The sequence below is a fragment of the Bradyrhizobium centrolobii genome (genome assembly GCF_001641635.1).
Taxonomy (GTDB): domain Bacteria; phylum Pseudomonadota; class Alphaproteobacteria; order Rhizobiales; family Xanthobacteraceae; genus Bradyrhizobium; species Bradyrhizobium centrolobii.
The window spans coordinates 57,672-112,531 of record NZ_LUUB01000065.1 but is presented as its reverse complement, the minus strand read 5'-3'; the positions used below and the strand labels follow the sequence as shown (position 1 = coordinate 112,531).

Below are 54,860 nucleotides of genomic sequence, written 5' to 3'. Positions count from 1 at the left end.
GGTGAATTGATCGGTGCCCGGCGCGCGCCCGAGCCCGAGATCGATCCGTCCCGGATAAAGCGACTCCAGCGTGCCGAACTGCTCGGCGATGATCAGCGGCGAATGGTTTGGCAGCATGATGCCGCCGGAGCCGACGCGGATCGTTTTCGTGCCGCCCGCGACATGCCCGATCACCACCGACGTTGCGGCGCTGGCAATGCCAGTCATGTTGTGATGCTCGGCCAGCCAGAACCGCTTGTAGCCCCAAGTCTCGGCATGCCGGGCGAGATCGAGCGAATTGCGAAACGCCTGCGCCGCATCGCCACCCTGCCGGATGGGTGCGAGGTCGAGCACGGAGAATGGGATCATGCGAGGGCACCGGGAGGGAAGCGAGAGACGCGCGTCGGGCTCTCATATTTAGGGACCGGCCGTGGAAATGCTAGTGCGCCTCCCGCCGACTTCACTACGCAACGCGGATCCTGCAGTTAGAATCTATGATCTCATACCTGACAAATCCGTGGGACTTTAGAGCTGCATCGACTTCATCGCGTGTCAACTTACAATCCGATCCCAAAATCACGCGTTCAATCGCTCCGTTGTGTTCAACAGAATCGTTTAGGCGCCGTCCAAACGGAAATGCCACGTAACAAACACCACCGGAAATTCCGCGACGTTCGAGAGGCTTTCTCCAAAACAATTCTGTTCCGTCGTCAAAGTAGTCCATGGGGATCGATGCTGCTTCGCCTTCTGGGGCATCCTTTACCTGCATGTAGACCAACCGCACCTCTCGCTCGTAGTTCCATGTGTTGTGTTTCAATGCTGTAACTGCCGCAAAAACTGAAGCAGTCGCATTGATCCAATAGATTTCGTCTTCAACATCTGGATCAATCTCTGTTGCCATGGTCCGAACGAGGTCCCTAAATCCTTCGCCGGTGCTCTCATCTAAGTAAGTCACTCGCTGCAAACGACCAGGCATCGATAAAATTGCGGTGGGACGAAATCCGATAGCTAGACCCGAATGGTTGCCGCCGTATGCTCCCCACATTGGTAGCTCATCTTTGGCTAAAGAAAAGCAACAGCAGAATGCTTGCTGATCTTGTCGAGCACGAGATAGTCCTTCGCTGAGCTTGCCTAATGCGCGACGGAGGCTACCTTTGGATTCGTTGCTGACGGATTTGATAGCCTCAAGGACGTGCTCATAGCCAAGGTGAATTTCTCGGGGATCATTCGCTCCGGCAAGGTCGGTGTACCAAAGGGTCTTCGATTGGAGAATGCCGTGGAATGCGTCTGCCGAGCAATATTGGTACAAAGTAGTTCGTGGATAGAACTCCATAAACGGCATAACCTGCAATCCTAGTCTCGATGAATGAAGGTAGTAGCGATATTGCGTCGATTCGCCAGCTATGGCGAGCGTCAGCGGGCCCTTCGACAGGCCTCGTCTAACGGGCAGAGCTTGTGGTCATGTCTTTCCACGCGGATCTTTGAGGAGATCGGGCAGGACGCGGCCTCCGTCGCCGAATGCGTTGAGGGCCTCGCTGGGAAGCCGCCTGATCTCTTCGTCAGTGGCCACCGCATATTATGCACTCGGAGGAGGGGCGAGCGTAGCGAAGCCCATCACCTTGTTGAACCGGCATCGATGCGTGCCGCTGCGCCCTACCACTTTCATAAACCGCCAGCACGGATTTGACCCGTCGGGCAAAACACCAGCCCCACGCGAAACCCTGTCAACTCTCCGCCGCAAAAATATTCCACTTTGCCGAAATTCGGAATTGCGTTATTTGTTCGCCATCTCGGTCCGAGGAGAGGGGCGATCGTACGTCGTCACGAATGTGGGCCGGGGTGCGGTGGACGCGGCAGCGTCGGGCATGCGAATGCGGGACCAGGGCGAGATGAACCTCGTGAGGTCCTTCTGCGTGCGGACGAACGGCGCCTGTGTCCGGCGAAGCCTTTGGGCGGAGCCGGATGGCTGCGTACGGCAAAACCGTGTGGTCCCGGCCGTCGTTGCTACGGTCAAGCCTTGCGGAGATGGATCGGGGCTCAACCGGGTCTCGAAGCATTGTCAATTCGCAAGGCGACGGTGACAAAAGGAACTCGTCGCCGGGGAGAGCACGGCATAAGCCGTCAACCACTGCGCAGGGAAGGCCGAGTGACTGGCTACACCTGTATGCTGCTGTGCGGTTTCCTCTGCGCTACACGCGCACAGTGGACCGCGGGTGCCAGCCGGCACCCGGTCTTCCCTGCGCCCTCTTCACTGAGAGAGGGTCAAGGAAACGAGCAAAACTCGGGCGCTTCGTGCCGCGAGACCGCTGATTCATGCGTGGAATGCTGGTGCTGCCGGACAGGATTGAACTGTCGACCTCTCCCTTACCAAGGGAGTGCTCTACCACTGAGCTACGGCAGCAAATGCTGGCAAAGAATCGGGCCGCGACATGGGCCCGCCAAGCGGGGCGATGGATGCCACAAGGCCCCCTCATGTGCAAGCTTGCCGGGCCCGGGAAATCGATAAAATCGGCCCCGTGGTGTGCCGGAGGCGGCCTTTTTGTCCCGAAATGACCGATTTGGGCGCGATTTGGTTCCGTATCCCGGCCAACTGGCCAGTTGGCCATGTCCGCGGATTCGACCGATTGTGCCCGCTTCGTTGTGCCGGCTGGCCGGCGCCCTTGAGCTGTCGTCGTTCGATGGCATCCTGCCACTGATCGATGTAATGGGCCCACGATGACGGACGAGAACGAAAAGAGCGCAAGATCGACGGTCGGGTCCCGGCAGGACCGGCTGAAATCGGCGCTGCGCGAGAACCTGAAGCGGCGGAAGGCGCAGGCGCGCGAGCGCGCAAGCGCGGCCGGCCCCTCGCAGGATGACGAACCCTCCCTAGATGAGGGGATCGACGGCAAGACCGGCGGCTAGATTTTCTTCTCGAATGAGTGAGAGCGACGATGGGGCAGGACGAATCGCAACGAACTGACAGAAGCGCGCAGATCGCGCGGTTCTCGCGCCCCGAACAGACATTCCCGACCCTGACCGCTGCCGAGATCGAGCGGCTGCGCCTGTTCGGCGAGCTCCGCACCTATCGTCACGGCGAGCTCCTGTTCGAGACCGGCAAGCGCGGGCCGGGCATGTTCGTGGTGCTGTCGGGCCATGTCGCCATCACCGAGCGTGACGGGCTCGGTCACGTCACGCCGGTGATTGATCAGGGGCCCGGCCAGTTCCTGGCCGAGCTCGGCCAGCTCTCGGGGCGGCCGGCGCTGGTCGATGGACGCGCCGAGGGCGATGTCGAGGTGCTCCTGATCCCGCCGGACCGCCTGCGTTCGCTGCTGGTCGCCGAGGCCGACCTCGGCGAACGCATCATGCGCGCGCTGATCCTGCGCCGGGTCAACCTGATCCAGGGCGGCGTCGGCGGCCCCGTGCTGATCGGGCCGTCGAACTCCGCAGGTGTGGTGCGATTGCAGGGCTTCCTCACCCGCAACGGCCAGCCGCATCATCTGCTCGACCCCGACAGCGAGCATGACGCCGCCGAGGTGATCGCGCGCTACTCGCCGAAGCCGGAGGATTGGCCGCTCGTCGTCACCGCCGACGGCACCGTGCTGCGCAATCCGAGCGAGATCGAGCTCGGGCGCGCCATCGGCATGATCGGCGGTCCGAAGAACGATCGCATCTACGACGTCGCGATCGTCGGCTGTGGACCGGCGGGGCTCGCGACCGCCGTCTACGCGGCCTCCGAAGGCCTCTCGGTCGCCGTCGTCGACACCCGCGCCTTTGGTGGCCAGGCCGGCGCCAGCGCGCGTATTGAAAACTATCTGGGCTTTCCGACCGGCATTTCCGGCCAGGCGCTGGCGGGCCGCGCGTTCACTCAGGCGCAAAAATTCGGCGCCGACATCATGATTCCGATGTCGGTGAAGTCGCTGGATTGCTCACGCGCTGGTGGTACCTTCGCGCTGGCGCTGGATTGCGGCGACACCTTGCGCTCGCGCGCGGTGGTGGTCGCGAGCGGCGCACGCTATCGCCGGCCGCAGATCGAAAATCTCGACAAGTTCGAAGGCCGCGGCGTCTGGTACTGGGCGTCTCCGGTGGAAGCACGGCTCTGTTCCGGCGACGAGGTGGCCCTCGTCGGCGCCGGCAATTCGGCGGGACAGGCCGCCGTGTTCCTGTCGGGTCATGCAAAAAGGGTGCTGATGATCATCCGCGGCGGCGGCCTGGGCGCCAGCATGTCGCGCTATCTCATCGAGCGCATCGAGGCGACACCGAACATCGAACTGCTGTTCAACACCGAGATCACGGCGCTCGAGGGCGACGACACCGCGCTGCTGCGGCGCATTCGCTGGAAGAGCCGGCTGTCAAGCGACGAGGATTCCGCCGAGATCCGCAATCTCTTCCTGTTCGTCGGCGCCGACCCCGCCACCGGCTGGCTCGACGGCTGCGGTGTCACGCTCGATCGTGGCGGCTTCGTCGTCACCGGCGCACAATCCGAGCAGAACCTCGGCCGGCTGGTGGCCCCGCTCGAAACATCCGTGCCCGGCGTCTACGCCGTCGGCGACGTCCGCTCCGGCTCGGTCAAGCGCGTCGGCGGTGCCATCGGTGAAGGCGCACAGGTCGTGGCCTCCCTGCACGGCTATCTCGGCGACGCCGCAAAACCGGCGCTTTAATCAAGGATAAAACAAGCAGACGGCAAGCGGAATGTGACTTGCGATCTTGCCGCTAACTGCGGACTATCCCCTCATCCTGAGGAGCCGCGACAGCGGCGTCTCGAAGGATGAAGGCCCGGACATCGGGGCCTCATGGTTCGCGCGGCGATGCGAAGCATCGTCCGCAGGCGTGCTCGCACGCTCCTCACCATGAGGGACGAAAAAAGATTTCAAGGGAGGACTAAATGGCTGAACTCGTCGTGCTCTACAAGACGCCCAAGGATGCTGCGGCCTTCGACAAATATTATGCCGAAACGCACATCCCGCTTGCAAAGAAACTTCCCGGCTTGAAGAAGTACGCGATCAGCAAAGGGCCGGTCGGTACGCCCGCAGGTCCCTCGCAATTCCACCTCATCGCGATTCTGACCTTCGACAGTGTCGGCGATATCCAGAAGGCGTTCGGCACGCCTGAAGGCAAGGCGGCGGCGGCCGACGTGCCGAAATTCGCCAGCGGTGGCGTCGAGATGCAGATCTTCGACACCAAGGAGGTGTGAGGCACACGCAAGGACGGCCCGCATGCGGTGGGCCGTTCTTGCCAAACCCAATTCAGCTTTCGCCGAAAGTTTGCTATCGTTTGTGACAGCGATGCAAATAGTTCGAGCATGCGTTTGTCAATTCGCACGACTGCGCATGGCGTGGCGCGCATGCGTAGCGCTAACGCATGTAGCAATCCGATGAGGACCGTAATACCATTCTTCTGACCTCAGTGCAGAGAGTAGGAGAGATGCCGTGGTTCTTGGGTTGAGCCTGCCCGCCTTCACATTGGTCCATGTCATCATCAGCCTGATCGCGATCGTCAGCGGCCTTGTCGTGATGTTCGGATTGCTCGGCTCGAAGCGGATGCCGGGCCTCACCGCGATCTTCCTCCTCTTCACGATCCTGACCAGCGTCACGGGCTTCCTGTTTCCGTTCAAGGAGCTTCTGCCGTCGCACATGATCGGCATCCTTTCGCTGGTGCTGCTCGCGATCGCCTGCATCGCGCTGTATGGCATGAAGCTATCGGGCGCATGGCGTCCGATCTACATCGTGACCGCGATGACCTCGCTCTATCTCAACGTCTTCGTGCTGGTCATCCAGTCGTTCCTGAAGGTGCCGGCGCTTGCCGCACTCGCCCCCGCCGTGCCGCCGGCGCCGCCGTCAGGCCCGGTGTTCGCCGTGGTGCAGGGCATCGTGCTCGTGTTCTTCGTACTTGTCATCATCGGCGCCTGGCGCCGCTTCAGGCCGATGGCCTTTGCCTGATCTATCGCAGGCGGGCGCGCCACGCGCCCGTCATTCCGGGGGCATCGCGCAGCGATGAACCCGGAAATTCGCGCAAACAATCTCCGGATTCCGCACTTCACGCTTCGCGTGCCCCGGAATGACATCTCACTAAAGGAGCCCTGCAATGCCCACCATCACCACCAAAGACGGCGTCGATATCTTCTACAAGGATTGGGGCTCGGGTCAGCCGATCGTGTTCAGCCATGGCTGGCCGCTGTCGTCCGACGACTGGGACGCGCAGATGATGTTCTTCGTGACCCGCGGCTATCGGGTCATCGCCCATGACCGCCGCGGCCATGGCCGCTCGACGCAGGTCGCCGACGGTCACGACATGGATCACTATGCCGACGACCTCGCCGCGGTCACGGCGCATCTCGACCTGAAGAATGCCATTCACGTCGGCCATTCCACCGGCGGCGGCGAAGTCGTGCACTACATCGCGCGCCACGGCGAGAGCCGGGTGGCGAAGGCCGCGATCCTCTCCGCGGTGCCGCCGCTGATGGTGCAGACGCCGGCCAATCCGGGCGGCCTGCCGAAGAAGGTGTTCGACGATTTCCAGGCGCAGCTTGCCGCGGGCCGCTCGAGCTTCTACCGCGACATCGCCGCCGGCCCGTTCTACGGCTACAACCGTCCCGGTGCAAAACCGTCGGAAGCGGTGATCCAGAACTGGTGGCGTCAGGGCATGATGGGCGGCGCGAAAGCGCATTACGACGGCATCGTCGCCTTCTCGCAGACCGACTTCACCGAGGACCTGAAGAAGATCAACGTGCCGGTCCTGGTGATGCACGGCGACGACGACCAGATCGTTCCTTACGCCGATTCCGCGCCGCTGTCGGCCAAGCTGCTCAAGAACGGCACGCTGAAGACCTACAAGGGCTTTCCGCACGGCATGCCGACCACGGAAGCCGAAACCATCAACGCGGACCTGCTCGCGTTTTTCAAGGGGTGAGAGCGCCGCGTTCGTTGGATCACACGATCCGCGCTGCTTTTACCCTCCCCCCTTGTGGGAGAGGGTGGCTACGCCGCGTAGCGGCGAGACGGGTGAGGGGTCTCTCTCCGCGTATGAATCTCTCGCGTTGAAGTTTGCGGAGACAACCCCTCATCCGGCGCCATAGCCGAAGCTCCGTTCGGCGTTCTCTTAAGGACGGCGGCCGAAGGCCGCCTATGCCACCTTCTCCCACAAGGGGAGAAGGACAAGACTCTCACTTCAAAATCCCCCTGATCGCATCGAACGTCCGCTTCACGAAAGCCTCCGGCTTCTCGCGCGTGCCTTCGCTGACCCAGCTCTCGCCACCGACGCGCATCACGCCGGTGGCGATCATGGCGACGAGCCGTGCCTTCAGCCGGTCCGATTTGCGGCCGGAGCGCCGGGTGAGCCCTTCGGCGAGCGCGCGCTCGAGCTTCTCGTATTTGAGCTGATCACGCGCCTGAAGCGCGGGATTGTCGCGCTTGAGCCGCGACATCGCAGCCGCTTCAGCCGGATCGAGCCGCTTGATTGCCGCAGCGATCGCGTTCTCCGCCGCCGTCAGCATGGATTCCGCGGCCGGCCGAGCGATGATCGCGTCGACCAGCGCGGTCGCGGCATTCTCCTGCCAGGCGGCGACCACGTCCTCCTTCGACGCGAAGTAATGGAAGAAGCTGCGGCGCGACACCTCTGCGGCAGCCGCGATGTCGTCGATGGTGGTGGCCTCGAAGCCTCGCTCCAGGAAAAGCGCCATCGCCGCGCGGGTCAGCCGCTCGCGGGTCTGCTCGCGCTTGCGCTGCCGCAGACCCGCCTTGGGTTCGGATTTGCCTCCTGAAGTCAATGGCTTGGCGCGCCGGCGTGCGCCCTTGGATGTCTTCAAATTATTTCACCTCTTGCAAATTTGCACCAAGTGCACATTTAGACCGGTCGCGGGCACATCCAACCCCCGAGCGCCTGGAGATATGGCATGACCGACTGGACCACGGCAGACATTCCCTTCCTCAGCGGCAAGACCGCCGTCATCACCGGGGCCACGGGCGGTCTCGGCTACGAGACGGCGCTGGCGCTGGCGGGCGCCGGAGCCATCGTCATACTCACTGGGCGAAGCGACGCAAAGGGCCTGCGGGCGATCGAGGGCATTTGCAACCGCTTTCCCAACGCCCTGATTGCGTACGAGAATCTGGATCTGGCAAGCCTTGCCTCCGTCGCCGACTTTGCAAGGCGCTTTGCCGCCAGCAACGAGCAGCTCGACCTCCTGATCAACAATGCCGGCGTGATGGCGCTGCCGAAACGGCAGGAGACGACGGATGGTTTCGAGATGCAGCTCGGGACCAACTATCTCGGCCATTACGCACTGACGGCTTGGCTGTTGCCGATGCTCCGCCGCGCGAAGGCGCCACGCGTCGTCAATCTCTCTAGCCTCGCGCACCGCTCCGGCGCGATCAACTTTGACGATTTGCAGAGCCGGCGCTCCTATCGTCCATGGCGCGCCTATTGTCAGTCCAAGCTCGCGATGCTGATGTTTTCGCTCGAGTTGCAGCGCCGCAGCGATGCCGCCGGCTGGGGCGTGCACAGCTTCGCCGCGCATCCCGGCTACGCGCGCACCGATCTCATTCCGAACGGCCCGGGCACCAATACCCTGTCGTGGCGCGTTGGCCGGCTGTTGCAGCCTTTGATCAGCCAGTCCGCCGCCGAAGGCGCGCTGCCCACGCTGTTTGCCGCAACCTCGCCGGCCGCGGAGCCCGGCGGCTACTACGGTCCGAACGGGTTCTACGAATTGAAGGGCGCGCCAATGCCGGCGAAGATCGTGCCGCAGGCGAAGGATTTCGCGGCCGCCGCCATGCTGTGGGATGTCTCGGCGACGCTGACCGGCGTATCCTTCGACGAGATCGCGGCCGCCGCCTGAGCGCGGTCCCCTCGGGGGACGTCCGCATGCAAGTCATCATTTTCGGCGCGGGCGCCATCCAGCCCTTGCATGGTGCGCGTTCAAAGACGGCCTGGGTGCAGGCCGTCTACGACGTGACCTGGCCGCTCTGGTCGGTGCTGCGCCGCCTCGCGCCGAGGCTGGTGACCTCGACCGGGCAGATCGGCCGCGCCATGATCCGTGTCGCCCGGGAGGGCTATCCGCGGAAGGTGCTGGAGATGGAGGATATCAATGGCTTCTAGCCAGGCGGCCCGGTAGCTTTCCGCGGAAATCTTGGCGCCCGCGCGCGTTGAGCTGATCCTGCGTCGAAGGAGAAGTGCCGGCGATGTCTCCCCAGCTCAAGTTGATTGCACTCGACGCCGATGATCTCGCCGTGATCTCGACCCATGTCCAGGATGCCCGCGTGCAGACCTCGGACATCATCTGGCGGCAGGGCGAGAAGCGGCTCGTGGTTGGCATGAGCCGGCTCGACTGGGAACAGACGCTGGAAGGCCAGGCCGCGCCGCGCCGGCTGGTTGCAGCGCTCCGCTTCGATCGCGTGCTGGCCTGCAAGTCGCGCAATATCGATCTCGCCGCGCTGGAGAAGGTTCTGGACCTCGTCGGCATCGAGTTTCACCCCCAGGACGGCCGCGCCGACGAGCCCGGCGGCAGCGCCCTGCTCATGTTCGCCCATGGCGGCGCGATCCGCCTCGACGTCGAATGCCTGGAATGCGAGCTGACTGATCTGGGCACCGACGAGCTCGGAACGGGGGTGGGCGGGAAGGGCGAGGGGTGGTGATGCCGTCGCCGCATGCTCCCGCGTCGTCCTGGCTGTCGTCCTGGCGAACGCCAGGACCCATAAGCCCAGGGTTTGGTTGTTGAAAACGGATGTGGCCACATTTCGTCCCATCGCACCAAGAGGGGTAATGGGTCCTGGCGTTCGCCAGGACGACGATCGAAAACGGCGACATCTCCCAAGGGTTGACGCCGCTTCCCCGCCGCGCCATTGAGCAAGGGCCGGGTGGGCCAATCCGCCCCAAAAGACCAGCCGGAAGCCAAGCCAAAATGCCCGTTCGTCTCGACCGCAGCAGCGCCGATTTTGACCAGCGATTCGCGGCCTTTCTCGCCGCCAAGCGTGAGGTCTCGGCCGATGTCGAGGCCGCCGCGCGCGCCATCGTCGAGGATGTGGCGAAGCGCGGCGATACCGCCCTGATCGAGGCGACGGCAAAGTTCGACCGGCTGACGCTGGACGCAGCCTCCTTGCGCGTCACGGTCGCCGAGATCGAGGCTGGGGTGAGAGCGTGCGATGTCGCGACGCTGGATGCACTCAAGCTCGCGCGCGACCGCATCGAGACCTACCACGCTCGCCAGCTCCCGAAGGACGAGCGCTTCACCGATCCCCTCGGCGTCGAACTCGGCTGGCGCTACACCGCGATCGAATCCGCCGGCCTCTACGTGCCCGGCGGTACCGCCGCCTATCCGTCCTCGGTGCTGATGAATGCGGTGCCGGCGAAGGTCGCCGGCGTGGCGCGCCTCGTGATGGTGGTGCCGGCGCCCGACGGCAAGCTCAATCCGCTGGTGCTGGCGGCGGCCCAGCTCGGCGGCGTCAGCGAGATCTACCGCGTCGGTGGCGCGCAGGCCGTGGCCGCGCTCGCCCATGGCACTGCGACGATCGCGCCGGTCGCAAAGATCGTCGGCCCCGGCAATGCCTACGTCGCCGCCGCCAAACGGCTGGTGTTCGGCAAGGTCGGCATCGACATGATCGCCGGCCCCTCCGAGGTGCTGGTGATCGCCGACGACACCGGCAATGCCGACTGGATCGCCGCCGACCTCCTGGCGCAGGCCGAGCACGATGCCAGCGCGCAGTCGATCCTGATCACCGATTCCGCGCGCCTCGCCACCGACGTCGAAGCTGCAGTCGCGGCGCAGCTGAAGACGCTGCCGCGCGCCGCGATCGCCGGCACTTCGTGGAACGACTTTGGCGCCATCATCATGGTGAAGGATCTCGCCGAAGCCATCCCGCTCGCGGACGCTATCGCCGCCGAGCATCTCGAGATCATGACGACGGACCCGGATGCGCTCGCCGCAAAGATCCGCAATGCCGGCGCGGTCTTCCTCGGCGCGCATACGCCGGAGGCGATCGGCGATTATGTCGGCGGCTCCAACCACGTGCTGCCGACCGCGCGCTCGGCGCGGTTCTCCTCGGGGCTGTCGGTGCACGACTTCATGAAACGCACCTCGATCCTGAAATGCGGCCCGGATCAGCTCCGTGCGCTGGGGCTGGCCGCGATGACGCTCGGCAAGGCGGAGGGGCTGGACGCTCATTCGCGCTCGATCGGACTGCGCCTCAATCTGTCATGACCAGCTCGCCCGAACAGGACGACTCCAACAATCGTATCGTCGCGGTCACCCTCGACGAGGACTCGATCGGCCGCTCGGGGCCCGATATCGAGCATGAGCGCGCGATCGCGATCTACGATCTGATCGAGCAGAACCTGTTCGCGCCGGACGGCGCGGACGGGAAGGGACCGTTCACGCTGCATATCGGCATCACCGGCAACCGGCTGGTGTTCGACATTCGCCGCGAGGACGGCACGCCCGTGGTCGCGCATCTGTTGTCGCTGACGCCGTTCCGGCGGATCGTGAAGGACTATTTCATGATCTGCGACAGCTACTACCAGGCGATCCGCACGGCGACGCCGGACAAGATCGAGGCCATCGACATGGGTCGCCGCGGCATCCATGACGAAGGCTCGCGCACGCTCCAGGAGCGGCTGAAGGGCAAGGTGCGGGTCGACTTCGAGACCTCGCGCCGGCTGTTCACGCTCATCACTGTCCTGCACTGGAAGGGTTAGGGCATGGCCCGGAAAAGTGTGCAGCGGTTTTCCGATAAGGCCATGCCCTCTATCAAAGAAGGATAAAAGCGGATGGCTGCGCCCCCACGCGCACGCGATCCGCAATCGGTGCTGTTCGCCTGCGCGATGAACAGCGTGCGTTCGCCGATGGCCGAGAGCCTGTTGCGGCACATGTTTCCGCAGGGCCTCTACGTCAAATCCGCCGGTGCCAGGAAGGGCGAGCTTGATCCGTTCGCGGTCACCGTGATGGCCGAGCTCGGGCAGGACATCTCGACCCACAAGCCGCAGACCTTCGAGGAGCTGGAGGATTGGGAGGGGCTCAATTTCGACCTCATCATCACGCTCTCGCCCGAAGCGCATCACAAGGCGCTGGACCTGACCCGCACGCTCGCCGCTGACGTCGAATATTGGCCGACGCATGATCCCACCACTGCCGAAGGCAGCCGCGATCAGAAGCTGGCTGCCTATCGCGAGGTCTGCGACCAGCTCCTGCTGCGTATCCGCAAGCGGTTCGCGAAGGCGGGCGCGGCGAACGGGTAGTTCTCTCGTGCCCCGGACGCAGCGCATCTTCCCCCTCTCCCCGTCCTTACGGGGAGAGGGCAGGGGTGGGGGGCTCTCTCCACGAACACGGTGGCAGCAGGACTCGCGGAGGCTCCCCCTCACCCGCCGCGCGTTCCGCGCGTCGGCCTCTCCCCACAAGCGGGGAGAGGCGAACCGAAAGCGCAAGCCCTGCGTAACACCCCCGTCACAGACCGCAGGCACACGCATCTTGGCACTGTCGAATCAGTTAAGTCCGGGTTCCCGGGTTGTGAAACCGGTCCCCTTCCGATAGGTTCCGCGCGCAATTCACCCCCTGCTTCGTCCCCCACAATCACCTGATGCTTGGCCGCCCCAAATTCGTTCTTGCCTCCGGTTCGCCGCGACGCCTGTCGCTGCTCAACCAGGCCGGCATTGAGCCGGACGCGCTCAGGCCCGCCGACGTCGACGAGACGCCGAGGCGAGGCGAGCTGCCGCGCGCCTGCGCCAACCGCCTCGCCCGCGCCAAGGCCGATGCGGCGCTGAAGTCGGTGCAGCTCGACGACGAGCTGCGCGGCGCCTTCATCCTCTCGGCCGACACGGTTGTGGCGNGCCGCCGCATCCTGCCCAAGGCCAACCTCGTGGACGAAGCCGCGCAGTGCCTGCGACTCTTGTCGGGCCGCAACCACCGCGTCTACACCGCGATCACCCTGGTGACGCCGCGCGAGGCCTTCCGCCAGCGCCTGGTCGAGACCCGCGTCCGCTTCAAGCGCCTGTCGGAAGACGACATCCAGGCCTATATCGGCTCCGGCGAATGGCGCGGCAAAGCCGGCGGCTACGCCGTGCAGGGCATCGCCGGCTCCTTCGTGGTGAAGATGGTCGGCTCCTACACCAACGTCGTCGGCCTGCCGCTCTACGAGACCACCACGCTGCTCGGCGGCGAAGGCTTTCCGATCCGCTTCGGCTGGCTCAACGCCGCCGGCGTGTGAGCGCCAGAAGCGGCGCCCACAAAAATCTCGAAAACAACCCCATGCAAAGTAGAAGCGGCCGGCAGGGCGCCGGCTGGGGCGCATGCGCCGCCGGCTGAGGAACTCGTTTGCCGACAAGCTCTTGAACTCTCTAACCTCGTGTAAGCTGCCGCCCCCATGGACGACCAAGTCAAAAAGCCCGCCACCCCGCAGCGAAAATGCCCGATCTGCGGCAAGCCCGCCGAGCATGCCACCCGCCCGTTCTGTTCCTCGCGCTGCCGCGACGTCGACCTGAACCGCTGGCTGAAGGGCTCCTACGTCATCCCCGGCCGCGACGACGAGGAGGATGATGTCGAATAAAGCAATATTATCATGTAGTTAAATGACGTTGGCGGGACCCCCGGCCGGCCCATCCCAGCCCCGCCCCAGATTGTGCACAGCCGGGTCGCCTCCGGCGAAACCTTCAGGCGAAGCCGGGTGGACAGGCCGCCTCCAGCCCACTATAAACCGCCCGCTCGATGGGCCTTGGCCCCTCTCTTGGAGCACGCCCAGGTAGCTCAGTTGGTAGAGCATGCGACTGAAAATCGCAGTGTCGGTGGTTCGATTCCGCCCCTGGGCACCAAAACTACGCTTTTCCACGCTAGAGCACGACCCTGTACGCCGCAAGCGATGCACGAACGAGCCTGTCCTCCTGTTGGCGGAGAAACGACGCGTTCATAACGGCCAATGATCAGCTCCGCTCAAGTAATCAGGCCGATACGATCCCAGCCAGACGTGCGACCACATCGTCGATCTCGTCCGATGTGGTGACCCTTCCCAAGCTGAAACGGATCGCTCCCATGCCGATCCTCTCGGGCACGCCCATCGCGGCGAGAACGGGCGAGAGCTCGATCCGACCCGAGTGGCACGCCGAACCAGTCGATGCCGCGACATCGCTGAGTTGTCCCAGGATATCCGCGCCGATCTTGCCGACGAATGACACGTTGAGGGTGTTGGGCAAACAATGTGTCGCATGTCCATTGAGCACGACCTGATCGCCAAGACGATCCCGTAGCACCTGCCAAAATCCATCACGCAGAGCCTGGACATGCTTCATCGGAGCAAGGTCCTCCGCCAAAGCGGACGCTGCGCCGAGCCCAACTGCGAGCAATGCGCTCTCCGTCCCGGCACGGCGGCCCAGTTCATGACCAGCGCCGTGGATCAACGGCTCCAATTCGAGGCCGCCGCGCACGTAGAGTGCGCCGACACCTTTCGGCGCGTAGAGCTTATGGCCGGCGATCGACAAGAGGTCGACGCCGAGTTCGCTGACCTTGGTCGAGATCTTGCCGACCGACTGCGCTGCGTCGGTGTGGAAGCGGATGCCGTGCTCCCGCGCGATCTCGCTGATCTCCTGGATCGGCTGGATGGTGCCGACCTCGTTGTTGGCATGCATGATGCTGACGAGGGTCGTCTGAGGAGTGATAGCGCGACGCACGTCATCAGGATCGACGCAGCCTGTTCGGTCCACCGGGACATAGGTAATCGAGGCGCCGAACCGCTCAAGAAATCGGCAGGGAGCAAGAACAGCCGGATGCTCGATGGCCGACGTGATGATGTGAGCCCCGTGGCGGTTCGGCGCGAAGAACGTGCCCTTGATTGCCAGATTGTTTGCTTCGCTGCCGCCGCTAGTAAACACGATCTCATCGGGCGCGGCGTCGATCAGCGCGGCGACTTGGCCGCGGGCGCGCTCCAGGGCGGCCTTGGCCGGCGTGCTCGCCCAATGCCCGCTCGATGGATTGCCGAAGGCCCCCTTCAGGAAGGGTTGCATCGCCGCAGCGACTGTTGGATCGATGGGCGTGCTCGCGTTGTAGTCGAGATAAATCGGCGGCATGCCGGCTCCTCGGGCAGTTCAAAATACCAAGACCTTCTCGGCGGAAGCGGTAAGGGTCGCGAGTTCGGCCATGGTGCTGCGTCTCACGCCACTGAGTATCTCGGCATCAGTGAGCCCGCGGGCGTCCATGCAGGTGCCGCAAAGCAGGACTTGTCCTTTGCCCGCGAGAACGCCCTTCAGCATGCGCTCCACGTTGTAGTAGCCGTCTGGCGTCTTCTGGCCCGACTTCGCGGCTACGACCGCATCGGCCATCAAGAATACCGTCATCGTGATCGCTGGATCGCTCTTGGCGAGAGCGAGCGCGAGGCGCAAGCCGTTGTAGGTCCGCTCGGTGCCGTAGGGCGGGTTGTTCAGTATCAGCAGAATCTGCACGGTCGTTCCCTTTTCGAACTGAGCGAGCTTGAGGGTGGGCGCGTCGGTTACTCGCCGAGAACGCGCCGCCGGTCCTCGAATTCCGCCTTGTCGATTTCGCCGCGTGCAAATCGCTCCTTGAGGATATCGAGCGGCGTGCGGCTAGGCGGCAATTGGTGTGGTGGATAAGTCCCTGGCCATGGGCCGCCCAGCCAGCGAGCTAGAACAACCGCGAGGGCAACAAGGACCCCGAGAAAGAGGATCATGAACAACGGACCGAAGATCATGGCGTACCATCCTCCGCCCCAGCCCATCATGTGTGGACCCCAACCATAGTAACGTTCGGCGTCTGACGGCGCCTGTGCCTGCGCCCATACTGCCCCCGGTAGGAGGCAGAGAGCAGCGACCCTTTGGACCAAGACTTTCTGCATCGGCTTGCTCCAGCATCGAGGAAACCCAACTCTACTCCGCCGGCCGGCTCGCTTTTTGCGCGAGGTCAACCGAACTTCGTTCCCGCATGGACACCGCTACGACAGCGCCGGAAATGAACGTCAGGGCAGCGATGGACACGATCGCCGCTGAAAGTCCGAATCTGTCAGCGATGATGCCGGCCGACAGCGCACCGATCGCGTAGCCGAGATCGCGCCAGAAGCGGTAGACGCTGAGCGAGCGCGCGCGCCAGCTTGGATGCGAGGCATCAGATACTGCGGCGATCAAGCTCGGGTACACCATGGCGGTGCCAAGTCCGAGCAGCAGGCTGCCGACGAGCCACCACTCGAAATGACTCGTCGCTCCGGTCAGGAACAAACCGGCGGCCTGGACCCACATGCCGGCGACGATCAGGCCCTTGCGGCCCCAGCGGTCGGACAGAGGGCCCGTGGCGACCTGGAGGATGCCCCAGGTTGCCGGATAGACGGCCTTCAATATGCCGATGCGATCGACGGCTAGACCGAATGAGGCAAAAAACAGCGGGAAGATGCCCCAGCTCATGCCGTCGTTGAGGTTGTTCACCAGCCCGGCCTGCGATGCGGCGAACAGGTTGCGGTCCCTGAACGAGGTGAGGACGAAGATCTCCCGGAAGCTGATCGGAGACGCTTGACGAGCATGCGCCGCAGTCTCCAGCCGGACGTGCTCACGCGTGTCGCGCACCAGTAGGATCGAGAGCGCGGCGCCGAGCATGGCATAGGCTACGCCGAGATAGATGGGCGCCGGCCGCAGCCCGTGCTCCGACGCAAGATATCCGGTGAGGTAGGCGGTCACGCCGACCGCGAGATATCCGGCGAACTCGTTCAGGCCCACGGCCAAGCCGCGCGACTTCGGCCCGACGAGATCGATCTTCATGATCACGGTCATTGACCAGGCGAGGCCCTGATTGATCCCGAGAAGGGCATTGGCGGCGATCACCCATTCCCAGCTTGGCGCCCAGATGATCATGAAGGGCACCGGAAGGCCGACGAGCCATCCGAGGATCAGCACCCGCTTGCGCCCCCACTTGTCGGCGAGCTGGCCGGAGATCAAGTTGGCGCACGCCTTGACGACGCCGAAGCTGACGATGAAGGAGACGACCAGAGTCGTCGAGCCGATCTTGAACTCCTCGGCGCCGATCAGCGGCACGACGGTTCGCTCGATCCCGACCATCCCGCCCACGAAGGCGTTGATCACGACGAGGAGAGCGAACTGCGGCCAGTTCTCCTTCAACCCCAACCTGACAGCGGGACCTTGTGGAGCGGATACCGCTTCGCTCATGGGATCAGGCCGCTGCGGCCGTAATGCCTGAATTGGCGGCTCTGATCTTTGCGGCTTCCGGCGGGGCCGGCGGAATCTCGGCGACCATGAAGCGAACAAACTCGGCTTCGTCCTCGATTGCGAATGCCTGGTTATGCCGCTTCTCGAAGCCGATGGTCGACCATGGTTTCCCGCTCAGCCGGCGACCGCAGACCGACCCCGCATAGGCGCCGGGCAGTACCTCGACGTAGTCCGGCAAGCCCTTCAGCTTGCGCACGCTGCGGAACAGTTGTCTTGCGCCTTCTTCGGCGCTGGCGGCGAGTTCAGTACGGCCGAGATCGCCGACCATCAGGGTGTGGCCGGTCAGGACAAACCAGGGTTCGTCGGCGCGCGTCCGGTCCGTTGCAAGAATGCAGATGTGCTCGGGTGTGTGACCCGGAGTGTGAAGAACGGTCGCCGTGACGTTGCCGAGCGGAAGGACTTCACCGTCGCGCACACCTTTGAACGGAAACGACACACCTGCGGCCGACGAGAGCACATAAGCCGCCCCTGCTGCGTCGGCGAGAGCCCGCCCCGCCGAGAGATGGTCGGCATGGACATGGGTGTCGATGACAAAGTGAATGCGCATGCCGGCATTGTCGGCGGCTTGCAGATAGGGCTGGATATCGCCGACGGGATCGACGACCGCGCCGGTTGCCTTGCCGCCGCAACCGAAGAGGTACGAGATGCCGACGGGGTCGCTATGCAAGAACTGACGGAGGATCATGGACTTGCACTCCTCTCTCAGAGCGGCTAGATAATATTCAATCGATCTGCTGAATGATATATTCAGGAGCTGCCGTGTCAAGTACCGGACCGAAACACGCGATCTATGAAAACCTCGCCGAGGTGGCGCAGGCGCTGGGCCATCCGCACCGCCTTGAGCTGTTGGAGCACCTCGCCCAAGGGGTGCGCAGCGTCGAGGAGCTATCGGCCCGCGCCCATCTGACGTTCGCCAACACCTCCCGCCATCTGCAGATCCTCAGGCGTGCGCGCCTCGTCGAGACGGAGCGTCGTGGCAAACACGTTCTCTATCGCCTGGCCGGGGATGCTGAAGTGGTCGCGCTGATGAAGGCCCTGGGTCGCGTCGGCGAGCGGAATATCGCCGAGATCGGCCGGGTCGTGACCGACTACTTCCACGCCCGCGACGCGCTCGAACCGGTCTCCCGAGATGATCTGGTCGCTAGATTGCACGACGATCTCGTCACGGTGCTCGATGTCCGTCCCGAAGACGAGTTCGTTCTTGGCCATCTGCCGGGCGCGCTCAACATCCCGCTTGCCGAACTGGAACGACGCCTCGGCGAACTTCCGAAGGGGCGCGAGGTGATCGCCTACTGCCGTGGGCCATATTGCGTACTTTCGTTCGAAGCGGTCGCAGCGCTTCGGGTGCGAGGCTATCGCGTCCGTCGGCTCGAGGACGGCTACCCGGAATGGAAAGCCGCCGGCCTGCCGGTCGAATCCGTCGCTTGAGCCACGCGAATCTGGTGCATCATGGATGATAAGCCTCATCGCTCAGAATCTGCCTGGCCGATTGTCGGCCTCAAGGACCACAAAGCGTCCTCGGTGTTCAGACCCGAAGCCCTGTTGAGGGAGGCGCGGCGGCAGCGGCAGTTGGCGCTCGTCGCTGTCCCCGAGATCTGCATGCTTGATCCGGACGGTGATGTCGTCCGTCACCTTAAGCGGACCGGTGCCGGCCGTATCCATGAAGGTTGGGCCTGCTATCACACCGAGCTTCTTGCCTTCGATCTCGACGGCGTCGGCGAGGTCGGGATCGTCGGCTGCGCCGTCGGCGCGCCGTTCGCGGTGTTGGTCGCGGAGCAGCTTTTCGCGTCCGGCTGCCGGCTGCTCGTCAGCGTCACCTCAGCCGGACAAATTACTCCGATCGGACCCACGCCATACTTCGTCCTGATCGACCGCGCACTGCGCGACGAGGGGACGAGCTATCATTATCTGCCCGGCTCCACGTTCGCCGAAGCAGCCGACGCGCCGCTTCTCGCGCGTGTCGAGCAGATGGGGCGGGCTCTGCCGGGCATCACGCTGCATCGGGGTGCGACGTGGACGACCGATGCGCCCTACCGCGAAACCGAGGCCGCGATCGCACGGGCGCGCGATCTGGGCATGCTCGCCGTCGAGATGGAAGCCGCCGCTCTCTACGCCTTCAGCGCGACGAGCAGCTGTCCCATCATCTGTTTCGCACACGTCACGAACGCGATGGCGCAGACAGAAGGCGACTTCGAGAAGGGCGAGGCCGACGGCGCCAAGGCGACGCTTGCAATTGTGTCAGCCGCGGTTTGGGGATGGTCAGCCACTCCCACGCCAAGTTGAACAGCCAGGGGAGGCGGACAAGGGGTGGCTTCAGCAGGCCACAAAGATACTTTGGACCAGCCTGCCCCGGCGATAACAGACAGCTCCCGCGATTGTGGAGTTTCGCGGTGCAGCAAAACGCGTCGCCCTCCCAGGCGCTCACGCCACCATGCTAAGGACAAACAGCAGTTCGCCATGTCGGTGATTCCGTATGATTCCCTCCCTGGGCACCAAAACTACGATATTTTGCGATCTTCTACGATCTTGGAGGAAAGCGCCGCTCAGGGCGCCCCCGACCAGCCCCGCGATGCTGTGGCCCACAAAGCCGAAGCGATGCTCATGGGCGGCGCTCGCTGTAGCACATGCGCGCCGATGAAGCCCGCGATGGTGTGAACGGCCAGACCCCTCAAGGTCCAAGACATCGGCGGCCCCCGCGGTCAATCCTTGCGCTTGACGACCTTCTTCGGACTGCGGGCTTTCGGGGCCGGGGCGCAACAAGCCGCAGCGTCGGCCGCGACCAGATTGCAGAGCTCGGGATGACCGTCGCAGCATTCGCTGACTAAGAAGGATATCAGCGCCCGCATGCCCTCGACGTTTGACCGGTAGATGATGGTGCGTCCCTCGCGGGTGCTACGGAGCAGGCCTGCGCGGACCAGGATGGCCAGATGGGACGAAAGCGTGTTGTGCGGCGCGCCAATGGTATCGGCGATCACGCCGGCAGTGATCCCGACCGGCTCGTGCTTGATGAGCAGCCTGAAGATCGCCAGACGTGTGGGCTGAGCAAGCGCCGCAAGGGCGGAAATCGCATGGGGCTCGGAGAGGCGTTCCTGAGTCAACCCGGTGCTGGCGTGGCTGGCGACGGCCAGCATCGATTTCCGCATTCCGTAGCCTCCGCGCGACTCATCCAGCTGCGTCATGTCTAACCCACAGGAACGGTGACAAGCCAGAACATTTCGACTATTAAATATGTCGAGACGTCTCGACATATCGTAACCTGTCGATGTGACAGGCGTGCGGCACAAGAATAACGAGCGCCCCGGCCGGTAGGCGTACCGGTCCGATCTCGAGGAAACACCCGCCAGTAGGCGTACTGGCGAAGGTCGAGGAGCAATTACCATGTCGCGCTGCGATCGTATGGTCGACGTCGGCCGCCGCCGCTTCATGAGCGGGGCGGGTCTTGCCGCCGCCGGAGTGGCAGTCAGCTCGCTAACGCCTTCTCCCACAAAGGCTGCGCCGGCTGCCGCAAGGGTGGACTATCCCGTCAACCGTTTGGCCAACGTCAAGGATCTCAAGCTCAACGAGCCGCTGAACGTCTCCTATCCCGATGACAAGGCTCCTGGCGTGCTCCTAAAGCTGGGTATGAAAGTGCCGGGCGGGGTGGGGACCGAAGGCGACATCGTCGGCTTCACGACGATCTGCCCGCACAAGGGATTCACCCTCAATTACAGCGCGGCCGATCGGACCATGAACTGTCCGGGCCATTATTCCCGCTTCGACTGCGAGGCGGGCGGCCAGCAGATCTGGGGCCAGGCAACGCAAAATCTCCCGCAATACGTGCTCCGTGTCGACGACAAGGGCGACATCTACGCCGAAGGCGTGGACGAGTTGCTCTACGGCCGCCTTTCCAACGTGCTCTAACGGGGAGGAACGACCATGGCCTACAAGCGTCAAATCGACCGGCTCCCGATCATCCCTGCAGACGCCAAGGAATCCAACGTGACGTGCCACTACTGCATCGTCGGATGCGGCTACAAGGCATACACTTGGTCCACCAGTAGACAGGGCGGTACGGCACCCGATCAGAACAAGTTCGGTGCCGATCTGAGCAAGCAGCAGGGCGCGGAGACCGTCGCCTGGTATTCGCCTTCAATGTACAACATCGTTCGCCAGAACGGCCAGGATGTGCACATCGTCATCAAGCCTGACAAAGATTGCGTCGTGAATTCGGGCTTGGGCTCGGTCCGCGGCGCGCGCATGGCGGAGATGAGCTACTCCCAACAGCGCAATACGCAGTTGCAGCGCCTTACAGACCCCATGGTCTGGCGCTACGGGCAGATGCAGCCCACAAGCTGGGACGATGCGCTCGACCTCGTCGCGCGCGTGACGGTCGCCGTCATGAACGACATGGGCGAAGACGGCGTGTTCGTCTCGGCGTTCGACCACGGCGGCGCCGGCGGCGGATATGAGAACACCTGGGGCACCGGCAAGCTCTACTTCGGCGCCATGAAGGTGAAGAACATCCGGATTCACAATCGTCCGGCGTACAACTCGGAAGTCCACGCCACCCGCGACATGGGCGTGGGCGAGCTCAACAACTGCTACGAAGATGCCGAGCTCGCCGATACGATCGTTGCCGTCGGCACCAACGCGCTCGAGACCCAGACCAACTACTTCCTGAATCACTGGGTCCCGAACCTGCGCGGAACCTCGCTCGACAAGAAGAAGGCCGAGTTCGGCTCGGAGCCGGTGGAGCGCGCCAAGGTGATCATCGTCGATCCGCGTCGGACGGTGACGGTCAATGCCTGCGAGGTTGAAGCCGGCAAAGACAACGTCATGCACCTGGCGATCAACTCCGGCACTGACCTCGCCTTGTTCAATGCGTGGACGACGTACATCGCGAACAAGGGTTGGGTCGACAAGGCTTTTGTCGACGCTTCGACGACCAACTTCGACCAGATGAAGGCCGCCAACAAGATCAGCTTGGAAGAGGCCGCGACGATTACAGGTCTTACCGCTGATGAAATCCGCAAATCCGCCGAGTGGATTGCGCAGCCCAAGGCAGCCAATGCGCGTCGGCGAACGATGTTTGCTTATGAGAAGGGCCTGATCTGGGGCAACGACAATTACCGCACCAACGGCGCCCTGGTGAATGTCGCGCTCGCAACCGGCAATATCGGTCGGCCAGGCGGTGGCTGTGTGCGCATGGGCGGGCACCAGGAAGGCTACTCCCGGCCGTCCGATGCGCATGTGGGACGGCCCGCCGCGTACGTCGACCAACTCCTGATCGAAGGCAAGGGCGGTGTCCATCACATCTGGGGATGCGACCACTACAAGACCACACTGAACGCATTCAAGTTCAAGCAGGCCTACAAAAAGCGCACGGACCTGGTGAAGGACGCCATGATGACGGCACCCTATGGCGACCGGCCGGCGATGATCAACGCGATCGTCGACTCGATCAAGAAGGGCGGGCTCTTTGCGGTCGACGTCGACATCGTGCCGACCAAGATAGGCGAGGCCAGCCATGTTTGGCTGCCGGCGGCTACCTCAGGGGAAGCGAATCTCACCTCAATGAACGGCGAACGCCGCATGCGGCTCACTGAGAAATACATGGATGCGCCAGGGCAGGCTATGCCCGATTGCTTGATCGCGGCGCGCATCGCCAATCACATGGAGCGGGTGCTGCGTGAGCAAGGCAAGTCTGACATTGCCGACCACTTCAAGGGCTTCGACTGGAAGACCGAGGAAGATGCCTTTATGGACGGCTATCACCAGCATGAAAAAGGCGGTGAGTTCGTCACCTATGCCCGATTGCGGGCCATGGGTACGAACGGCTTCCAGGAGCCCGCTGTTGGACTCGAGACCCCCGGCGCCGTGGCCGGCGCGCCGACCGGCACAACGACGGGGGCGGCAGCGGGCGCAGAGCGGATCGTCGGCACCAAGCGGCTTTACGCCGACGGCAAGTTCAACAGCAAGGACGGCAAGGCCAAGTTCATGGAAACGCAGTGGCGCGGCTTGCAGGCGCCCGGCAAGGAAGCCGAGATGAAGAAATTCCCGTTCCTCATCAATAACGGCCGCGCCAACGTTACCTGGCAGAGCTCCTATCTCGACCAGGACAACGAGTTCGTCACGGATCGGATGCCTTATCCCTACCTTCAGATGAACCCGCAAGACATGGACGAGCTGCGGCTCAAGCAAGGCGATCTGGTCGAAGTCTACAACGACAACGGCTCGACTCAGGCCATGGTCTATCCGACGCCGACCGCCAAGCCGAAGCAGACGTTCATGCTCTTCGCCCAAGCAACCGGCGTGCAAGGGAACGTGGTCTCACCCGGGGTGAACGAGCTCATCATCCCGAACTACAAGCAGACGTGGGCGAATATCCGCAAGCTCGCGGATGCACCCGAGGGCGTGAAGCATCTCAGCTTCAAGCCGCTCGACTACAGGGTCTGAGGCTTGCGGCCCCGACTGTCCAGTCGGGGCCAGAGCCGTTGTGCTGGCGAACGCCGACATTTTCCGGGCCGGACCAGATGACGCGCGCCCTTCCAGCGTTGGATCAGTTTTCGATGACCTCGCCGTCCTCCTTGACGAAGCGGCCGATGTGCGGATTGGGCAACAGCTCCAATACTGCTTCCGAGGGGCGACACAGCTTGACCCCTTTTGGTGTCACCACGATCGGACGGTTGATCAGGATTGGATGCGCAAGCATCTGACCGATCAACTGGTCATCGGACCATTTCGGGTCGGCGAGACCGAGCTCATGAAACGGCGTGCCTTTCTCCCGCAGAAGCGCTCGCACGGGGATACCCATCGCCTTGATGAGTTCGACCAGCTTTTCGCGGGAAGGCGGCGTCTTCAGATATTCGATGATGGTAGGCTCAACTCCGCTCTGCCGGATCGTCGCAAGCGTGTTGCGCGACGTGCCGCAGGCAGGATTGTGATAGATGATGATGCTCATGGCGAGGGCTCCTGGGCGATGCGCACTGGCCCGCGAACTTCGGGTCTTCCGAGCAGCCAATTCATCAGCAGCGATGCGAGGATGGCGCCCAAGAGTTCGGCGACGATAAAGCCGGGCAGATCGATCGGGCGAATACCGGCGAACGTGTTGGTGAGTGACCGTGCGATCGCCACGGCCGGGTTGGCGAAAGACGTAGAGGCGGTAAACCAATAAGCGGCGGTGATGTAGAGACCGACCAGCCACGGTACCGCGTTCCGCTGGAACCGGATGCCGCCCAAGATGGTCGCAACGAGGCCAAAAGCCGCGACGGCCTCGGCGAACCATTGCGCGCCGCCCGTTCGCGCCTTCATCGAGATGTCGAGCACGTGCAATCCGAACATCAGATGGGCCGCGATGGTCCCTGCGATGCCGCCCGCGATCTGCGCGATGATATAGAGCACAGCTTCCTGAACCGGCAACTCGCGTTTGCCCGTAAAGACAAGCGTTACTGCGGGATTGAAATGCGCGCCGGAAATCGGGCCTAGGACCGTGATTAAGACCACGAGGATCGCCCCGGTCGGCAAGGTGTTGCAGAGGAGAGCAAGTGCCACGTCCTTGGTCAGGGTCTCGGCCATGATGCCGGAGCCCACCACGGTAGCGACCAGGATTCCCGTTCCGAGGGCTTCGGCCGCGAGGCGGCGTGAGAGATCGAAACTATCCATCAGCCGGCCTTCGGGTGAGGATAGGTGCTGCCCTCCAGCTTGCCGATTTCACGCAGCTTGGCTCCAAGCGACAAGGAGTCGATCGAGCGGAGGGGTAAGTTCATGAAAATCGAGATACGGTTTTTGAGGTACCGAAACGCAGCCACGAAGGCGGCCTCCTTCTCGAGGTCAGTGCCCTGGACAGCCGCGGGATCCTCGATGCCCCAATGCGCCGTCATTGGCTGTCCCGGCCACACCGGACAAGCTTCGCCGGCAGCGGCGTCACAGACCGTGAAGACGAAATCCAGAGCCGGCGCGTCCGGCGCAGCAAACTCGAGCCAGCTCTTCGAGCGCATGCCGTCGATTGGATAGGTCGCTGCCTTCAGGACCTTGAGGGCGAACGGATTGATCGCGCCCTTCGGATGGCTGCCTGCCGAAAAGGACCGAAACCGACCGGCACCATCCTTCCGCATGATGGATTCGGCGAGGATCGAGCGGGCGCTGTTGCCGGTGCATAGAAACAGGACATTGTAGATCTTGTCGGGCATGAGGCGTCCCCGCTTTCACAGGTCCCCTTTCGATCTGTCCAGACTTATCGAAATATTGGCCACAGGTCAACGTGAGCCCGTTAGTCGGACCCGAAGCCATCGCGTCATACAACTGTCATGAAGCTGGACGCTGCCGCCGGCCACGTAGACGCGTTGCATAACCCTACGCCTGAGACGGCCGTATTTGGGTCGCAGGTCAGCGAATGCACCACGCTCGTCTGCCACGCTAACGAAAAGACGATGCGTGAACGGGCCTCCTCAGTTGCAGCATGTGGGAGCGCAGCAGGGGGCGCCACGAGTAGACTTCACGGCGCGGATAAATGCGCCCATGAACTTCCCGTCGACCTCTTTCGCCATGGCGTCGACGTCGATGCCTTTGCCTGCCAGGAATTCGCGCGCGTCCTCCACCTCGTAGATGCGGGCGGGTTCGATGCTGACCTGCTCGAAACCTGCCGCGTTGAGCTTGGACTTGTACTCGTTTTCCTCAAGTGCGCCCGCTATGCAGCCGACCCAAAGCAGCATGTCGCGCCGCAGCTGCTCGGGCACTGGTCCTCGGGTGACGACGTCGGAAACGGCGAAACGGCCGCCGGGCTTCAGCACCCGGAATGCTTCGCGCAGAACCTGATCCTTGTCTGCCGACAGATTGATCACGCAGTTCGAGATGATGACGTCCACCGAATTGTCCGGCAGCGGAATGTGCTCGATTTCTCCCTTCAGGAATTCTACGTTCTGAGCACCGACCTTCTTCTGGTTCTCGTGGGCAAGCGCGAGCATCTCGTCAGTCATATCAAGGCCGTAAGCTTTGCCAGACGGGCCGACGCGACGGGCGGAGAGCAGAACGTCGATGCCGCCGCCCGATCCAAGATCGAGCACGGTTTCTCCCTCCTTGAGCTCGGCGAGCGCCGTCGGATTGCCGCAACCGAGTGAAGCAAGCACGGCCGCTTCTGGCAGCGCTCCCGTTTCCTGTTCGGAATAGAGGTTGGACGTGATGGGGCTGGCCGACGCATCCGGCCCACAGCAAGAGCCCGCGCGCAAGGCGGCCTGGCTGTACTTCTGGCGAACGGCTTCCTTGATGTCTGACATGCGGACCTCCGAGGCTGTGTTGGAGCTTTATGCAGGCACTTTCGCGCTCTTTCGCGCGGGTTTGCGCGCTGCGGCGGGCGCGCACGCACCCCTGCAGCAGTTTTCGGTGAGGAAAGCGATCAGCGCGTTCATCAGCTCGTACCGCGCCGCGTAGATGATTGAGCGACCATCGCGCCGCGCCGCGACGAGCCCGGCCATGCGCAGCCGGTCGAAATGAAAGGTCAGCGTGTTGGGAGCGAGTTCAAGCGCGTCGGCCACTGCGCCCGCCGGCATGCCTTGCGGCCCAGCCTGCACCAACAGCCGGAATACATCGAGACGATTGTGTTGAGCGAGTGCGCCCAAAGCGGCCACAGCATCTGTCTTTTCCATATTTCAACGATTATTGAAATACACCGGAATGTCAAGACATGTTTCAGGGGCCGTCGCCTATGCGGAAGCCAGAGTCTCCGGTCTGCCAAGCCCTCGTCCGGTCCTGTTCAATCAGCCCGACGCTTGCTCCGGGGGAGCCAACGGCAATGGTCGTTCCATGCGGCCAGCAGCGAAATATTCTTTCGGCCAATCACAGTCCGGAAGTGAAACGCCTTTGCGTGAAAGTTAGCCAAGAGCCCCGGCTCCGCCTCGCGAGTTAGGCTGCCCTTCAATAGAAAACAGGGCTCCTGCGATGGCCGCGCAGCCGACCTTCGCCACTATGCCAAGCGCTCACGCCACCATACTAAGGACAAATAGCGGTTCCTCGTGTCGGTGGTTGCGTATGTTTCCCTCCCTGGGCACCAAAACTACGCTTTTGTGCGCTAAACTACGATTTTGTGCGTTAGCATTGCGTGAGCGCTTGGCAGAGGATTGATTTGTGCTCGTGACCAGTAGCGCTCGGGCTGGGCCTACGGCGAAAAGTTCTGCGGATTATAGTGACGACAAAAACATTTTCGGGGTTCGAGTCGCTCCCCCGCGCCACGATCTTATACGCTAGCCTACGATTTTCTACGATTTGGCACGCCCGGTGGTAGCGCCCAGGTAGCGGAGGCAAGGGCGGTGCGTCACGCCACCGCGATCTGGGTGTAGTGCGACGTTGCTCGGATTTACCCGGCGCAGCACGACAGCTTTGCCACTTCCTTGTCGAAGGCGAGCGCGGCGAGCTTCAAGCCTTCGACCGTGGTGAGATAAGGGAAGATCGTATCGGCGAGCTGCTGCACCGTCAGGCCGCATTTGATCGCCACGGCCGCGGTCTGGATGCTGTCGGCACCTTCCGGCGCCAGGATGTGGGCGCCGAGGAGCTTGCCGCCATCTGCATCGGCGACGAGTTTGATGAGGCCGCGAGTATCTCGGGCAGCCAGCGCGCGCGGCACCTGATCGAGGCCAATAGTCGAAACGCGTACCCGGCGGCTGGCGCGTTGCGCGGCAGCTTCGGTCAGGCCCACGCTCGCTACCTGCGGGTCGGTGAACACGACGGCCGGCATGGCGGCCTTGTCGTAGCGGAGACTGTCGCCGTGGAGCGCATTCTTCGCCGCAAGCTTGGCGCCATAGGCGGCCATATAGACGAACTGATCCTGGCCGGTGACATCACCCGCGGCATAGATGCCAGGTGCTGTTGTGCGCATCCGCTCATCCACCACGATGCCACCATTCGCCGCGAGGGCAACGCTGCGTTCAGCAAGGAGGAGGCCTTCCGTGTTCGGCACGCGCCCGGTGGCGACGAGCACCCGGTCTGCTTCGAGCGTCAGATCCTCATCGTCGCGCCGAATCGTAAGCGTGATGCCCGCTTTGCTCGCGCAGATTGAGCGGTAGGCAATGCGCGAAACGACACTGATCCCCTCATCACGGAAATATGCCGTCAGCGCGTCGATGATCTCGGGCTCGGCTTCGGGCAATAGCCGCGATCGGCAAACGAGTGTCACTTTGACACCGGCGCGTGCGAACATCTGCCCAAGCTCTGCGCCGACATAGCCGCCGCCGATCACCAGCAGCGATGTCGGCAGTTCTTCAAGCTCGAGTGCAGTCGTGCTGGTGAGATACGGCACCGTCTCGATCCCGGGGATGGCGGGAACGGCCGGCCGGGCGCCGGTCGCGATGATGATCTTGTCGGCCGCAATCCGTTTGCTGTCTGCTTCCACGCCGTCGTCGACGAGGCGCGCCGGCCCCTCGTGGTAGGTGATGCCGCTATAGGCCGGCAGCAGATCGAGATACTTGGTCTGCCGAAGACCTCTGACGAGTTCGTCCTTCTGGTGCACGGTCGCCCGCCAGTCGTTGACCGCGGCCTCGGCCGTGATGCCGGCGAAACGGGCGGCGACGCGTGCATTGTGCAGCGTCTCCGCGGCCCGGATCAGGGTCTTCGACGGTACGCAACCAATGTTGACGCAAGTGCCGCCGATCGTGCCACTGCCGATGAGCGCCACCCGCGCGCCTTGCTCGGCGGCAGTGATCGCGGCCGAGAAGCCGGCCGAGCCGGCGCCGACAACAGCAAGATCGTAGGCACCGCTATTTCCGCTGCGGCGGGCAACGCGACGCTCGACGCCTGACTGATCCTGCAAGCCCGCGATGCTCGGCCCGAAGATGGCGCGGCCTGCTTGAAGCGCTTCATCCATCGACAGCCGGACACCCGGTTCGTCCCCGGGACGATGACGGCGCCAGGCGGAGAGATGCTCGTCCGAGCAGAAGAATTCTGTGACCGAGCAGAGGGAGTTGGCTGCGCATCCGCTTTCGTAGCGAAGGCTCAGCCAGACGACGGCCGTGCGCGGCTCGACGTCGGCCAACGCCCGGCCTCGGTCTTCCGTCGCGATCCGGATGCGCGCGTTGCAGTGGCGGCAGCGCGAGGAAATCTCGACGTCGCGATCTAGCATGGCGCCGACGCCCAAGGCGTCGACCGCGCACATTGCGCGGATGGTTCGAGTGTCCAGCCGGACCCGGTGGCCGGTATCGTTGTCGGTGAAGGGATAGGCGCCAACGATGCGCTCGCCTTCCAGGACCACCAGGTCGCGTTGCCGGAGGTCTTCGAGCAGGGGGCGCACCCTTGCTTCGGTCAAACCTGTTCGTGCAGCAAGGTCGCCGAGCGTCGGCGCCTGACCCTCCGCGGCGTAGAGTTGAAGCAGTGCGACGCGCACGCGGTCGGCCGCGGGCGAATAGTCGCTCCAGCGATGCAGGACGTGATCGGATTGGGCGAGTGTCGTGAGGGCGTCCTCGACCACCGGCGACGTCACCGCGGACCAGTCGGGAAACCTCACGCCAGGCCGCAACGCAAAGCTCGGCAATGTGGGGGGCGAAACGCGACGTCGGTTCGATCCGGGCGCACAGCAGCTATTCATGACCTCAGACCTTGCTCACATTGAACAATGACGTGGCGCCGCAACACGGCGGCTTTGGGCGCGCCGAAGCAGGTGGCGGCGCGATCGTTTATGTCACCCGCCCTGTTGCCGGACATGCGCCGGATAGCCGGCATCAGTGCCGGCGGCGGCAATGGCTTCAGCGGTCGTTTTGGCGTCGTCGAAGATCACAGTTGCGGTCTTCGTCTCGAAGGAAACGCCGACCTTGGCGACGCCTGGCACGGCCGCCATCGATGATTTCACGATGTAGGGGCAGGACGCGCAGGTCATGTTGTCGATGGCGAAGGTAGTCGTGCGCTCGGCGGCAAAGGCCTCGGGCGCTGCCACAAGGGCACCAGCAAAGATAAGTGCAGTCGCAAGTCTCGTCATCTGACGGTCTCCTCTCTAAGCGCCAAGCAGCAGCGGGGCGATGTAGTCGAACGCGAAGGCGACGACCACCAGGATGGTGGCAAGCCACAGCGAGAGTTTCACGAGATGGTTTGGAATCGGCCGTGCACAGGCCGCGCCATCGGCGCAACCTTCTCTTCGTTTCCAGTGGACGAGGTAATAGCCGTAACCCAGAATTCCGGCTGTTCCCGCCACGAACAGCGGCTTGTAGGGAGCGAGTGCCGTGAGGTTGCCGATCCAGGCGCCGCCGATGCCCAGGCTGAACAGGATGAGCGGCACAATGCAGCAGGATGATGCGGCGAGCGCGCCGATAATGCCGCCGGCAGCGACGAGACGTTGTCGCCCTATCTCGCCACGCTCGCGAGCGTTCGCCTCGCTCGCAAGGGGAGGCAGCCCAACCGGTCCAGAACGTAAAGCTTTTATATCCATCCTCACTCCCTCATTGCCGAAACCGATCGCGAGGCCTAGCATGAGGTCTGTAGTTGCTACAGGCTCAAGGGGAACCTTGCGATGCGCGATCAAGCTGCCGTGAAGGGCATGCAGCGGGCTGAACTCGCCCGGCAGACGGGCAGCAATCTGGAGACCGTGCGCTACTATGAGAAAGTGGGGCTGTTGCCCGAACCGCCGCGGTCCGCCAGCGGCTATCGGACGTATGACACGACGCATGAGCGCCGCCTTCGCTTCGTTTTGCGGGCGCGCGAACTGGGGTTCTCGCTGGACGAGATCCGGACACTTCTGCGTCTGGTGGACGAGCGCGATCAACCATGTGCAGAGGCGCGTGTCGTCGCCGCGACCCACCTTCAGGATGTGCGAATGAAGATCGCTGATCTCAAGCGCATGGAGCGCGTGCTCAAAACGGTGGTTGCCCAGTGCGGCGACGGCACCTTGCCGGAATGCCCACTGATCGAAGCGCTGTTCAGCAAGGCAAGCCATGTACATGTAAGAACGTGATTAGCGAGGGTGTCTAAACGACTTGGCGAAACCGGCATTTGCCGGTAACACTTGCGCGGTTTGGACCCGCAAAATCCCGAAGAATGCTCTTGCGCTTGACGAGATCGATTCGAATCAAGATGGGCTGGCTTGTCGCCATGGCCTACCTGCTCTGCGTTCTTGCGCCGGGCGCAGCGCTTGGATTCGGAATCGGTCCTACGCCCTGCTTTGGAGATGAACCTCCTGTTGTCTTGGTGCCTTCGACGCAAATGCTCATGGGCGGATCGCACGATCATAGCGGAATGCATGTGCATCACCACGCCGATGCGTCGGGTGCACCACACCAGCACGACCATAATGGCAAGACCTCGCCTGGCCCCTGCTGTGCGATGCTTTGTGTGACGGCTCTCCCGGCCGACCTGCCGACGATCGCCAAGCCTTCTCAGCCGGTCTCGCTTTGCGTTCCCGAAGTATATGTTAGTCTGCCCGGCAGGGCGCCTCCATTGCTCTATCGTCCCCCTATCGTCTGATCCTGACATAAACTGTATGGCATTGGCGCGCGAAAAGCGCGCACGTGCCTATGGTCAATGGACGGATCGGGGATGATTCATGCTTGCGCTGTTTGGGGCGAAGTTCGCCGCCGCTGATGCGGCGCGTGAACGGCATTGCAAATTTAACGTAAGGGCATTGGCGGCGATGGTGGCGGCCGGAGTCCTGTCGGCCTGCGTGCCAGCAACTGTACCACTCGTGGGCAGGGACCCCGCCGACCCTGCAGCGAAAGTCGCCGGCGTGGGTTACAGATCGACCATCGCGCCCTACACCAGCATGCGCCCATCGACGCCCGCGCCCTGGCGCGAGCGCAATGACACCGTCGCTCCCCAGCCCAAATCTGACCAGTAGGAGCACACGATGAGAACCACCCCTGCAAGTCTGTGGTCGCTCCGATCCCTATTGTTAGCGTCCGCGGTTGGCCTGTCAGGCTGCGCCACGTTCTCACCGGACAGCGGGATGACGGTTGTGTCCGATATCACAGGCCTGACCATCAAGAAGGATGTCGCCTTCGTGCGTTCCGCGGAGGATGCCACGCAAGCAAGCGACGCGGTCAAGCGTCTGCTTTCGCGCACACTTAGCGTCGATGCCGCCGTGCAGGTTGCGCTCCTCAATAACAAGGGCCTGCAGGCGGCCTATAACGAATTGGCGCTGGCCGAAGCGGAACTGGTCCAGCAGAGCCTGCCGCCGAATCCGGTGTTCTCGATTTCGCGCATCTCCGGCGACGGGGCGAGCGAAATCGAGCGACAAGTGGTCGGCGACATCCTGGCACTCGCCACCCTGCCGTTCCGCTCGGACATTGCGCGGGAGCGTTTCCGGCAGGCGCAGCTTAAGGCCGCGCTGGAAACGCTGCGACTGGCGACCGATGTGCGCCGGGCCGACTTCCGCGCGGTCGCCGCGAATGAAATGGTCGGGCTCCTGACCGACGCGAAATCGACAGCGGAAGCAACGGCCCGGCTTGCAACAAAGCTTGGTCAGACCGGGTCGATGAACAAGCTCGACCAGGCCCGCGAGCAGGTATTTTATGCAGAAACGACCGCGGATCTGGCGACTACGCGGCAAGAGGCCGCTTCATCGCGCGAGCGGCTTGCGCGGCTGATGGGCCTCTGGGGTGGCGATCTCGATTTTCGTCTTCCCAGTCAGCTGCCACCGCTGCCGCGCCGTCCGCTAACGCTTCCCTTTATCGAGGCCGACGCCGTCGGCCACCGCATCGACCTGCAGATCGCGCGACTGGAGCTTGTGGCGCTCGCAAAGTCGCTCGATCTGACGCAAGCGACGCGGTTTGTAACACTGCTCGACGTCGCCGGCATCGACAAGCGCACACATGATCCCGATACGCCGCCGTTCCGCGAGCGCGGGTTCGACGTTGCATTCCAGATCCCGATCTTCGATGGCGGCGAGGTAAGGGTGAGACAGGCGACCGAAACCTACAACCAGGCGTTCAACCGCCTCACCGAAAAAGCGGTCAACGTGCGCTCGCAAGCTCGTGATGCTTATCGGACCTACCGATCGACCTACGACATCGCGGGCCACTACCAGCGCGAGATACTCCCCTTACGTAAGACGATCACCGAGGAAATGCAGTTGCGCTTCTCAAGCATGCAGGTGGACGTGTTCGCGCTGGTGATGGAAGCGCGCCAACGCATCGCCTCGCAGCGCGCGGCGATTGACGCCAAGCGCAACTTCTACCTGGCGCAGTCCGATTTGCAGACGGCGATCAACGGTGGCGGATCTGGCGGGGGCGGCGGGGAGAGTGCAGCGACCGTTGCCACGGCGGCCGTGACGTCCAGCGATCACTGAGCGGAGACGAAAGATGTTTTCACGCAGAGGATTTCTCGGCACTGCCGCAATGGTCGGCGCAAGTGCGGTCAGCGGCCGGGTGCAAGCGGCAGCGATTCCGGAAGCACCGACAATGGACAAGGCCGTCATGCAACCGCCGCTGCATCCAACGAGCGGCCCCGACTATCGGCCGGTGGTGACGCTGAACGGCTGGTCGCTACCGTGGCGGATGAACGGCGACTGGAAGGAGTTTCATCTGGTCGCCGAGCCGGTCGTGCGTGAATTCGCCGAAGGCATGAAAGTCAACCTGTGGGGTTACAACGGCCAGGCGCCGGGGCCGACCATCGAGGCCGTCGAAGGCGACAAGGTTCGCATCTTCGTCACGAACAAATTGCCCGAGCACACGACCGTGCACTGGCACGGCATGATCGTTCCGAGCGGCATGGACGGCGTCGGCGGCCTGAATCAGCCGCACATCCCTCCGGGCAAGACCTTCGTCTACGAATTCGAAATGAAGAAGAGCGGGACCTTCATGTACCACCCGCATTCCGACGAGATGGTGCAGATGGCGATGGGCATGATGGGCATGGTCGTGGTCCACCCGCGCGATCCCGCGTTCCGCGCCGTCGACCGCGACTTCGTCTTCATCATGAGCACCTATCTCGTCGATCCCGGCACTTATCTGCCAAAGGTCAACGAGATGACAGACTTCAACATGTGGACGTGGAATTCCCGCGTCTTTCCCGGGATCGATCCGCTGCCGGTTCGTCTGGGCGACAAGGTCCGCGTGCGCATGGGCAATCTCAGCATGACGAGCCATCCGATCCACCTTCACGGCCACAGCTTTGCAGTCACGTGCACAGATGGCGGATGGATTCCAGAGTCCGCCCAGATTCCGGAGACGACTACCGATGTACCCGTCGGTGCCGTGCGCGTGTTCGACGTGATCGCCGATAATCCGGGCGACTGGGCGTTCCACTGTCACAAGTCGCACCACACCATGAACGCCATGGGTCACGACATGCGCAATTTCATCGGCGTGTCGCGCAACGATTTGGCCAAAGCTGTCGGAAAGCTTGCGCCCGACGCCATGGTAATGGGCTCGACCGGGATGGCGATGGACATGGAGATGCCGGCGCCCGATAACACGCTGCCGATGATGACCGGCAGCGGCCCCTTCGGGCCGATCGAGATGGGCGGGATGTTCACCGTCATGAAGATACGCGAAGGCCTGGCGCGCGACGATTATCGCGACCCTGGTCCCTACAAACATCCGCAGGGCACCGTGGCGTACGAGGTGGATACGCCCGCGGCCGAGCCGGCGCGGCAACCATCGCCGGCGGCAAAGCCTCCAGCAAGCGACAGGGGCGGCAAGCCAACGCAGATGAAAGGGATGAAGATGGAGCATTGAGGCAGGCAGATCCCTGAGCAAAACGAACTACCGAACACAATGTCGGCCACATCACCGTGAAATGAGAGCCGACGAAAAGGAGTACACGATGAATCAATTCAAACGCTTGGCGGGAGCCGCGCTGATGGCAGCCTTGTTTGCGACGGCAGCGGTTGCACAGAGCCCGCCGATCAACGGCGAAGTCAAGAAAATAGATGACAGCGCGGGAAAGATCACGCTCAAGCATGGGCCAGCCAAGAGCCTCGGGATGGACGAAGGCATGACCATGGCCTACCGCGTGAAGGATCCCGCGATGCTCAAGCAGGTCAAGGTCGGCGACAAGGTCCAGTTCGAGGCCGAGAGCGGCGACAACGGCTACACGGTCACCAAGATTCAAAAGAGCAAGTGAAGAATTGAAGCTCGACGCCGCTGAAGCGGGCAGCGTCGAGCCGGTCTCCTGATCCAGGAACGAAGCAAAAAACCAGATGTCCCAAACTCGCACATTCGCGTTCGCATTGGTTGCAGCCGTCCTCTTTGGCAGTGTTGCCTATGCCCATCCCCAGCTTCAATCGGCCGAACCTGCCGCTGATGCGTCGACCGCGTCCCCCAAGCAAATCCGGATCACATTTAATGAAGCCGTGATCCCACAATTCTCCGGAGTCGAGCTGAAGGATCAGGCGGGAAAGTTGATTGCGACCGGCAAGGCTGAGAACGATCCGGCCAACAAGAAAATACTAGTCGTGCCGGTTAAGGGAGAGCTCACACCCGGCGACTACAACGTCGAATGGCATGCCGTCTCCGCGGACACCCATCGCGTCAAGGGCAGTTATTCTTTCAGCGTGAAACCCTGATGATCGATGTCGGACTCATCCTCGCTCGCTTCGTTCATTATGCGGCGACAGCGGTGCTTTTCGGAGTGTCGCTGTTTCCGCTCTATGCGTATGCGAATTCGGAACCGGCGCCATCGCGATCCTGGCGCTCCCGGCTACTTCTGGTGACCGCTGTCATAACCGCCATTAGTGGACCAATCTGGTTTCTCTTCGCGGCTGCGAACATGGCCGGCAGCCTTTCTGATCTGGCGGATGCCGAGACTCTGTGGGCAGTCGTCCGCGACACCGGTTTCGGCAACGTGTGGACGGCGCGAATGGTCCTGGCCGTCGCCATTGTCGTGGCGACTGCGGCATACCTGTTCCGCAACCCGAGCACCAGTGGAGACGTCCTCCTTCTGATTCTTGCGGCCGTATTCTTGGCCTCCTTGGCCGGAGCTGGTCATGCCCAGGTCGAGGAGGGACGAGCAAGCGTTGTGCACGTGCTTTCAGATGCCGCGCATCTTCTTGCCGCGGGAGCGTGGCTCGGAGGGCTCGTTCCTCTCGCCTATATACTCGCCTCTCATGCGACCACGAGTCGTGACGCGGGGCTGATCGATCAGGTCCTGTTGAGATTCTCTGGGATGGGCTACGTCGCCGTCGCGACGCTCGTCGGAACAGGACTCGTCAATAGCTGTTTTTTGGTTGGTTCTGTCTCCAACTTGTTAGCGACCCCGTACGGCCAAGTGCTTCTGGCGAAGCTCGGCTTGTTTGCTGGAATGGTGGCGCTCGCTGCTGCAAATCGATTTTGGCTTGTCCCGGCAATGAGCAATGCTCGGCCTGACGCCTCGGAGCAATCGATGTCCTGGCTGCGCAGGTTGCGCAACCATGTGTTCGGTGAGCAATTTCTGGGAGCGATGGTTCTTCTGATCGTGAGCCTTCTCGGCACTATGAAACCGGCGATCGGTCAATGACCGAGGCTGGAGGTCGTCCCAAGATTGTCACCAGCGCTCGTCACGTCTGCGCGCCGTGCCCGAATCTTTCCTCGCGGCTTGTAGGTCGACAATACTGTGGCGACGAGGAGGATGAACAGCGCGGCACAAACATACATAAGAAGCTGGAATCCCGGCCGCGCAAGATCGGAGTTCGGCAGCGCAATTGTCGACACTACGCTGGCGAGGTGGCTGACGGGCCGCACGTGCACCAGCATCAAAATGATTGCGGGTACCGTCACAAGAAGCTTCACGATGATCCAGTAATAACGGAACAGGCCCCAGTCGGTGCCGAGTGACGAAACCAGACCTGTTGCCAAGGAGGCGAGGCCCAACGAGACGACAACCGTTCGGTAGGTCAGATCCATGGCGATATAACTCGCACGTATGATCTGAGAATCCGAGCTGAGCAAGCCGGCAACGGCCAAGGCAAGGAAGACAGCGACCGCACCCATCCAGCCGACTGAAGCCACGACATGCAGCGTGAGCAGGAATTTGCGCAGGCCAGGCGTCATGATCGCGGCGCGTGTGAATCGTGCTCCTCAAGTGGAGCGCTGGCATGGCCGAGATATCCCACTCCGCTGCCCGCCAGATGAAGAGCTGCAACTATCGAGACAAGGATGAGGGCGATGGCGCCAGCCACCTTTACCCAACGTGGGGGCCGACCGTTCGCTTTGTGATCAGGACTCATTCGTATGCCTTCTGCGCGCCATTGAGTGTGAGCGGTCGGGCCAATGCAAACCGCGTGTCACGAAATCCGACCGCGCCGGTCTCGATGACATGCAGACCAGCCTCGCCAAGGATGGCGGTGATTTCGTCGAGACTGACGGCGCAATGACGGTGAAGGCGAGCAAGGAAGCCCGGCTTCTGTTGGGTCGAAGTTGCAAAGTCGACTACAAGGATGCGCCCGCCGGGCTTTAAGACCCTGCCGATCTCTCGCACGCATTGCTGCCTCGCATTGCGAGACAGATGATGCAGCATGATCGTGGTTAGGACGACGTCGTAGCGAGCGTCGGGAAACGGCAGCACCTGGGCTGCAGTGATGAGGAAGATGACTGCGACACCCGCCTTGCTCGCTTTCCTGTTTGCTCTGGCGATCATTTCCGGTGACGCGTCGATCCCGTGGACCGTCCCTGTCGGTCCGACGCATTGCTTGGCTGCGATGGCAAGGGTCCCGGTTCCGCAGCCAACGTCCAGGACCGATTCGCCAGGTGCAAGGTGCGCTAGGCCAAGAACTTTTTTTCGAAACGCGCTCTCTCGACCAAACGTGGCAAGCCGGAGCAGCAGGTCGTAGCGCGCCGCTGCATGCAGAACCAGCCCGATGGTTCGGCTCGTCGGATTGTGAGCGAACGCTCGCGCCCCTGTGTGCTCGTAGACACCTGGATCGGCCATGGTCGTGATCTCCCGGCGCGCTGTTGCAAAATTGGAGAAGACGGTATGGTAACGGGACTGGCGTCCGCAAACAGTTTTGCCGGACAGAATCGCGACGTGTGTCCCGCACGGCAGGGATGGCCTTCTTGAGGTGGCAGTCAGAAGCGATGGAGAGGTCGAATGGCTGAAGGATCAGTCGATCGCCGCGTTGTCCGGACGCAGAGAAAGTTGCACAAAGCTCTGGTGTCGTTGATCCACGCCAAGGACTACCAAGCAATCACCGTCGAGGACATATGCGCTGCCGCGGGCGTCGGTCGCTCGACGTTTTATGCCCATTACAGTGGGAAAGATGATCTTAAGCGGAAAGGACTCGAGCAGCTCCGCAAGCAGCTTCTCGCACAGCAGCGCACCAGTTCGAAAGAAGTCCTGAGCGAAGCTCCACGATTCAGCCTTCCAATGTTCGAACACGCACGCGAGCATATTGATCACTATCGGGCATTGTCCGGCAATCGCGGTGGCGCTTGGGTGCCTGGAATCATTCGCCAGATATTGTCCGAGCTCCTTTACTGCGAACTCGCCGCGACGGAGCATATGGACTCTGGGGATTTCCCTCCACGAGAGTTAGTGGTCGAATACGTAATCGGCGCGTATATGGCGATATTGGTCTGGTGGCTTGATGGCGGCGCCAAGCTGCCGCCGCAACAGGTCGACGTCATGTTTCGGCGTCTGACGACTGCAGCACTGTCTGCATATCGCCATTGAGACGACCGCAATCTGCCGCGACCATGAACCCAAGATAAACTTCCTATTCCAGCGTCGTTCAAATTAACGCTTGCACAATCTCAAACTTGGGATCGGATCCGATCACAGCTTCGATCGGTTCCGAGCGCATTGTGGAGGACGACGATGGAAACCAAGATCATGACGAAAAAGCTGCGGATCGCACGGCTGGCTCAGGTCCTTGCTGCTGCGGCAGTGCTCGTGACATTTACGCAGGCTGCGAGCGCCCATGATGATGATGAGGGCGGATGGTATCAGCCCCGTGTGCACGACTGGCATTCTGGCTGGCACCACGATTGGCACTCGGGCCCACACTATGGCCCGCACAGCGGGTTCCACTACGATCCATACAACGGTTGGCATTACGGCAGGCACTATGGTCCCCATGCGGGACCACATGACGACTGGCACGGCGGCACGCACCATGGATGGTACGGCGGTGATCACGACGACTAATCGCGACCTCTCTGCCAATGCGATGAGAACGCATTTGCAAGGGCACGAACGGAATAGGAGGAGCCAATGCTGCCACGTAAAACTGAAACCCTTGCGATCCTCATCGCCGGTTTAATCGGCGGGGTGGCCTACGCCCATCCCGCCCTCAAAACGGCTGACCCCGCGCAGGGCGCCACGGTTTCATCACCGAAGGAAATCCGATTAACCTTCAGCGAGGATCTGGTCGCCAAATTCTCCGGATTGACCGTGAAGGACCAAAGCGGGCGTCTCGTTGAAACGGCCACTCCCACTGTTGACCCGAACCAGAAGCGCCAGCTCATCGTGCCCATGTCAAATCCGCTCCAACCCGGAACGTATAATGTTGACTGGCACGCAGTTTCCGTCGACACCCACAAGGTGAGTGGTCACTTCTCGTTCAAGGTTGCTCAATGAGCGGGGCTCGTGGGCTGCCGCCCTGTCCACTTCGCTCACGCGATCATCCATTCGCTCGCTGAATGTGCCGTTCGCAAACGTCGTGCCGCTGATTCGAGCGGCACGGCGTTTGCGCCAGGTCACGTTACCAGTCAGTGGATCGACCGCGGTCCGCCGCGATACTGGTCTTGGCTCGCTCCGGCCTTGGCGAAAGCCCCTGGCCAGTCGGACCTCACGCTCGGGAGGCTTCGTCGTCATATTGCTGCCGAGCAAATCCTTGGCGCTCTCGTCGTGGGAGTTGTCAGCTTCCTAGGGACACTAGGCTCCGCGATTCAAGGCCCACGAATTGCGCTGCGCCGCCAAGGCTATCGGACGACGTCCAAGCGATTGCGTGTGGATCACCACTTTCAAGCGTCAAATCGCTTGAACAGCAGCCTTCAGCTCCTCCCGAACTTTGACGGCGATAGCTTCAAGCGCGGGATTCTGAATCGCTTGCATTGAAGCGACTGGATCCACGGCGGCGACCTCGGTCTTACCATTCAGTTCCTGGACGATGACATTGCAGGGAAGCATCGTGCCAATCTTGTCTTCGGCCTGGAGCGCTTGATGGGCCATTCTTGGATTGCAGGCGCCGAGGATCACATAAGGATGAAAGTCGACCCCAATCTTCTCCTTCAGGACAGATTGAACATCGATCCTCGTCAATATGCCGAACCCGTGCGATTTCAGGGCCTCGGTCGCCCTCTCTACTGCTTGGGAAAGAGGCACATTCAGCGACTTTGAAAAGTAATAGGACATGTCTGCTGCTCTTGTTGGATTTCAGAAACCTAGCATTTGCCAACAATAGGAGCTCATCGCGAGAAAAGACTGATTTGGATCAACCGGCCAGGCGCGCGGCCACGGCAGGATAGCTGACAAATCCGGTGAGGAGGCGCTGATGATGGAATATTGGATGTATGGGTACGGCCCCGCCCATTGGCTCTGGTTCATCGTGATGATCGCGGTGGTGATCTATCCGGTAGGCCGTATTCTCAGTCGCATTGGCTTCTCACCGCTGTGGTCGATCGTGATGTTCATTCCATTGGTCAATCTGATCGCGCTTTGGATTCTCGCATTCACTGATTGGCCAGGCAGGAGGGCAGTGTAGGTGCACAGCGGCCCTTGCAGATAGCGCGGTGACGGAAGGTTCGCAGAATGGCGGCCGGCGCTTCGTCGTCGCCGCCGCATGGAGCATTTTCATCTAATGAGCGCGCAGGGCCAACTAGATGCAGCCATAACGGCGGGCGCGCAGATGGCCTGTGGTGATCACGACCGACACTGCGATGCGGAAGCCATTCTGGATCCTGCCGACCGCGACTTTCGAATCGACTTGTTCCGCGGCCTTGCCTTGTGGTGGATTTTTCTCGACCACGTCCCCGAGACATACCTCAACCACTTTACTCCCAAGAACTTCGGGCTCAGCGACGCCGCCGAGATCCTTGTATTTCTCTCTGGGCTTGCTTCCGGAAGCGTCTATGGCAGCGTTGCCCGTCAATCCGGCTCGGTAACCGCGTCGCTACGGGTGTTGCGGCGTGCGTTCGAAATCTACCTTGCACAGATCATCACGGTCGTTGTCCTCCTAACCCAGATCAGCCTCCTTGCCGTGCGCCAGCCGAGCCTGCTGGATCACGCCAATCTCGCGGTTTTTGTTGCTAGGCCGGCCGAGACCATGTTCCAGGCGATGATGTTGAGATATACGCCCGTCGATCTCGATCCGCTGCTGCTCATGGCCATTCTTCATTTCGGGCTTGTGCTGGCTTTGCCTGTGATGATCCGCTGGCCGACGCCGGTCTTGGTCGCCTCGGCAGTGATCTACTTTCTTGCCCACTGGTTTGATTGGTCAATTCCGGCCTATCCGAGAGGCGTGATCTATTTCAATCCGCTGGATTGGCAGCTGCTGTACGTGATGGGCGTCTGGTGGGGGATGAAGCACGTCAAGGAACAACCTGCTATCCTCAAATCGCGGCTTATCGCCGGCCTTGCAGCGATCTACCTCTTGTTCTCCCTATTCATCACTCTGGGCTGGCACTTTCACTCGCTCGAGGCATACGTGCCGGCTGCGATCGTGCGCGCGATCTATCCGATCGACAAAGGCGATCTCGACATCCTGCGGCTGCTGCATTTTCTGGCATTGGCGTTGCTATGCTGGCGCCTGCTTCCGTGCAACCTGCCCGTACTGAGAACGCGAGTCTTTCGTCCGCTGGTGCAATGTGGTGAGTATTCGCTCCCGATCTATTGTGTCAGCGTGCTTCTCTCGTTCGCCGCGCACGCGATCTTAAATATGGGCTGGAATAGTCTGGCATCACAAACCCTTGTCAGCGTCGCTGGCATTGCTGTCATGGCCGCAATTGCCGGGCTGCTTGCCAGGATCGACCGAACGGCGACCTCTCATCCGCGCACGTTGTGAGGTGGATTTTCGCTTGATGTCCCAGGCTTCTGCTCCCGGGGCTTCTTCCAAACGAATCTTTCAAGGGCGTGCGCTATTCGATTAAGAGGACCGCCGAAGTCCGGAAGATCGATCAGTGCCAGCAACAGCGCAATTATCCAGAAGGCATTCACGTGAGTGAGCATGGCAAGCAGAACCAAGACGGCAACGATCTCGTGCTGTACTTTTTGACTCTTACCCGCGATGTGGTCAGGCAAGTGGTGTAGCCGCAAAAAAAGAACCCCTAATGTGAATATGAACAGCACCAAAAACACCCCCATCACAACCAACAGCACGTCGGTTTGTCCGGGCGCAGTTGTGAACCACAACGGTAGATGAGGTGAAGAAGGTGGATGCCGATCGACCATGCTTCCTTTCGGCCAAAACGGCTACCGGGTTGAGATCAATCACCGCAATGAGAGCTGCTTGGGTGCGTTGATTAATATCAAAGTCCCGGTTGGAGAGCATAGCTTATCGGGCAAGCCGACCGCTAGTGGCGTGCCTCGGATCAAAGGGAAACACGATGCTCCGATCAGGCGATGCCTGATGTTTGTCGGTTTCCGGGCATGCCAGCCGGGAGATCAGATCGCGGATCACGTTGAGACGCGCGGCCTTCTTGTCGTCGGCGCGGACCACGATCCAGGGCGACAATTTGCTTGACGTCGCAGCGAGCATCCGATCGCGTGCCTTGGTATAGTCGTCCCAATGCTTGACCGCTACGGCGTCGATGGGACTCGTCTTCCACTGCTTCAACGGATCGGTCTTGCGATCCTCCAGTCGAGCCTTCTGTTCCTCCCGGCTGATGTCCAGGTAGTATTTCATGATCTGGATGCCGGCGCCGATCAGCATGTGTTCGAACGGAAGCACTTCGCCGAGAAAGCTTTCGTATTCGTCGGGAGTGCAGAATTTCATGACATGTTCGACGCCGGCCCGGTTGTACCAGCTTCGGTTGAACAGGATCATCTCCTGCGCTGACGGAAGGTAAGCGGCGTACCGTTGAAAATACCACGATGCGCGATCGTGGTCCGAGGGGGTGCCCAGTGCGACAACGCGGGTCTCGCGCGGGCTCAGATGCTGGACGATGCGCTTGATCGTGCCGTCCTTGCCGGCGGCATCGCGGCCCTCGAAAATGACCAGGACCCTGTGACCGTGCTTGATGACGTGCCGCTGCACTTTGACGAGTTCGACCTGCAGGTCATGTAGCGCGGCGCGGTAGCCCTTTGGCTCGTCTGTATCTGGGGTTCGCGTCTTTGCTGGCTTCGACATCCGCTGACATCTCCCGGCGCCGGCCTGGAAATTGGATCATGCGCGGCGGCCGTCTGGAATGATTGTATGCTGATGTCTAGAAATCAACGAAGACCTATGCTGCAACGGCCGCATCGGCCGCCGCACGAAGGTTATGTTGGAAACTTACTGCTGCTTTTCGCCCATGTGATGCGGAGTCGGCGTACCAGGCCCGCCGGTGTAGTGATGCCCCCCGGACTTGCCCTTGCTCGAGACGCCAACCGTCTCCTTCTTGCCCATATGGTGAGGAACCTCAGTCTTCGGACCCCCCGAGTAGTGGTGGCCATTCTTTTCGGTATCAGAGCTGGTCTGTGCCATCGCGGGCAACGCGATCAACGATGCTGCCGCGATGGCAATAAGGATTTTGTCGGTTGTCATATTTGCTACTCCATTGTGACACGTGACGACGGCGACGGGATGTCGGGTTCGCTTGCATCGATCCGGAGCAGGCAGGTAGCAAAGAGCGAGCCCGCTTCTGCTTTGAAAAATTCCACATCCCGAACCGCTCGGTGGTGGCGATAGGAATATATGAGCAATTTGGTTTCCGGGATTGACTTGCGTCAACCGGCCGCGAGCGGAAATCGGCACTAATAGCAGCCGGCCATCGTTCATCGGGAGAAGTCTCATGAAACCTCTGACACTGGCTGCTGCATTGCTGCTTGCAACGGTGGGCTCTTCGTCTTGGGCACAGTCGCCCGCCGATCACGAAGCCCACCATCCGGATCAAAAAGGGGCGCCTGCTGCAACACAGCCTGCACCGCCTTCTAGTCAGCCTGGAATGGGGCAGGGGATGATGGGCGGCCCACAAGGCATGATGGGTGGCAGGGGTATGATGGGCGGCAACATGCCCATGGCGAATATGATGCAGATGATGGGGATGACGGGGCAGTCAGGCGCCGAAACTGGCTGCGCCGGCATGAGCGGCATGGCCACCATCGACCGGGTCGAAGGCCGGATCGCTTTCTTGCGCACCGAACTGAAGATCACTGAGCCGCAAAATGCTGGCTGGAACGCCTTCGCCGATGCGCTGCGGGCCAACGCAAAGAGCCTCGGCGAGGTGCGCGCCTCGATGATGCCACAGGCGGGTGCGGCACAGCAGGGCTTGGTCGATCGTCTTGCGCTGCAGGAGAAATGGCTGACTGCACGGCTGGAAGGCACCCGCGCAATCAAATCGGCGCTGACGAACCTTGTCGGCACTCTTTCCGACGAACAGAAGAAAACGGCCGATGAACTCCTCGCGCCCCATATAGGCATGATGGCGATGATGTCCGGAATGCAATCTGGGGTGATGGGACCCGGTCAGATGCAGCCGGGAATGATGACGCAGGGCCAGGGGCGGTAGGGCTCTAACTCCGCGTACAGTGTGAGGTCTACCATGACCCTCGCCGTTCTCCCTGAGCTCATCCGCGAACGCGGGTCGCAGGCTGATCCTGTGGTCAAGCCGCAGGCAGAGTCCAACGAACTGGCCAAGGATGGCGATCTGCCGGCCGCAATCGGAGTGTGGCCCGGGGGCTGGTCATCCAACTCACTGGCTGTGGATGACGTCCTGTCCTATCAGCGCGACCTGTGGGAACGAACGATTCTGTTCTGGCATACGCTGCGGCAGCGTGCGGACAACATGATCGCGCACGAACGGGCAGGGAAGCCGCCGCTGCTCGATTTCGACTACGAGCTTATCCTCGACGCACGCCGGTTCGAGCGACCCGTCAACTACGCGCTCCTGCGCATCACGCGTTACGGCGACAAGTGCCTGGAGGATTGTCTCGATCCGGCAAAACCGCCGGTCATGATCGTCGATCCGCGCGCGGGACACGGGCCCGGCATCGGCGGGTTCAAGCGGGAGTCCGAGGTCGGGATCGCCCTGCATGAGGGCTATCCGGTTTATTTCGTCGTGTTCTTTCCTGAGCCTTCGCCGGGCCAGACTATGGCGGACGTACTCCACACGTTGCGCCGGTTCGTGAAAGAAGTCTCCAGTCGCCACGGGGGCAAGCCACCCGTTCTCTACGGCAATTGCCAGGCGGGCTGGGCAATCGCGATCCTAGCCGCTGATTGCCAGGGGCTTGCGGGGCTGGCCGTTCTTAACGGCTCGCCGCTCTCATATTGGGCCGGAGAGTCCGGGGTTAATCCGGCGCGGGTTTCCGGTGGCCTGTTGGGCGGAGCTTGGCTTACCCATTTGACATCCGATCTCGGCGACGGCCGATTCGACGGCGCCTGGCCGGTGCAGAACTTCGAGAACCTGAAGCCGGAAGGCGTCTGGGAGAAATACGCCAACCTGTTTTCGCACATGGACACGGAGCGAGAGCGATTTCTCGAATTCGAGCGCTGGTGGATCGGCTTCTATTTCCTCAGCCGCGAGGAGATGCTCGCTATTGTCGAGAATTTGTTCATCGGAAATAGTCTCGAGCAGGGCGGGATAAGGATCTGTCCCGACTGCGTCGTCGATCTACGCCGGATTCACAATCCACTCGTCATCTTCGCCTCCTATGGCGACAATATCACGCCGCCGCATCAGGCGTTGGGTTGGATCCCGACCATCTACGCCAGCACAGACGATCTGAAGCAGGCGGGCCAGCGCATCGTCTACCTGATCAATCCGCATGTCGGCCATCTTGGTATCTTCGTGTCCGCGAGCGTCGCGCGCCTTGAGCATCGCGCGATTCTGGACAGTTTGAAGAAGATCGAAGCGCTGGCGCCTGGCCTCTACGAGATGAAGATCGACAATCCGACCGGCAATCCCGATTGCGGGCATGACGCCTATGCGGTGCGCTTCGAGGAGCGCCGCGTCGAAGATCTCAAGTTTCCGGAGAACCGGCCCGCATTCCGCCGCGTCGCGGAGGTCTCCGCTGAATTGGATCGCTTGTATTCAACCACGCTCGGAAAATGGATCGAGGCGGCCGCAACGCCGTTGTCCGCCCAGTGGCTGGAATGGCTGCACCCGATGCGCGTCAGCCGCTATATGTTCGCAACCGAATTCAATCCGTGGCTTCGCGCAATAGCGCCCACTGCAGCTTCGGTTGCGCAGGAACGCCACATCGTCCCTGACACTAACCCGCTCAAGGCTCGCGAGATCGAGGCCTTCGACGCGGTGCACGAACTCATTACGCGGACGCGCGAACTGCGCGACCAAGGTTACGAATTCTGGTTCGAGGCGCTTTACGGACAAGGTGCCGCTGCAGGCTCCGCGGCGGGCGATCCTGAGTCTCGGCCAACACTCCAACCTGCTTCCGGGAGGATAGCATGAGCGCAGTTGTAGACATGCGTGCGCGCCGTCCGGACGCGCCGCCCCAGCAACCGCTGCGGACTGAGCATGTCGAGCTTCGCATCGGCGGCATGACCTGCGCCCATTGTCCGCCGGCGATCGAGAAAGCGGCGGCGGCAGTGCCCGGAGTGACGTCGGCGAGCGTCAATCCGAGCACCAAGATTGCGCGAATCAACTACGACCCCACGCGGACCAAGATTGCCGACATCGCGCATGCGATCCGTTCGGTGGGCTATACGGTCGGAACCGCCACCATGCGCGTGCCGATCAAGAACATGCATTGCGGCTCGTGCCTGATGCGTATCGAGCTCGCTCTCCAGATGGTGCCGGGCGTTGTCGCGGCCCGAGCTAGTCTCGAGACCAACGCTGCGGATATCGAGTACCAGCCGGAGAAGGTCGATTTCCCGACCATCGGCAAGGCGATCGAATCTGCTGGTTACGATGTAGCCGAACCCAAGATCGAACCCAACGCGGAGGTGCTCGATCCTGCCGAGGCTGCCAATGAGCAGGAATACCGCACGTTGATGCGAAAATTCTGGTTCGCGGCCGCAATCTCGATACCGGTCATGGCGTTGAGCTACCCGGATCTGATGCCGGGTTTGCGCGACTGGATGCCGATGGGAAGCGAAACGCGTCGGATTGTCTGGAGCTTGTTAGGTGTGGTGAGCTTGCCGGTGATGGTCTGGGCCGGTTCGCAATTCTATACGGGAATGTGGGATGCGTTGAAGCATCGCGCGGCGAACATGCATACGCTGATCGCGATCGGCATCAGCGCCGCCTTTGCCTATTCGGTCGTCACCGTGGCGTGGCCGCAATTCTTCCCGCGCATGGCGCTTGCCGAAGTGTTCTGGGACGTGACCGACGTCGTCATTGCGTTGGTGGTCCTTGGACTTGCGCTTGAGATCAAGGCGAAGGGCCGGACTTCCCAGGCCATCAAGAAGCTCATCGGCTTGCAGGCCAAAACGGCGCGGGTCGTTCGTGAAGGCGCGGAGCGCGATATTCCGGTGGAAGAGGTGCTGGTCGAAGACGTCGTGGTGGTCCGCCCCGGCGAAAAGATCGCGGTCGACGGCGAGGTGATAGCCGGAGCGAGTGCGGTCGATGAATCGATGATCACTGGTGAATCGATTCCGGTCGAGAAGCAAGTTGGCGACGAAGTGATCGGCGGTACGCTGAACAAGACGGGTAGTGTCAAATTCAAGGCAACCAAGGTCGGCAAGGATACCGCGCTCGCAACCATCATTCGCATGGTCAAGGATGCACAGGGCTCGAAAGCCCCGATCCAGCGTGTGGTCGACACGGTTTCCGCTTACTTTGTGCCGGCAGTCATGATCCTTGCGATCCTGGCGTTCATAGCCTGGTACAATTTCGGTCCGGAGCCGCGCTTGGTTTATGCGACCATCGTGTTCGTGACCACTCTGATCATCGCCTGCCCCTGCGCGCTTGGTTTGGCGACCCCGACGTCGCTCACGGTCGGCATTGGGAAGGGGGCGGAAAACGGCATCCTGATCCGCTCCGGCGATGCCTTGCAGGCATCGGAGAAGCTCAACGCTATCATTCTGGACAAGACCGGCACGATAACCAAGGGCGAGCCCGCGCTGACAGATGTCGTCGTCACCCAGGGCGACGCCGAGGCAGAGGTTCTGCGCCTCACTGCGTCGCTGGAACGAGGTTCCGAACATCCGCTCGGAGAAGCGATCGTCAAGGGCGCGGACGCGCGCGGCCTGAAGCTGTCGGACGCCGAAGGATTTGCCGCCATTCCCGGCCATGGCGTCAGCGGCCGGATCGATGGACGCGAGGTGCTGTTCGGCAACGCCAAATTGATGCGGGACCGCGGGATTGCCATCGATATGCTGCAAAAGGATTGGGAGCGCCTTGCCGAGGAAGGCAAAACGCCGATGTACGTCGGCATCGATGGCAAGGCAGCCGGCCTGGTTGCTGTCGCCGACACCGTCAAGCCCGATTCGAAAGCCGCCATCGACGCGTTGAAGGCGTTCGGGATCGAAGTGGTCATGCTGACCGGCGACAATGAGCGCACGGGACGAGCGATTGCTCGCCAGGTCGGCATCGAGCGGGTCCTCGCCGAGGTGCTCCCCAACGACAAGGCCCATGAGGTGCAGAAGTTGCAGCTCGAAGGCAAGGCCGTCGGAATGGTGGGTGATGGCGTCAACGATGCGCCCGCGCTCGCGCAGGCCGACGTTGGCTTCGCAATCGGGACCGGTACCGACGTTGCAATCGAGGCAAGCGATGTCACTCTCATCAAAGGCAGCCTGGTCGGAGTTGTGACGGCGATCGAGATCAGCCGGGCGACCATGCGCAACGTGCGCCAGAACCTTGTCGGCGCCTTCGGCTACAATTCGCTCGGCATTCCCGTCGCCATGGGCGTGCTTTACCCGTTCATCGGCCTGTTGCTGTCGCCGCTGATCGCTGCTGCCGCCATGGCCTTCAGCTCGGTGACGGTCGTCACCAATGCCAACCGGCTTCGCCTGTTTCAGCCCCGGAGGATTGCGTCATGACCCCTGACCGTTGGATCGTCACCGTCACCGGGCTCGCGTTGATCGGGTTCATCATCTGGTTCTTCTGGCTCAAGCGCTCGACGGGATTTCGCGCCAGCGAAACGAGCGGTGGCTACCAGGAGGCAATGATCCTGGTGAAGGGCGGGTACACGCCCGACACCGTCATCGTCCAAAGCGGACGGCCCGTCCAGTTGAATTTCCGGCGGGAGGAGACGGCCTCCTGTTCGGACAAGGTGGTTTTTGCTGACTTCCAGAAGAGTGCTGATCTGCCGACGGGCCAGACAGTCGCCGTCGAGTTGCTGCCGAAGTCCGCGGGTGAGTTCGGCTTTGGCTGCCCGATGGGCATGTTCCGCGGCAAGCTCGTTGTGGAATAGCAGGCTTTACCAGAGCGCTTCGGGCCTTGATTTGGGTCAAAAGGCTCATCGGCAAGCGGTTTATCGTTTGACAATGAGGAGCGTGCGATGTCGGCGCAAGACCATTCCGGCCATCAAGAACACGTCCGATGGGGGTTGTCGATGAAATCCCGCGTCGGGCTGGTCCTGGTGGGGTTCTTGATCATCGCCGGTGCACTGCTGTTTACCGAGCATAGGGCCCACGTTCTCGGCCTCCTGATCTGGTTGCCGCTGCTCGCTTGCCCGCTCATGCACATGTTCATGCATGGTGGGCATGGTCACGGAAGCCATGGTCAACAGAGCAATGATGGGAGAGCGTGATGCACGACACAGCGCCCGCCTATGGCCTCTGGAGCCTGGTCATCGTCAACTCCGTGGTCTTCATCCTGTTCGCCTATAGCTTCTTCAAGCCGCAGACGCCCCGCGACTGGCGTTCGTTCAGCGCCTTCAGCGCGTTCCTGGTGGCACTCTTCGCGGAGATGTACGGATTTCCGCTGACCATCTACTTCCTGTCAGGCTGGCTGCAGTCTCGTTTTCCCGATGTCGACTGGTTCTCGCATGACGCGGGCCACATCCTGGAAATGATCTTCGGCTGGAAGACCAATCCCCATTTTGGTCCGTTCCACATCCTGAGCTTCATCTTCATCGCCGGCGGGTTCATCTTGATCTCCGCGGCCTGGAAGGTGCTTTACGACGCCCAGCAGACGCGAAGCCTCGCGACCACTGGGCCCTACAGTTACGTGCGGCATCCGCAGTACGTGGGTTTCATCCTGATCATGTTCGGGTTCCTGCTGCAGTGGCCCACGATCCTTACCTTGGCAATGTTCCCGGTCCTGACCGTGATGTACGTGAAGCTCGCGCACACCGAAGAGCAGGACGCCCGAGCGGAGTTCGGCGATGCCTACGACAAGTACGCGTCCGAGGTGCCGGGATTTATTCCGAAGCTCAGCCGGCTCTTCGGGCAGGAATCGAGCGGTGGGTACCGCCATGGCTAGCCGGCGAACGATAGCCGCTCTTCTGAGCGCGCTTGGCGTCGCCGGCACTTTGAGCAGCGGCGGTGTTGCCGCGGAAACCGACCAATCGAAAACCGCTGGGGGAGTGACGGTTTATCTCGGCGTCGTCCCGGCAGAAATTGTAAAAGGGCTGCCTGCGAGCGGTGCGACGGAGCGGCCGATGCACGGCGGCATTCCGAAGGGTCCGCATGAGTATCACTTCGTTGCCGCGGTCTTCGATGCGGCGAACGGCGCGCGTGTTTCGGATGCGGTTGTGACTGCGGAGGTCGCTGGTCTCGGGTTGTCCGGCAGCAAGAAGAAGCTGGAGCCGATGCAGATCGCGGGTACCACAACTTACGGCGGCTTCTTCGATCTACCCGGCTTTGATCTCTACACGGTGAAACTCACTGTCGAGCGCAGCGGGGCCAGTGCGGCTGCTCTTCAGTTCAAGTACGATCACCGCCGGTAATCGGCCATCCAGCTCAACGGATTAGCCCCCGTCGCGGGGCAGTGGGCGCGGGATAGGAACTAGCCGAGGATGAGCTCATTGCTACGGCTCTTCCGCATCGCGTTCGAGACACTGCGCTTCGCAAGCAGCTTCGCTCTTGCGCGATTGCACCTCACGCGCGGGCCGTTCAGTCCGCCCGAGCAACTCTGGTTGAGCTTTGCGCGGCTCGGGACAACCTTCATCAAATTCGGGCAGGCCCTGAGCATGCGGCGGGATATTCTTCCCGACGAATACGTTACTGCCCTGCAGTCGCTGCAAGACCATATCTCACCATTTCCAACAAAGACCGCGATCGTAGAGATCGAGCGGGGCCTTGGCCGCCCCATCAAGGAACTCTTTTCCAGTTTCGACGAGAAGCCGCTTGCTGCCGCCTCGGTCGCGCAAGTCCATGGCGCATCGCTCCACGATGGACGCCAGGTGATCGTGAAGGTGCGCCGCCCGGGCATCAAGACGCAGATCGACCGCGACATGCACGCGCTCGGCGCGGTGGCGCGGCTCGCCATCGCCCTGATCCCGCGCCTGCGGCATTACCAGCCCTTGCGGATTATCGACGAGATCTGGAGCAACCTGCGCAAGGAAATCGACTTCCGCCAGGAAGCGCGCAACATCAAGCGTTTCGTGGTGGCCTTCGCCGATTGGCCGACCATCCACATCCCGCGCGCTATCGATGGCCTTGTCAGCGAGACCGTGATCGTCCAGGAGCGCAGCAGCGGCTGCCGAATCGACGATCCCGCGATCAGGACGGAGGGGGCGCAGCTGGCCCAAAACTTCGTCGACGCGTACCTGTACCAAGTCTTTGTTCTCGGCGTGTTCCATGGCGATCCGCATCCCGGCAACATCTTCATCACGGCCGAGAAAAAAATCTGTCTCCACGATTTCGGGCTGGTTGGAATTCTTGACGGGGCCGCACGCCGCGAGCTTGCCGCTTTCGCCAGTGCCTTCATTCACCAGGACGCAGACTGGCTCCTCGACGCCGCGATTGATCTCGGCGTGCTGGGCGGGGAGATGAATCGCGCTGAATTCCGCCATGGACTGGCGGAAATCATTGCCGATTATGCGGCACGTCCAGTCAAGGATTGGTCGATGGCCGAAGCGTTCCTGAGGATTAGCCGCCTCGGCCAGGCGCAAAACGTGTTCGTCCCTTATGAGCTCATCGTGCTGATGCGTGCCATGTTCAATGCCGAGCATGCGGTGCGCACGCTGGATCCGGAGTTCGAGCTGCTGGAAAGCCTGCAGACGAAAGGGCCCGAGGTACTGAAGGCCGCGATGGAGCAGGCCGACTGGGACACCATGATCGATCGCCTGAAACACGGCACCCTGGCCGCTGTGCAAGAACTGCCGGTCTTATTGAGCTCGTGGACTCGGCGGCTGAACCGGGAAGGGGAGGGTTTGGGGCTGAGTTTGCGGCTTCACGGTCTTGAGGATTTGGAGACACACCTCGACCGCAGCAGCAACCGCATTGCGCTCGCAGTCGTCACTTTGGGTCTCTATATTGCCGGATCGCTGCTCATGCTGCATAGCGTCGGTCCGCGGCTTTACGACGACATTCCCGCTCTTGCAACGGTGGCCTATGCCTTGGCGCTATGGTTCACTCTTCGGCTGGCTCGCGGCATCTCCCGGTCAGGGCGGCTTTAGCGAGACCATACCCATCGGGGCATTTTAGTCGGGTTCCGGTCGACGCTCTCATGCCGATCAAGTTGAAAGGAAATTATTCAATCCGGCTCCGGAGTTTGCTCTAGATCAAAGCCTTGGGCGACGCGTGCCCAATGCTTCTAACCGGGAGGCGACAGGCAAGGAGCAGGTGCCATGGCACATTCCGCAGTCAAAGTGCTCAGAGACAAGCCAGCGCAACCGGCAGAGACCACCCATCCGCTGACGCACCGCTTGCTACGGAGACTTCGCTCCGAATTAGACGAGGTCTTTGATCAATTTTCCCGTCGCGTTGAAGAGTTTCCAACATTGCATCCGTTGCACCGCATCGCTGACATCGAGCGCCGGCTGCATCACGGCATGCCGCTGAGCTCCATTGTCGCGGCCGTCGATGTGGTGGAAGAAGACAAGCTGTTCCGGGTCAGCGTGGAGCTGCCGGGTGCCGAGGCAAAGGACATCGAGGTATCAGTCTCCGACCACACGCTTGTCGTCAAGGCAGCAAAGAAGAACGACAGAGAAGAGCAGGCTCAAAGCTACTATCTCCGCGAGCGCGAATACGGCTCGTTCGAACGATTCATCGAAATGCCAATCGGAGTCGACCCCGACAAGATCGCGGCGCAATTCGCCAACGGTGTGCTGACGATCGAACTGGCCAAGACCCCCGAAGCCGTCAGAAAGCACAAGAGAATTCCCGTCGAGGGCAAGTAGCCGGGACGATGGTCTCTTCGGTTCCAACTGGTTGCGTCCATGTTTGATCTCGTCCTTTCGCAGCTTGACGATCGCGATGACGTAGAGGTCGTCGAGCGTAAGGGGGCCGGCCATCCGGACACGATCTGCGATGCCCTTGCCGAGACGCTGTCCCACAGTCTCTGTCGCGAATACCAGGGCAGGTTCGGCCATGTGCTGCATCATAATGTCGATAAGGCGCTCCTGTGCGGCGGCCGGGCGATGCCGGCCTTCGGCGGCGGCGAGGTGACCGACCCTGTCAGAATCTTCCTGGCCGGACGTGCTATCACCAACGTCGGAAACGAGACAATTCCAGTCGAGGACATCGCCATTGAGGGCTCTCGAGCCTGGCTGAAGGCCAATCTCCATGCTCTGGACTCCGATCGTCACGTCCGTATCGAGGCTCTGGTTCATCAAGGCTCGCAAGATCTGCAATCGCTGTTCACTCGGGGGAACGCACAGCCAATTCCGCTTGCCAACGACACCTCGTTCGGCGTCGGCCACGCCCCGCTCAGCCCTCTTGAACGGCTCGCACTCAACATCGAGCAGCGACTGCATGAGCGCGATCGCACGCATGACCATCCGGCTTGGGGCGAAGACATCAAGATCATGGCCGTTCGAAGCGGAGGGCACCTCAAGCTCACAATCGCCTGCGCCATGATCGGGCGGTTCCTCACGGACATCGACAGCTATCTGCAACAAAAGACCGCGCTCGCCGAGTACGCTCGCGAACGCGCAAGCGAGCAGGGATTTGGGGATTGCGAGGTGGCCGTCAACGCCGCCGACGATACGGCGTCCGGCAGCATCTATCTGACCGTGACCGGGACCTCCGCGGAGGCTGGCGACGACGGGCAGGTCGGTCGGGGAAATCGCGTCAATGGTCTGATCACCCCGTGGCGGCCGATGAGCTTGGAAGCTGCCGCCGGCAAGAACCCCGTCAGCCATGTCGGCAAGATTTACAATATTCTGGCAAAGCGAATAGCCGAGACAGTGGTAACCGCCATTCCGCAAGTTTTCGCAGCGCAGTGCCTCATCGTCAGCCGCATCGGCGCGCCGGTGTCAACGCCAGCTCTAGTTCATCTCAAGCTGGCAACGCCGGACGGCTTCGCCCTGGAGCGGCTAAGAGAGGCGACTGCGGAGGTCGCGTCGGATCATCTGGGCCGGATTCCGGAACTGGTCGGCGAACTCGTCGCCGGGAAAATCGCCGTTTTCTGAACTGCGGATCCATGAAACCGAGCCAATCTAAAGGACTGGCCTGATCTAAATCAATCCAGAGTCATCCGAACGGAGCATTAATTGCATGACCCTCCAGGCGGGGGAGGACATAATGCGCGTTTTCTGGATGTCCATTGCGGCTGCGGCTGTAATCGCGATTGCAGCGGTGTACATCCTCGATGGAAGTTGGCAGCAGACCTCGGATACAGCGTTTACGTCCGCAACGAACGTGCGTTTTCCTCACCAGGAGAATAGCCACAACCTGGTTGGTAAGACTTGGGAGTCTGCTA

At 61.8% G+C, this 54,860-nt stretch carries 61 protein-coding genes, 2 tRNA genes and 2 pseudogenes (1 of these 65 only partly in view); 41 read left to right on the top strand and 24 right to left on the bottom strand.

Features of this window, described 5'->3' with window-relative positions:
• From AYJ54_RS21780 to AYJ54_RS21775, 3 genes are all read right to left on the bottom strand, one after another.
• Positions 1-348, bottom strand: partial view of a luciferase-like monooxygenase gene (locus AYJ54_RS21780; protein ID WP_063702019.1) — the beginning only. 660 nt of this gene lie to the left of the window's left edge; 348 of the gene's 1,008 nt are visible here — the first part of the coding sequence; the start codon lies at positions 346-348; its stop codon lies off the left edge, out of view.
• Positions 349-442: 94 nt separating this feature from the next.
• Entirely contained in the window at positions 443-1,321 is an 879-nt protein-coding gene (locus AYJ54_RS47525; RefSeq protein ID WP_082905780.1) for a DUF2971 domain-containing protein, read from the bottom strand.
• A gap of 984 nt (positions 1,322-2,305) precedes the next feature.
• A tRNA-Thr gene (locus tag AYJ54_RS21775) sits at positions 2,306-2,380 on the bottom strand.
• Positions 2,381-2,694: 314 nt separating this feature from the next.
• On the opposite strand from AYJ54_RS21775, the gene AYJ54_RS21770 reads away from it, so the two are divergent.
• The 5 genes from AYJ54_RS21770 (at position 2,695) to AYJ54_RS21750 (ending at position 6,867) form a co-directional block, all read left to right on the top strand.
• Positions 2,695-2,883, top strand: coding sequence for a hypothetical protein (locus tag AYJ54_RS21770; RefSeq protein ID WP_063702017.1), 189 nt, complete (start codon positions 2,695-2,697; stop codon positions 2,881-2,883).
• A gap of 29 nt (positions 2,884-2,912) precedes the next feature.
• On the top strand, positions 2,913-4,619 hold the full coding sequence (locus tag AYJ54_RS21765) for an FAD-dependent oxidoreductase (RefSeq protein ID WP_063702015.1): 1,707 nt from the start codon (positions 2,913-2,915) through the stop codon (positions 4,617-4,619).
• Positions 4,620-4,843: 224 nt separating this feature from the next.
• Positions 4,844-5,152, top strand: a complete 309-nt coding sequence (locus AYJ54_RS21760) for an EthD family reductase (protein ID WP_063702013.1) — start codon at positions 4,844-4,846, stop codon at positions 5,150-5,152.
• A gap of 235 nt (positions 5,153-5,387) precedes the next feature.
• Positions 5,388-5,897, top strand: coding sequence for a hypothetical protein (locus AYJ54_RS21755; protein ID WP_063702011.1), 510 nt, complete (start codon positions 5,388-5,390; stop codon positions 5,895-5,897).
• A gap of 145 nt (positions 5,898-6,042) precedes the next feature.
• The gene (locus AYJ54_RS21750; protein WP_063702009.1) at positions 6,043-6,867 is read left to right on the top strand and encodes an alpha/beta fold hydrolase; all 825 of its coding nucleotides are present in this window, start codon (positions 6,043-6,045) and stop codon (positions 6,865-6,867) included.
• A gap of 253 nt (positions 6,868-7,120) precedes the next feature.
• Here the strand turns inward: AYJ54_RS21750 and AYJ54_RS21745 are convergent, their stop codons facing one another.
• Positions 7,121-7,762: a TetR/AcrR family transcriptional regulator gene (locus tag AYJ54_RS21745; protein WP_063702007.1), complete on the bottom strand. Its 642-nt coding sequence runs from the start codon at positions 7,760-7,762 to the stop codon at positions 7,121-7,123.
• 87 nt (positions 7,763-7,849) lie between these two features.
• Here AYJ54_RS21745 and AYJ54_RS21740 point away from each other — a divergent pair, with 87 nt between their 5' ends.
• From AYJ54_RS21740 to AYJ54_RS21700, 10 genes and pseudogenes are all read left to right on the top strand, one after another.
• Positions 7,850-8,788 (top strand): SDR family oxidoreductase, encoded by a 939-nt coding sequence (locus tag AYJ54_RS21740; RefSeq protein ID WP_063702005.1) that lies wholly within the window; start codon positions 7,850-7,852, stop codon positions 8,786-8,788.
• 38 nt (positions 8,789-8,826) lie between these two features.
• A pseudogene (locus AYJ54_RS21735) lies at positions 8,827-9,048 on the top strand (epimerase); the annotation flags it as partial.
• A gap of 83 nt (positions 9,049-9,131) precedes the next feature.
• Complete coding sequence (locus tag AYJ54_RS21730) at positions 9,132-9,584, top strand: DUF2948 family protein (RefSeq protein ID WP_063702001.1); 453 nt, start codon at positions 9,132-9,134, stop codon at positions 9,582-9,584.
• A gap of 266 nt (positions 9,585-9,850) precedes the next feature.
• Positions 9,851-11,146, top strand: a complete 1,296-nt coding sequence (gene hisD / locus AYJ54_RS21725; RefSeq protein WP_063702000.1) for a histidinol dehydrogenase — start codon at positions 9,851-9,853, stop codon at positions 11,144-11,146.
• Positions 11,143-11,640, top strand: a complete 498-nt coding sequence (locus AYJ54_RS21720; RefSeq protein ID WP_063701998.1) for a UPF0262 family protein — start codon at positions 11,143-11,145, stop codon at positions 11,638-11,640. The genes hisD and AYJ54_RS21720 overlap by 4 nt, the downstream gene beginning before the upstream one ends.
• 72 nt (positions 11,641-11,712) lie before the next feature.
• Positions 11,713-12,180 carry an arsenate-mycothiol transferase ArsC gene (locus tag AYJ54_RS21715; RefSeq protein WP_063701996.1) on the top strand — a complete coding sequence of 156 codons (468 nt, stop codon included), beginning with the start codon at positions 11,713-11,715 and terminating at the stop codon, positions 12,178-12,180.
• Positions 12,181-12,518: 338 nt separating this feature from the next.
• Positions 12,519-12,767: pseudogene (locus AYJ54_RS52545) on the top strand (Maf family protein); the annotation flags it as partial.
• A gap of 1 nt (position 12,768) precedes the next feature.
• On the top strand, positions 12,769-13,145 hold a 377-nt coding region (locus AYJ54_RS52540; protein ID WP_245329095.1), incomplete at its 5' end, for a Maf family protein.
• A gap of 156 nt (positions 13,146-13,301) precedes the next feature.
• Entirely contained in the window at positions 13,302-13,484 is a 183-nt protein-coding gene (gene yacG / locus AYJ54_RS21705) for a DNA gyrase inhibitor YacG (RefSeq protein WP_063701992.1), read from the top strand.
• A gap of 186 nt (positions 13,485-13,670) precedes the next feature.
• A tRNA-Phe gene (locus AYJ54_RS21700) sits at positions 13,671-13,746 on the top strand.
• Between the two features lie 126 nt (positions 13,747-13,872).
• On the opposite strand, the gene AYJ54_RS21695 is transcribed toward AYJ54_RS21700, so the two are convergent.
• From AYJ54_RS21695 to AYJ54_RS21675, 5 genes are all read right to left on the bottom strand, one after another.
• Complete coding sequence (locus AYJ54_RS21695; RefSeq protein ID WP_063701990.1) at positions 13,873-14,994, bottom strand: cysteine desulfurase family protein; 1,122 nt, start codon at positions 14,992-14,994, stop codon at positions 13,873-13,875.
• 18 nt (positions 14,995-15,012) lie between these two features.
• The gene (locus tag AYJ54_RS21690; protein ID WP_063701989.1) at positions 15,013-15,366 is read right to left on the bottom strand and encodes a DsrE/DsrF/TusD sulfur relay family protein; all 354 of its coding nucleotides are present in this window, start codon (positions 15,364-15,366) and stop codon (positions 15,013-15,015) included.
• A 47-nt stretch (positions 15,367-15,413) separates the two neighbouring features.
• On the bottom strand, positions 15,414-15,632 hold the full coding sequence (locus AYJ54_RS21685; protein ID WP_245329094.1) for an SHOCT domain-containing protein: 219 nt from the start codon (positions 15,630-15,632) through the stop codon (positions 15,414-15,416).
• A 175-nt stretch (positions 15,633-15,807) separates the two neighbouring features.
• Positions 15,808-17,091 carry an MFS transporter gene (locus AYJ54_RS21680; RefSeq protein ID WP_063701985.1) on the bottom strand — a complete coding sequence of 428 codons (1,284 nt, stop codon included), beginning with the start codon at positions 17,089-17,091 and terminating at the stop codon, positions 15,808-15,810.
• A 4-nt stretch (positions 17,092-17,095) separates the two neighbouring features.
• Positions 17,096-17,836 (bottom strand): MBL fold metallo-hydrolase, encoded by a 741-nt coding sequence (locus tag AYJ54_RS21675; protein WP_063701983.1) that lies wholly within the window; start codon positions 17,834-17,836, stop codon positions 17,096-17,098.
• A 74-nt stretch (positions 17,837-17,910) separates the two neighbouring features.
• Here AYJ54_RS21675 and AYJ54_RS21670 point away from each other — a divergent pair, with 74 nt between their 5' ends.
• Positions 17,911-18,579 carry an ArsR/SmtB family transcription factor gene (locus tag AYJ54_RS21670; protein WP_063701982.1) on the top strand — a complete coding sequence of 223 codons (669 nt, stop codon included), beginning with the start codon at positions 17,911-17,913 and terminating at the stop codon, positions 18,577-18,579.
• Between the two features lie 21 nt (positions 18,580-18,600).
• Positions 18,601-19,434: a nucleoside phosphorylase gene (locus AYJ54_RS21665; protein ID WP_063701980.1), complete on the top strand. Its 834-nt coding sequence runs from the start codon at positions 18,601-18,603 to the stop codon at positions 19,432-19,434.
• Positions 19,435-19,850: 416 nt separating this feature from the next.
• Here AYJ54_RS21665 and AYJ54_RS21655 read toward each other — a convergent pair whose 3' ends face one another.
• A complete protein-coding gene (locus AYJ54_RS21655) occupies positions 19,851-20,330 on the bottom strand; it encodes an ArsR/SmtB family transcription factor (protein ID WP_245329093.1) in 480 nt (159 codons plus the stop codon).
• A 199-nt stretch (positions 20,331-20,529) separates the two neighbouring features.
• Here AYJ54_RS21655 and AYJ54_RS21650 point away from each other — a divergent pair, with 199 nt between their 5' ends.
• Positions 20,530-21,051, top strand: coding sequence for an arsenate reductase (azurin) small subunit (locus AYJ54_RS21650; RefSeq protein ID WP_063701976.1), 522 nt, complete (start codon positions 20,530-20,532; stop codon positions 21,049-21,051).
• A 15-nt stretch (positions 21,052-21,066) separates the two neighbouring features.
• Complete coding sequence (locus AYJ54_RS21645; RefSeq protein WP_063701974.1) at positions 21,067-23,586, top strand: arsenate reductase (azurin) large subunit; 2,520 nt, start codon at positions 21,067-21,069, stop codon at positions 23,584-23,586.
• Between the two features lie 103 nt (positions 23,587-23,689).
• Here the strand turns inward: AYJ54_RS21645 and arsC are convergent, their stop codons facing one another.
• From arsC to AYJ54_RS21605, 8 genes are all read right to left on the bottom strand, one after another.
• On the bottom strand, positions 23,690-24,091 hold the full coding sequence (arsC, locus tag AYJ54_RS21640) for an arsenate reductase (glutaredoxin) (RefSeq protein ID WP_063701972.1): 402 nt from the start codon (positions 24,089-24,091) through the stop codon (positions 23,690-23,692).
• A complete protein-coding gene (locus AYJ54_RS21635; protein ID WP_063701970.1) occupies positions 24,088-24,792 on the bottom strand; it encodes an aquaporin in 705 nt (234 codons plus the stop codon). Before AYJ54_RS21635 ends, arsC begins: the two co-directional genes overlap by 4 nt.
• Entirely contained in the window at positions 24,792-25,319 is a 528-nt protein-coding gene (locus AYJ54_RS21630) for an arsenate reductase ArsC (RefSeq protein WP_063701969.1), read from the bottom strand. Before AYJ54_RS21630 ends, AYJ54_RS21635 begins: the two co-directional genes overlap by 1 nt.
• A 258-nt stretch (positions 25,320-25,577) precedes the next feature.
• Positions 25,578-26,402, bottom strand: a complete 825-nt coding sequence (locus tag AYJ54_RS21625) for an arsenite methyltransferase (protein ID WP_063701967.1) — start codon at positions 26,400-26,402, stop codon at positions 25,578-25,580.
• Positions 26,403-26,429: 27 nt separating this feature from the next.
• On the bottom strand, positions 26,430-26,771 hold the full coding sequence (locus AYJ54_RS21620) for an ArsR/SmtB family transcription factor (protein WP_063701966.1): 342 nt from the start codon (positions 26,769-26,771) through the stop codon (positions 26,430-26,432).
• 707 nt (positions 26,772-27,478) lie between these two features.
• Positions 27,479-29,698 (bottom strand): bifunctional organomercurial lyase/mercury(II) reductase MerBA, encoded by a 2,220-nt coding sequence (gene merBA / locus AYJ54_RS21615; protein WP_063701964.1) that lies wholly within the window; start codon positions 29,696-29,698, stop codon positions 27,479-27,481.
• A gap of 93 nt (positions 29,699-29,791) precedes the next feature.
• On the bottom strand, positions 29,792-30,085 hold the full coding sequence (locus AYJ54_RS21610) for a cation transporter (protein ID WP_063701962.1): 294 nt from the start codon (positions 30,083-30,085) through the stop codon (positions 29,792-29,794).
• Between the two features lie 15 nt (positions 30,086-30,100).
• Positions 30,101-30,526, bottom strand: a complete 426-nt coding sequence (locus AYJ54_RS21605) for a mercuric transporter MerT family protein (RefSeq protein ID WP_063702101.1) — start codon at positions 30,524-30,526, stop codon at positions 30,101-30,103.
• Between the two features lie 87 nt (positions 30,527-30,613).
• Between AYJ54_RS21605 and AYJ54_RS21600 the strand changes: the two genes are divergently transcribed.
• From AYJ54_RS21600 to copD, 7 genes are all read left to right on the top strand, one after another.
• The gene (locus AYJ54_RS21600) at positions 30,614-31,054 is read left to right on the top strand and encodes a MerR family transcriptional regulator (protein WP_063701960.1); all 441 of its coding nucleotides are present in this window, start codon (positions 30,614-30,616) and stop codon (positions 31,052-31,054) included.
• 588 nt (positions 31,055-31,642) lie between these two features.
• Positions 31,643-31,933, top strand: a complete 291-nt coding sequence (locus tag AYJ54_RS21595; protein ID WP_063701959.1) for a hypothetical protein — start codon at positions 31,643-31,645, stop codon at positions 31,931-31,933.
• Between the two features lie 9 nt (positions 31,934-31,942).
• On the top strand, positions 31,943-33,382 hold the full coding sequence (locus tag AYJ54_RS21590) for a TolC family protein (protein WP_063701957.1): 1,440 nt from the start codon (positions 31,943-31,945) through the stop codon (positions 33,380-33,382).
• A gap of 13 nt (positions 33,383-33,395) precedes the next feature.
• A complete protein-coding gene (locus AYJ54_RS21585; RefSeq protein ID WP_063701955.1) occupies positions 33,396-34,772 on the top strand; it encodes a multicopper oxidase family protein in 1,377 nt (458 codons plus the stop codon).
• A gap of 88 nt (positions 34,773-34,860) precedes the next feature.
• Complete coding sequence (locus AYJ54_RS21580; protein WP_063702099.1) at positions 34,861-35,160, top strand: copper-binding protein; 300 nt, start codon at positions 34,861-34,863, stop codon at positions 35,158-35,160.
• A gap of 76 nt (positions 35,161-35,236) precedes the next feature.
• Positions 35,237-35,602: a copper homeostasis periplasmic binding protein CopC gene (gene copC, locus AYJ54_RS21575; RefSeq protein WP_063701953.1), complete on the top strand. Its 366-nt coding sequence runs from the start codon at positions 35,237-35,239 to the stop codon at positions 35,600-35,602.
• Entirely contained in the window at positions 35,602-36,531 is a 930-nt protein-coding gene (copD, locus tag AYJ54_RS21570; protein WP_063701950.1) for a copper homeostasis membrane protein CopD, read from the top strand. Before copC (AYJ54_RS21575) ends, copD begins: the two co-directional genes overlap by 1 nt.
• On the opposite strand, the gene AYJ54_RS21565 is transcribed toward copD, so the two are convergent.
• Together AYJ54_RS21565 and AYJ54_RS21560 are read right to left on the bottom strand one after the other, a co-directional pair.
• Positions 36,525-37,064 carry a hypothetical protein gene (locus AYJ54_RS21565; RefSeq protein WP_063701948.1) on the bottom strand — a complete coding sequence of 180 codons (540 nt, stop codon included), beginning with the start codon at positions 37,062-37,064 and terminating at the stop codon, positions 36,525-36,527. The two genes, copD and AYJ54_RS21565, sit on opposite strands and share 7 nt — an antisense overlap.
• Before the next feature lie 172 nt (positions 37,065-37,236).
• Positions 37,237-37,941, bottom strand: a complete 705-nt coding sequence (locus AYJ54_RS21560; RefSeq protein ID WP_063701946.1) for a class I SAM-dependent methyltransferase — start codon at positions 37,939-37,941, stop codon at positions 37,237-37,239.
• A gap of 159 nt (positions 37,942-38,100) precedes the next feature.
• Between AYJ54_RS21560 and AYJ54_RS47510 the strand changes: the two genes are divergently transcribed.
• The 3 genes from AYJ54_RS47510 to copC (AYJ54_RS21545) all read left to right on the top strand — a co-directional run bounded on the left by AYJ54_RS47510 (position 38,101) and on the right by copC (AYJ54_RS21545) (position 39,588).
• On the top strand, positions 38,101-38,682 hold the full coding sequence (locus AYJ54_RS47510) for a TetR/AcrR family transcriptional regulator (protein WP_082905778.1): 582 nt from the start codon (positions 38,101-38,103) through the stop codon (positions 38,680-38,682).
• Between the two features lie 144 nt (positions 38,683-38,826).
• Positions 38,827-39,156, top strand: coding sequence for a hypothetical protein (locus AYJ54_RS21550; RefSeq protein WP_063701942.1), 330 nt, complete (start codon positions 38,827-38,829; stop codon positions 39,154-39,156).
• Positions 39,157-39,222: 66 nt separating this feature from the next.
• Positions 39,223-39,588 carry a copper homeostasis periplasmic binding protein CopC gene (gene copC / locus AYJ54_RS21545; RefSeq protein WP_063701941.1) on the top strand — a complete coding sequence of 122 codons (366 nt, stop codon included), beginning with the start codon at positions 39,223-39,225 and terminating at the stop codon, positions 39,586-39,588.
• A 393-nt stretch (positions 39,589-39,981) separates the two neighbouring features.
• Here copC (AYJ54_RS21545) and AYJ54_RS21540 read toward each other — a convergent pair whose 3' ends face one another.
• Positions 39,982-40,365 (bottom strand): DUF302 domain-containing protein, encoded by a 384-nt coding sequence (locus tag AYJ54_RS21540; RefSeq protein WP_063701939.1) that lies wholly within the window; start codon positions 40,363-40,365, stop codon positions 39,982-39,984.
• Between the two features lie 139 nt (positions 40,366-40,504).
• Between AYJ54_RS21540 and AYJ54_RS21535 the strand changes: the two genes are divergently transcribed.
• A complete protein-coding gene (locus AYJ54_RS21535) occupies positions 40,505-40,714 on the top strand; it encodes a hypothetical protein (protein ID WP_201724234.1) in 210 nt (69 codons plus the stop codon).
• Between the two features lie 96 nt (positions 40,715-40,810).
• Positions 40,811-42,013, top strand: coding sequence for an OpgC domain-containing protein (locus tag AYJ54_RS21530; RefSeq protein ID WP_245329092.1), 1,203 nt, complete (start codon positions 40,811-40,813; stop codon positions 42,011-42,013).
• Here the strand turns inward: AYJ54_RS21530 and AYJ54_RS21525 are convergent.
• From AYJ54_RS21525 to AYJ54_RS21515, 3 genes are all read right to left on the bottom strand, one after another.
• On the bottom strand, positions 41,995-42,399 hold the full coding sequence (locus AYJ54_RS21525) for a hypothetical protein (protein WP_136623839.1): 405 nt from the start codon (positions 42,397-42,399) through the stop codon (positions 41,995-41,997). The two genes, AYJ54_RS21530 and AYJ54_RS21525, sit on opposite strands and share 19 nt — an antisense overlap.
• Positions 42,400-42,502: 103 nt before the next feature.
• Positions 42,503-43,297, bottom strand: a complete 795-nt coding sequence (gene ppk2, locus AYJ54_RS21520; RefSeq protein WP_063701934.1) for a polyphosphate kinase 2 — start codon at positions 43,295-43,297, stop codon at positions 42,503-42,505.
• A gap of 144 nt (positions 43,298-43,441) precedes the next feature.
• Positions 43,442-43,693, bottom strand: a complete 252-nt coding sequence (locus AYJ54_RS21515; protein ID WP_063701932.1) for a hypothetical protein — start codon at positions 43,691-43,693, stop codon at positions 43,442-43,444.
• 247 nt (positions 43,694-43,940) lie between these two features.
• Between AYJ54_RS21515 and AYJ54_RS21510 the strand changes: the two genes are divergently transcribed.
• The 10 genes from AYJ54_RS21510 to AYJ54_RS21465 all read left to right on the top strand — a co-directional run bounded on the left by AYJ54_RS21510 (position 43,941) and on the right by AYJ54_RS21465 (position 54,570).
• Entirely contained in the window at positions 43,941-44,657 is a 717-nt protein-coding gene (locus tag AYJ54_RS21510) for a Spy/CpxP family protein refolding chaperone (protein WP_063701931.1), read from the top strand.
• A gap of 90 nt (positions 44,658-44,747) precedes the next feature.
• A complete protein-coding gene (locus AYJ54_RS21505) occupies positions 44,748-46,556 on the top strand; it encodes a DUF3141 domain-containing protein (protein ID WP_430641440.1) in 1,809 nt (602 codons plus the stop codon).
• Complete coding sequence (locus tag AYJ54_RS21500) at positions 46,553-49,087, top strand: heavy metal translocating P-type ATPase (RefSeq protein ID WP_082905776.1); 2,535 nt, start codon at positions 46,553-46,555, stop codon at positions 49,085-49,087. Before AYJ54_RS21505 ends, AYJ54_RS21500 begins: the two co-directional genes overlap by 4 nt.
• On the top strand, positions 49,084-49,461 hold the full coding sequence (locus AYJ54_RS21495; RefSeq protein WP_063701929.1) for a cupredoxin domain-containing protein: 378 nt from the start codon (positions 49,084-49,086) through the stop codon (positions 49,459-49,461). Before AYJ54_RS21500 ends, AYJ54_RS21495 begins: the two co-directional genes overlap by 4 nt.
• A gap of 87 nt (positions 49,462-49,548) precedes the next feature.
• Entirely contained in the window at positions 49,549-49,800 is a 252-nt protein-coding gene (locus AYJ54_RS21490; protein ID WP_063701927.1) for a DUF2933 domain-containing protein, read from the top strand.
• A complete protein-coding gene (locus AYJ54_RS21485) occupies positions 49,800-50,474 on the top strand; it encodes a methyltransferase family protein (RefSeq protein ID WP_063701925.1) in 675 nt (224 codons plus the stop codon). The genes AYJ54_RS21490 and AYJ54_RS21485 overlap by 1 nt, the downstream gene beginning before the upstream one ends.
• Positions 50,455-50,940, top strand: a complete 486-nt coding sequence (locus AYJ54_RS21480) for a hypothetical protein (RefSeq protein WP_245329091.1) — start codon at positions 50,455-50,457, stop codon at positions 50,938-50,940. Before AYJ54_RS21485 ends, AYJ54_RS21480 begins: the two co-directional genes overlap by 20 nt.
• 69 nt (positions 50,941-51,009) lie before the next feature.
• Entirely contained in the window at positions 51,010-52,614 is a 1,605-nt protein-coding gene (locus AYJ54_RS21475; protein ID WP_063701921.1) for an ABC1 kinase family protein, read from the top strand.
• Between the two features lie 171 nt (positions 52,615-52,785).
• Positions 52,786-53,337, top strand: coding sequence for an Hsp20/alpha crystallin family protein (locus tag AYJ54_RS21470; RefSeq protein WP_063701919.1), 552 nt, complete (start codon positions 52,786-52,788; stop codon positions 53,335-53,337).
• A 39-nt stretch (positions 53,338-53,376) separates the two neighbouring features.
• Complete coding sequence (locus AYJ54_RS21465; protein ID WP_063701917.1) at positions 53,377-54,570, top strand: methionine adenosyltransferase; 1,194 nt, start codon at positions 53,377-53,379, stop codon at positions 54,568-54,570.
• Positions 54,571-54,860: the final 290 nt, after the last annotated feature.

Coding starts and splice junctions, on each gene's coding strand:
- AYJ54_RS21540 (WP_063701939.1), bottom strand. CDS start 40,365: ATGTCCTATTACTTTTCAAAGTCGCTGAATGTGCCTCTTTCCCAAGCA.
- AYJ54_RS21610 (WP_063701962.1), bottom strand. CDS start 30,085: ATGACGAGACTTGCGACTGCACTTATCTTTGCTGGTGCCCTTGTGGCA.
- AYJ54_RS21535 (WP_201724234.1), top strand. CDS start 40,505: ATGATGGAATATTGGATGTATGGGTACGGCCCCGCCCATTGGCTCTGG.
- AYJ54_RS21680 (WP_063701985.1), bottom strand. CDS start 17,091: ATGAGCGAAGCGGTATCCGCTCCACAAGGTCCCGCTGTCAGGTTGGGG.
- AYJ54_RS21495 (WP_063701929.1), top strand. CDS start 49,084: ATGACCCCTGACCGTTGGATCGTCACCGTCACCGGGCTCGCGTTGATC.
- AYJ54_RS21715 (WP_063701996.1), top strand. CDS start 11,713: ATGGCTGCGCCCCCACGCGCACGCGATCCGCAATCGGTGCTGTTCGCC.
- copC (WP_063701941.1), top strand. CDS start 39,223: ATGCTGCCACGTAAAACTGAAACCCTTGCGATCCTCATCGCCGGTTTA.
- AYJ54_RS21675 (WP_063701983.1), bottom strand. CDS start 17,836: ATGATCCTCCGTCAGTTCTTGCATAGCGACCCCGTCGGCATCTCGTAC.
- AYJ54_RS21530 (WP_245329092.1), top strand. CDS start 40,811: ATGAGCGCGCAGGGCCAACTAGATGCAGCCATAACGGCGGGCGCGCAG.
- AYJ54_RS21760 (WP_063702013.1), top strand. CDS start 4,844: ATGGCTGAACTCGTCGTGCTCTACAAGACGCCCAAGGATGCTGCGGCC.
- AYJ54_RS21750 (WP_063702009.1), top strand. CDS start 6,043: ATGCCCACCATCACCACCAAAGACGGCGTCGATATCTTCTACAAGGAT.
- AYJ54_RS21730 (WP_063702001.1), top strand. CDS start 9,132: ATGTCTCCCCAGCTCAAGTTGATTGCACTCGACGCCGATGATCTCGCC.
- AYJ54_RS21490 (WP_063701927.1), top strand. CDS start 49,549: ATGTCGGCGCAAGACCATTCCGGCCATCAAGAACACGTCCGATGGGGG.
- AYJ54_RS21470 (WP_063701919.1), top strand. CDS start 52,786: ATGGCACATTCCGCAGTCAAAGTGCTCAGAGACAAGCCAGCGCAACCG.
- AYJ54_RS21695 (WP_063701990.1), bottom strand. CDS start 14,994: ATGCCGCCGATTTATCTCGACTACAACGCGAGCACGCCCATCGATCCA.
- merBA (WP_063701964.1), bottom strand. CDS start 29,698: ATGAATAGCTGCTGTGCGCCCGGATCGAACCGACGTCGCGTTTCGCCC.
- yacG (WP_063701992.1), top strand. CDS start 13,302: ATGGACGACCAAGTCAAAAAGCCCGCCACCCCGCAGCGAAAATGCCCG.
- AYJ54_RS21550 (WP_063701942.1), top strand. CDS start 38,827: ATGGAAACCAAGATCATGACGAAAAAGCTGCGGATCGCACGGCTGGCT.
- AYJ54_RS21770 (WP_063702017.1), top strand. CDS start 2,695: ATGACGGACGAGAACGAAAAGAGCGCAAGATCGACGGTCGGGTCCCGG.
- AYJ54_RS21565 (WP_063701948.1), bottom strand. CDS start 37,064: ATGACGCCTGGCCTGCGCAAATTCCTGCTCACGCTGCATGTCGTGGCT.
- AYJ54_RS21475 (WP_063701921.1), top strand. CDS start 51,010: ATGAGCTCATTGCTACGGCTCTTCCGCATCGCGTTCGAGACACTGCGC.
- AYJ54_RS21595 (WP_063701959.1), top strand. CDS start 31,643: ATGCTTGCGCTGTTTGGGGCGAAGTTCGCCGCCGCTGATGCGGCGCGT.
- copC (WP_063701953.1), top strand. CDS start 35,237: ATGTCCCAAACTCGCACATTCGCGTTCGCATTGGTTGCAGCCGTCCTC.
- AYJ54_RS47510 (WP_082905778.1), top strand. CDS start 38,101: ATGGCTGAAGGATCAGTCGATCGCCGCGTTGTCCGGACGCAGAGAAAG.
- AYJ54_RS21655 (WP_245329093.1), bottom strand. CDS start 20,330: ATGACGCAGCTGGATGAGTCGCGCGGAGGCTACGGAATGCGGAAATCG.
- AYJ54_RS21635 (WP_063701970.1), bottom strand. CDS start 24,792: ATGGATAGTTTCGATCTCTCACGCCGCCTCGCGGCCGAAGCCCTCGGA.
- AYJ54_RS21765 (WP_063702015.1), top strand. CDS start 2,913: ATGGGGCAGGACGAATCGCAACGAACTGACAGAAGCGCGCAGATCGCG.
- AYJ54_RS21620 (WP_063701966.1), bottom strand. CDS start 26,771: ATGGAAAAGACAGATGCTGTGGCCGCTTTGGGCGCACTCGCTCAACAC.
- AYJ54_RS21665 (WP_063701980.1), top strand. CDS start 18,601: ATGGATGATAAGCCTCATCGCTCAGAATCTGCCTGGCCGATTGTCGGC.
- AYJ54_RS21485 (WP_063701925.1), top strand. CDS start 49,800: ATGCACGACACAGCGCCCGCCTATGGCCTCTGGAGCCTGGTCATCGTC.
- AYJ54_RS21465 (WP_063701917.1), top strand. CDS start 53,377: ATGTTTGATCTCGTCCTTTCGCAGCTTGACGATCGCGATGACGTAGAG.
- AYJ54_RS21525 (WP_136623839.1), bottom strand. CDS start 42,399: ATGGTCGATCGGCATCCACCTTCTTCACCTCATCTACCGTTGTGGTTC.
- arsC (WP_063701972.1), bottom strand. CDS start 24,091: ATGAGCATCATCATCTATCACAATCCTGCCTGCGGCACGTCGCGCAAC.
- AYJ54_RS21630 (WP_063701969.1), bottom strand. CDS start 25,319: ATGCCCGACAAGATCTACAATGTCCTGTTTCTATGCACCGGCAACAGC.
- AYJ54_RS21560 (WP_063701946.1), bottom strand. CDS start 37,941: ATGGCCGATCCAGGTGTCTACGAGCACACAGGGGCGCGAGCGTTCGCT.
- AYJ54_RS21685 (WP_245329094.1), bottom strand. CDS start 15,632: ATGATCTTCGGTCCGTTGTTCATGATCCTCTTTCTCGGGGTCCTTGTT.
- AYJ54_RS21740 (WP_063702005.1), top strand. CDS start 7,850: ATGACCGACTGGACCACGGCAGACATTCCCTTCCTCAGCGGCAAGACC.
- AYJ54_RS21650 (WP_063701976.1), top strand. CDS start 20,530: ATGTCGCGCTGCGATCGTATGGTCGACGTCGGCCGCCGCCGCTTCATG.
- AYJ54_RS21500 (WP_082905776.1), top strand. CDS start 46,553: ATGAGCGCAGTTGTAGACATGCGTGCGCGCCGTCCGGACGCGCCGCCC.
- hisD (WP_063702000.1), top strand. CDS start 9,851: ATGCCCGTTCGTCTCGACCGCAGCAGCGCCGATTTTGACCAGCGATTC.
- AYJ54_RS21580 (WP_063702099.1), top strand. CDS start 34,861: ATGAATCAATTCAAACGCTTGGCGGGAGCCGCGCTGATGGCAGCCTTG.
- AYJ54_RS21585 (WP_063701955.1), top strand. CDS start 33,396: ATGTTTTCACGCAGAGGATTTCTCGGCACTGCCGCAATGGTCGGCGCA.
- AYJ54_RS21590 (WP_063701957.1), top strand. CDS start 31,943: ATGAGAACCACCCCTGCAAGTCTGTGGTCGCTCCGATCCCTATTGTTA.
- AYJ54_RS21645 (WP_063701974.1), top strand. CDS start 21,067: ATGGCCTACAAGCGTCAAATCGACCGGCTCCCGATCATCCCTGCAGAC.
- AYJ54_RS47525 (WP_082905780.1), bottom strand. CDS start 1,321: ATGCCGTTTATGGAGTTCTATCCACGAACTACTTTGTACCAATATTGC.
- AYJ54_RS21510 (WP_063701931.1), top strand. CDS start 43,941: ATGAAACCTCTGACACTGGCTGCTGCATTGCTGCTTGCAACGGTGGGC.
- AYJ54_RS21720 (WP_063701998.1), top strand. CDS start 11,143: ATGACCAGCTCGCCCGAACAGGACGACTCCAACAATCGTATCGTCGCG.
- AYJ54_RS21515 (WP_063701932.1), bottom strand. CDS start 43,693: ATGACAACCGACAAAATCCTTATTGCCATCGCGGCAGCATCGTTGATC.
- AYJ54_RS21625 (WP_063701967.1), bottom strand. CDS start 26,402: ATGTCAGACATCAAGGAAGCCGTTCGCCAGAAGTACAGCCAGGCCGCC.
- ppk2 (WP_063701934.1), bottom strand. CDS start 43,297: ATGTCGAAGCCAGCAAAGACGCGAACCCCAGATACAGACGAGCCAAAG.
- AYJ54_RS21600 (WP_063701960.1), top strand. CDS start 30,614: ATGCGCGATCAAGCTGCCGTGAAGGGCATGCAGCGGGCTGAACTCGCC.
- copD (WP_063701950.1), top strand. CDS start 35,602: ATGATCGATGTCGGACTCATCCTCGCTCGCTTCGTTCATTATGCGGCG.